The organism is Acinetobacter sp. (genome assembly GCF_041919735.1).
Taxonomy (GTDB): domain Bacteria; phylum Pseudomonadota; class Gammaproteobacteria; order Pseudomonadales; family Moraxellaceae; genus Acinetobacter.
Genome location: NZ_JAYRTF010000015.1, coordinates 1 through 56,106, shown reverse-complemented (window position 1 = coordinate 56,106; position 56,106 = coordinate 1). Strand labels below are relative to the sequence as shown.

The following is a 56,106-nucleotide window of genomic DNA, read 5'->3' as shown; positions in this document are numbered from 1 at the left end:
ACGGCGCAAAATCAAGTCCGCGTTTTCATATTTAAGGCGGTATGTCCAGTTTGACGCACCGCCTGAATATTGAGTGACCTCTACAGGGCCGGCAATATCCGCACCTTGTTCAATTAGCCAGTTGCTTACCGCGCGGACATCTAATTCTTCACCCTCACGAACTGTGCCGCCTACATCAATCACTGACATTATTTTCACCCTAAATCTTTCAATGCAAATCTTTTTAACCCAGTCTTTGAGGCCGTCACATTCAAGTTATGGCTCAAGAGCTGTAAGTAATACGTAAATTGTTATGCTCATATGTTTATAGCACGGTCAACCCAGAGTTGCCATGCTATAAACCGTGCAGAAAATGCTTACTTTTTGCGGCGTGAGCTGTAGCCGCGTTTTGCCAATTCCAGCTTCGCAATCATGCCTTTATGCACTTCATCCGGGCCATCCGCCAAACGCAGTGAACGCGCTTGCGCAAAGAAGCCGGTTAATGGCGTATCACGCGAAACCCCGGCGCCGCCGTGAATTTGCATTGCCATATCCACCACTTTTTCCAAAACGCTAGGCGCAACGACTTTAATCGCAGAAATCTCGGTTAAAGCGGCCATATTGCCTAAGGTATCCATTTTATACGCGGCATACAGCGTCAATAAACGCGCTTGATCAATGGCAACACGGGCTTCTGCAACACGTTCCAAATTTCCGCCCAGTTTTAAAATTTCTTTGCCGAATGCGGTACGGCTCATGCCGCGGTCAATCATCAGTTCTAATGATTTTTCTGCCGCGCCAATGCAGCGCATGCAGTGATGGATACGGCCAGGGCCAAGACGGCCTTGCGCAATTTCAAAACCTTGGCCCGCGCCGCCAATAAAATTAGCGACCGGCACACGCACATTGGTGAAGCTGATTTCGCCGTGTCCATGCGGCGCGTCATAGTCACCAAAGACCGGCAGCATGCGTTCGATTTTTACACCCGCTGTTTCAACAGGAACCAAAACCATCGAATGCTGATGATGGCGATCTTTGCTTTCATCTGGAGTATGCGCCATAAAGATAATAATTTTGGCATTCGGATCGCCTAAACCTGACGACCACCATTTACGGCCATTCAAAACAATTTCATCGCCGTCAATAACCGCTGTCGCTTGCATATTGGTGGCATCCGATGAAGCCACTGCAGGCTCCGTCATGCAGAATACAGAACGGATTTTTCCGTCTAAAAGCGGTTTCAGCCACTGTTCTTTTTGCGCTTCTGTACCGTAGCGCCAAATCACTTCCATGTTGCCGCTGTCTGGCGCATTGCAGTTAAATACTATGGGCGCAATCAAGCTGCGGCCTGAAAGTTCGGCAATGTGCGCGTATTCCTGTACTGATAAACCTTGTCCTAATTGATCGCAAGGCAAAAACATATTCCAAAGCCCTGCAGCTTTGGCTTTGTCTTTCAGAACTTCAAGCTGAGCGGGCCACTGCCATTTGGTCCAGTCACCGCCCTGATTCAATTCATGCACTTCATGCCAAAATTCAGTTTCAACTGGCTCGATTTCGTTTTTAATGAACTGTTTCGTTCTTTCAATATAATCCTGTGCGCGTGCTGATAACTCGAACATGGCATGATCCTTTTCAATATTGTGTTTTACGCTTTACAACAACATACCTTGAAAACTATTATGAACAAAATGATTTAATTTTATAATTCATCATGAATTCAATTCATAGTAAAAACCTGATTGATCTGGGAGTTTTCCACCGCATCGATATCAACTTATATCCGCTGTTTATCGCGGTATATGAGCAAAAAAGCATTTCGAAAGCGGCGCAGATTCTTTGCATTACTCAATCCGCCGCCAGCCACGCTTTGCAGCGCCTGCGCCAGCATCTGCAGGATGATTTATTTGTCCGCGCCGGCAGCAAAATGCTCCCTACACCTTTTTCCGAGCAGATCTATCCTTCCATTAAAGATGCGCTGTACGCCATACAGAACATCTCCATGCAGAATCAAAGTTTTGATCCCAGCGCCGTGCAAAGCCTTAAAATTGCATTGCATGATGAAATTGAACCGCTGATTTTTCCTAAGCTGGTGGCGCATTTTCAGCAAAGCCAATTCAATATTCAATTTTCCAGCATTAAGTTAGACCGCAAAAATATTGCGGCAGACCTTGCTTCGCAGCAAATCGATTTTGCCATCGATTTAGAACAAAATTTTGGAGATAAAATTCAATTTCAAACGCTGCAGCAGGATCATTTTGTAGTCTGTTCACAGCAGACGGAAATGAATGAGCAGCTCTATCTCGCTTCAGCGCATATTGGCGTTTCTTCACGCCGCACAGGTGTTTTGGTCGAAGATATTTTTTTAAACCGCAAACAGCTGTCACGTCAAATTACCCTGCGCTGCCAGCATTATTCAACTGCGCTGCAAATTTTAGCGCAGCAGCCAAAAACAGTTTTGACCATTCCCAAGAATATTTTGGCGCATTTGCAAATTGCAGAAAACCTGAACATTTTTGATGTGCCTGTAGAACTTCCGAAAATTAATATGGGGATGTATTGGCATAAAGATATTCAAGAAAATGCACGTCATAAATTTTTGCGAAGCGAAATAATTAAAATTTTTGCTTAGGCTATTTATGGCAGCCAGAGATGAACGTGTCTGTTCAAGCGCATCGGCAAAACAATGTACAGCAGTGAATAAATTTTCAACAAATAATTGATTTAAAATTAATTTTATACTGTTTGCTGATTATTTAGCCTCAGCTGTTCTCGCTTTTCCATTACAATTAATGTCCTTAACATCTCCAACTTATGCTGAATTTATTCGAACGGATCAATAAATTCAGCTTTTTTTATGCTCGAACAATTATCTCCCAGCTGGCTCATTGGCCTTGGCATTTTGCTATGCCTCATTACCCTCTTTCTCTGTCATAAACTTTATGTTTTTCTGACCGATCTTTTCCGTCCATTCAAAAAAGGCAAGTCGTACTGGTGCCGCGTCATTGCAGTCAGTGATGGCGATACACTCACCTGCACACGGCTGAATATCCGCAGATCGCAAACCAAACTGCGTTTTGCCTATGTTGATGCGCCTGAATCGACCCAAAACTATGGCAAAGAATCTCAGCGCGTCATCAAAGCCATGGTGTATAAAAAATTGGTGCGCATTAAAATTACCGATGTTGACCGTTATGGCCGCTGTGTGGGTGTGATTTACCGTTACCGCCGCAATATGAATGAAGAAATGGTAAAGCGCGGTGCAGCATGGGTGTATGAAGAATATATTCGAGATAAAAAACAGCTTCAATATATGAAATCGCTGCAGGACAAAGCCCGCAAACAAAGAAAAGGGCTATGGAAAGACAGCCGTCCAATGCGGCCAAAAGAATATCGAAAGCTGCATAAATAAATGGACCGCCCAGATGCAAATGCGGCATTGGGTCTAATTCGACTGGGAGCATCCAGCTCCCTTAACTGAATGAGGTTTAGGCCTGAAACATGCTCACTTTGCATTGAAATATGCTAGAAAGCATGCAATGACCGTATCCATTTTTAATCATTAGCGCCGCAATCCATGCCTGCAGCCTGCTGGATTTTCTAATTTAAATTGCGCTTTGTCTTTAATGCCTGAAGCCCGGCCTTCTTTCTATTGATTATTCGGTTTAATGGGCGTAAAGTTTCCATTAATTTAGTTACCCTAGTTAACTACCATGAACTCCCAATTAGGTTTCCGCGCTTCATTGATGCGCTGCGCCCGCATGTTCAGCGATGAAGTCAATACGATTTTACTGCCTTATCAGCTGAACTATTCCCTGTGGCAAGTCATGTTTGTCATCCAAGAGAAACAAGGCTGCACGTCCATCGAAATTGCTGAATATTTAAATGTATCCAAGCCGTCTATTGCTAAACGCACGCGCATACTCGCTCAGCTGAATGTTGTTTCACAAGTTCAAACTGATGATAAACGTCAGAAAAAACTCGTACTGAGCGCTGCAGGTCAAAAGCTTTATCAGCAGTGCGCTGCTGAAATTGGCCAGTTTGAGCAGCAGCTGATCCAGCCTTTCAACCCGCAGGAAATTTTAAAAAGCACTGCATTGCTGAATGAGATTAGCGCCGCCCTTGAAACCCGCACTGCAGGTAAAAAACAATGAGTGACAATGCCTCCTTATGGACGAAAAACTTCGTTTTGGTCAGCGCCATCAATTTTCAGCTGGTGCTGATTTTTTATCTTTTGGTTGTGGTGATTGTCGGTTATGCCGTTGCAGAATTAGGCGCCTCCACTGCTCAGGCGGGCCTCGTTTCCGGCTTGTTTATTGTCGGCACTTTAGTTGGCCGCTTGCTGGTCGGCCAGTTCCTTGAGCGCTTTGGCCGCAAAACCACCTTAGTGGCTGGGCTGATCGGATTTTTGCTGTTTTCTTTTTTGTACTTCGTGCATTTTGGCGTCGGCATGCTGCTGTTTGTCCGCTTCATGCATGGTTTTATGATGGGCATTGCTTCTTCAGTGCTCGGCACCATCATTGCCCAAATTCTGCCGCCCGCCCGCCGCGGCGAAGGCATTGGCTACTACAGCATGAGCAGCACATTAGGCACAGCAATTGGCCCATTCCTCGCGATTTGGATGATGCTGCATATCGGCTACCATGCAATCTTCATTGTTTCCAGCTCCATTGCTCTCAGTTGTTTGTTGGTTGCATTGATAATTCAGGTGCCGAATTTGCCGCAAGCATCTAAGCATCTAGAACCAGCATCGGCACCTGTCCTGAAACCAAGCCTGCTGTCGCGTTTTGTAGAACCGAAAGCATTGCCGATTGCATTCGTTATGCTGCTGGCTTCGATCTGCTACTCTGGCGTGCTGTCTTTTATTAATTTTTATGCTAAAGAAATTGATTTGGTCGAAACCGCCTCTTTTTTCTTCCTGACTTACGCCATTGCTATTTTAATTTCACGCCCGATTACTGGCCCGTTAATGGACCGTAAAGGCGCCAACATCATCATGTATCCTGCTTTTGTAATTATGGGGGCTGCACTGATTTTGCTCAGTCTGGCCAACAGCGCTTGGGTGCTTTTACTCTGCGCGGCTTTGCTTGGCTTCGGCTACGGCAATATTCAATCCGTCTGCCAAACCATTGCCGTCAAAAGCACCAGTATCGAACGCATGGGCTTTGCTACATCAACCTTCTTTATCTTTTTGGATGCAGGGCTGGGTTTTGGGCCTTACTTTATCGGTAAAGCGCTTGATTATATTGGCTATTCTGAACTGTACTTATACAGTGCCTTTGCCGCTTTCGCCTGTATTGCCGTGTACTTCATCCTGCACGGCCGCCATGCGGGTGCAAAAGCGGCATGATGCAAAACCATCCAAACAAGCTTTGAATGGCTCATCTGCCATAAGATTTGCTTAAAACCGCCGGCTGAATCGCCGGCGGTATTCTATCGGATTCAGCCCAGTTTTTTTATGAAACAGCCTGCGGAACGAGCTGGGATCACTGTAGCCCACCTCCTGCATAATCAGCTCTAAAGATTGTTCCGTTTCTTCCAGGCGCTTTCGGGCGGCTTCAATTCTGATTGCCTGCACATACTGATTGGGCGGGACATCCAAAGCGGCATTAAAGCGCCGGATCATGGTTCTGACTGTCACGTTGAATTGCGCCGCCAAATCATCCAAATTGATATTTTGCTGAAAATGCAGCTCGATCCAATCCTGAATTTTTTGCACCAGCACATCATGATGCGGCTTGCCTATTTTCATCAGTGAATATGACAGCTGGCTGTCGCGGCGGTAATCAATCACAAAAGATTTAGCAGTCTGCATGGCTGCTTCAAATCCATAAAAGCGTTCAATCAAATGCAGCCCCAAGTCAAACCATGCCAAGCCTCCGCCAGCGCAATACACCTGCTGATCGCGGGTAATCAGCTGATCCGCATTCAGCTTGACCAAGGGATAGCGCTCGGCAAACAGCTGCTGAAAGCCCCAATGCGTGGTGGCATATTTACCATTTAAGATCCCAGCTTCCGCCAAAAAGAAGTTGCCGGTGCAGTTGCCTGCAATCAGCTGATTGTCTTGTTCAGCCTTTTGGAGCAATTTCAGCAGCGCTGAATTTCGCGCTAATGTTTCTATAATTGGCGCACCAATCGTCGGCACAATCAGCACATCGGCATGCGAGATTTGATCAAAGGACAGATCCGCCTGAATTTTCAATCCATTGATGCATTGAATTGGCCTGCCATCCGCACTGGCAATTTCCACCTGAAATAGGCGCTGAATATCTTGATTCCAAATGCGGTTCCAGCTGACGCCTGCCATGGAAAATAAATCCGTGACACCGGTAATCGCGGAAGCCAAAGCGCCATTAAAAGCCAAGATCACAATTTTTTTCATCGCGCCTCATGTTCAGTTCAACATCTTAACTCAGCACTCAAATAGTCAAAGTCAAAGTCAAAGTCAAAGGCCGATTGATCGGATGTTTGAAAGATCAATAGTAATATCATTTTTCACCTATTAAGTGTCATTATTGACAATCCACAGCACAAAAATCAACTGCTACTCTTGACGCATACCAAGATAATGAAAAGAGATGCCCCATGGTGCAGCTGGTCAATGAAAAGGATTTAAGTTTTTTGCTGTATGACGTTTTCAAGGCGGAGGAATTAACCCGATTCCCGCGCTATGCAGAACACGATGCAGCCACGTTCAACAGCATTTTGGATACCGCCCGCGGCATTGCTGAGGATTTTTTTGCACCGCACAATGCAAAAGCCGATCATCATGAGCCGACATTTGATGGTCAAAACGTGGAAACCATTGCCGAAGTAAAAACCGCATGGAAACAGTTTGCTGATGCTGGACTGCTTTGCGCGCAGCATGATTATGCAGATGGCGGCATGCAGCTTCCGACCTTAATTAATATGGCCGCGAACGCCTATTTTATGTCGGCGAATCCGTCTACTGTGGCCTATTCCTTTTTAACCGCTGCCGCGGCCAATCTGATTCAGGCCTTTGGCACTGAAGCGCAAAAAAATGCGTTTGTTCCGCATATGTTCAGCGGCCGTTTTTCCGGCACAATGGCCATGACTGAACCGAATGTCGGTTCATCATTGGGTGATTTGACCACTAAAGCAATTCCTCAGGCGGATGGCACCTTTTTGATTAAAGGTCAAAAAATGTTTATTTCCGGCGGCGATCAAGACATCACAGAAAATATAGTGCATCTGGTGCTGGCCCGCATGCAGGATGCGCCGCAAGGGGTCAAAGGCATTTCGCTGTTTATTGTGCCTAAATTTAACGTTCATGCAGATGGAACATTAGCCGAACGCAATGATGTGCAGCTGGCTGGCCTGCTGCACAAAATGGGTTACCGAGGTACCACCTCGACGGTGTTGAGTTTTGGCGAGCAAGATCAATGCACCGGCTATTTGATTGGTGAAGCGGGCGCCGGCCTGAAATACATGTTCAAAATGATGAACGAAGCGCGTGTCGGCGTGGGCTTAGGCGCAGCCATGATCGGTTACCGCGGCTATTTAGCATCTTTAGACTACGCTAAAAACCGTCCGCAAGGCCGGCTGCTTTCCAATAAAGATCCACTGGCCAAACCCGTCAGCATTATTCAGCATACTGATGTAAAGCGCATGCTGCTGGCGCAGAAATCGTATGCGGAAGGTTCATTGGCGCTGTGCCTGTTTGCCGCGCGCTTGATTGATGAACATCAGGCGGATGGCAATGAAGACAGCGCGATTCTGCTGGATTTAATCACGCCTGTGGTGAAGTCATTCCCTTCGGCTTATGGGCCGAAAGCCAATGATTTAGCCATTCAAGTGCTTGGCGGCGCTGGTTATACCCGCGAGTATCCGCTGGAACAATGCTACCGCGATAACCGTTTAAACCCGATCCATGAAGGCACGTTCGGCATTCAATCCTTAGATTTGCTGGGCCGTAAACTATGGCTGCACGATGGCAAAGGCCTCATGCTGCTGATGCAGCGCATGCAGCAAACCATCAATGAAACGGAAAATGAAACTATTCAGCTGCTGGCGGAAATATTTCAGCTGCATCTGGAGACTGTGCAAAACACCACACAGCGTTTAGGCAAAGCGCTGGCTCAAGGTCAAACCAATCAGGCATTGGCGAACTCAGCTCTGTATTTAGACATGATGGGCAAAACCATTATTGCATGGCTGTGGCTAGACATGGCCAATAAAGCGCTTCAGAAATTTGCGGATAGCCGCCATGCGGAAGATCAGCAGTTTATGGCAGGGAAAATACAGGCGGCGCAGTATTTCATGCGCTGGGAACTGCCGGAAATAGAACATTATGCAAAATTGCTCAATCAATTTGATGACACATGCTTAAACATGCAGGTTGATTGGTTCTAAGTTTTAGTCTTCCCTCGGACTAAAAACCGAAGGAGGTTTCCATTAACTGGAAACCTCCTTCTCTTTTATGGCGTTGGTTCGGCCTAGGTCTGCAGCATTTGCGCTACCAAAAGCAGTTGCATCTGCGCAGGCGGACTTGTTAGGCCCGGCTTGGTTCTTCCGCTTATTTGACACTTATTTAAATACTTTAAAGCGCGCAGCATCATCCATATAGCCTTTTTCTTTGGCTTCACCTTCTACCGAACCAAAAACCAATTGCGCGCGCAGTTTCCAATGCGCTGGGATATCCCATTCTGCATGCACTTCAGCATCTACAATCGGGTTGTAATGCTGCAGCGATGCGCCAAGGCCATCTGTATGCAATGCGGTCCAAACGGCAAATTGCGCAATTGCAGTTGAATGCTCTGCCCAAATCGGGAAGTTGTCTGCATAAGAGGGAAATTGCTCCTGCAGGCCTTTGATTACATCCATATCTTCGAAGAATAAAACGGTACCTACACCGGCAGCAAAGCTTGCTATTTTAGCTGCAGTTTTGGCAGCGCTTTCTTCATCTTTGGCATAAGATTTGAGTTTTTCAGCCACTAGGCCCCAAAACTTTTCGCTTTCACCATTAAATAAAAGCACCGCACGCGATGACTGAGAGTTGAATGAAGAAGGGCTTTGCTTAATGGCAGTTTGGATCAAATCAGTTAAATGTTCCGGTGTTTGCGCAGCGTTTTTGCCGATGGCATAAATGGTGCGGCGCTTTGTAATTTGATCTAAAAACTGATTCGACATAAATATTTCCTAGGTACGGCTATTCAATAGCGTGAAACGGGGAGATTTGCTGAACGGTCTGAAACTGAAAAGCCAGACCAATTCGGCAGATTTCAAACATGCTCAACAGTATGCAAAATCAGTTCTATAATCCATACACATGAGCAATTTTTTAACCATTTGATAAATATTTAAACATTTTTCATTTTACAAAACCTAAAGCGCACACATAAAAAAGCCCCCAGCGGACGGAGGGCTTATGCTTATGCGGCTTTGCTTGAATCGAATATAGCGGATCACTGGAATGCGGCGTATTGAGAAGACCTGCTGCAAATGACAGCAAGTCGAGCTGCCTCATTTCCGCTATCGTTCAGAAAATGGCAAGATCTTAAAAATTAGCCTGTAACACTTTTGCTGACACTTTGCCTTTCCATAAGTCACGCAATGCCGGCAAATAGAATTTCTCACCGAGTTCGACTAACTCAGCATCAATTAAGCCATGCACTTCGTGCATAAATAAATAGTCTAAATCCACAGCAGACAGCATCGGCTGCGCCTTGGAAAAATCTTTACGCTTTTGCTGGGCCTGCTTAACCAGATTGTCGGCATATTTTCGGTCTTTATACTGAGCAATTGCCTTAAGGCGCAGTTCAATCACGCCCCAGCCGCTCAGCAGCAGTTTAAAGATTTCTAAATCTTCAACAGTTGATTCCCAAGTCATTTCTTCCAGATTTTCATTTTCTGGCAGAACTGGCAGCATCAGCTCCATCACGCTTGGAAAAATCTTCTTAAAATTTAAAACAAATTTAACAGGATGCTCGCCCGGATAATCCTTGAATTGAACTTTCTTTTTGGCGTCTGTTAAATAGATATCGAACATTGAAATTTTCTCTGTGTAAGACACTGAAATTTAATAGTTTAATTTTCGCCTTGCAAAATTCTATCAAAACTTTAGAAAAACAGTGTTTAAAAACGTCCTGTATTTTAGCAATTTTGACAACTTATTCAATGTGAATTAAGGGATAGATAAATTGATAAAAAAGCGCTCATCTGACGACCTTTTTAATTCAAACACTGCACACGAACAGTGGCATGGACCCTAGTTGAAATCAAATGCACTATACAGCCTGATTTTATTGAGCATTTTATAGTAAAAACGAGAAACAATTTATACTTTAGTCCTAATTTGTAGATGAAATAGCTGTATTTTCCCAAAATGATACTTTAAGCAATAGATATCAAAAAATTACTGATTATTATGGCTTTTTTTAAATACTTTATATTTATTGGGGATTTCATTATGCGTAAAAAAAACTATCTATACTTGCTTTTTTTAGGGCTCGTTACTGTAAACAATGCGTCTGCATCTGAAGATCAACTTTCTACTTTGATTGTAAAAGTTAATGCCAAATCAGGCAGTAATGCTGAAATCGACTTAATGGAAAACAAGCTGATCGAACGCGCCAGCTGGAAAATAAAATGTCAATATAAAGTATTTGAAGATATGAAGGCCTGTATTATGAGTAAAGGGCCTATCTCTGTTTTACATGTTAATCATCAATACATTGTAAATATTGGTGAAAAACAATTAAAAAATAATCCCGTTTTTGTTCATATAGACAACAAGGACATTCTACAAGAGAGAGAAGGATTATTTAGAAATGGTTCCGAGCTAATTAAACAATTCAAACGTGGAAATTATGCATTTACACGATTCTATAATAATAAAAAACAATTAATTGAAAATAAAATTTCACTGGATGGCTTTACTGATGCATTTAATGATATGGAAGTTCAATTTTCTAAATTAGGTAATGATAGAAACTACAGCTTCTAATTATAAAATCGCTCCAGTTCTAATGCGTTAATTTCATTAGAACTGGAATACAATAACTGATATTGATTCAATAGATAAAAATTATCAAAATTAAACTCGTAGAAAGCTCTCAGATCAAGCCAAGAGACTACGTCTTTTCTTTTTTTCGACGATTGATTAATCCCATTCTGGTTGTGATTCTGAATAACCTGAATGGTTAGTTGCGATACTGCCCTTTCCAAACTGGATGTTTGAATAATCTATACAGCCAAATTGCTACAGCTCAAAAAATAATGTATTTGGCACCTAGAGGCACAGTAATTGCCAGCTAAGGTCAGAAAAAGTTTAAAGGATGTGTCATGACCTATTTGGAAAATTTTTGAAATTTATCCAGTGTGTATGGCAAATCAAAGAAGCTCTATTAAAAGGGGTGATTCATCACCCTATTTTTCATTTCGCTGCAAATATTATGCGCCACTCATTCAGCTGCGGAAATAAAACTGATACAGTTAAAATGACATGACAAAATAAAGGAAGAATGCATCCATAATGAAAACTCGACTTTCTATCCTCAAGTTGGCAGTGAGCTACATTTGCTTCGCATCCTCATATGCCATGGCCTCTCCTTTACTTTCGAATCACAGTAAACTGCAAATATCAGAAGTTCCGGCTCAAACCCCAGGCACGATCTTATCCATACAGGCGCAAGATACCGGCTTGTTCAGCAATGCCGCTCAGCGCTACTTAGTGACTTACCGCAGCCGCGGAGCGCAGTCTGAACCGATTGTGACATCCGGATTCATTTTATTGCCTAAAGGCAAAGCGCCTAAGGGCGGCTGGCCTGTACTGGCATGGGCGCATGGAACAACCGGTGTTGCTGATACTTGTGCTCCTTCAGATGATTATGCAGGCGGGCCAGTGCATGTCTATCAGCAAATTGCAGCGAAAGCGCTCAATGCATGGCTTGCACGCGGCTATGCCGTTGCGGCCCCCGACTATCAGGGCCTAGGAACTCCAGGCGGGCATCCGTATATGAATGCTCAAAGCCAATTGCACACAGTGGTTGATGCTGTCAGAGCCGTTCACTTCTTAAGGCCGGATCAATTCAGCAAAAATTGGTATGTCATGGGCCACAGCCAAGGCGGAGCGGCAGCGCTAAGCGTTGCAGCGCTCGGACAAAAAGATGCGCCAGAACTTAATTTGCGCGGAGCAATCTCTCTTGCGCCAGGCGGCTACCAATATCAAGGCATTGCTGAATACGCAGCAACTCATTCTCAAATTGAGACCAGTGTAGCGGCATTCTTTCCGATTGTGCTGCTTGGCGCCGAAGCTGCGGAGCCTGATCTTGCACCTGAACATTTAGTGAGTGCAGAAATGAAGGATATACTTAATTCTGCACGCAGCCGTTGCTTGTCAGAACTGCAATCCAGCCTTAAAGCAGCGCCTAAAACAGTGTTTAAACCCAATGTAAATCTGACGCCTTTAACAAATTACTTAAAAAAGCAGTCTATTGAGAATATGTCACCGAATGTGCCGCTTCTTATTGTGCAGGGAGACAAAGACCAGCTTGTCGATTACCGAGGCACCTATGCTTATTATCAGCAAATATGCAAAGAGCGGAAACCCATTGCATTCCACCCGATCAAGAATGGAGATCACCGTGACTCCTTGAAGCAAAGTGAATTCCTAATTGGAAACTTTATCCACTCTATAGAACAAGGGAAATTTTCAGCGACCTGCAGCAAACCATAATCTGGCAAATTAAGGGATTTAGAGCTGAAAAACAACGACTTAAAAGATAAACACAAAGATAGAAATACTGGAGAAATATAGCGCCGCTCGGCGCTATATTTCTTTGAGATCATTGAAAATAAGGACATTAGAAAAATTCACATCGCCACTGAATGAATAAACTTAATTTTTTTACGGCCTATTCACATGTCTATTCACTGAAAATAAAGGCTTAACCATTAACGCTTGAGAAAATCAGCTTTAAAAATTTCAGTCATTTTTTCCTCTCAAGCAATTGGCCATTCATCTGATGACTTTTTGCAGCCGTGTATCAGATTTCCAATATCTTGTTGTCATTCAGTCTCACTTGTATGCCTTTCATATCATCTAGAGATTTCCTTGTTTTTTTCATATACGGTTAGATCTTCATCACATTTAAATAGGACAGCATCTAATGACGACTATTAATGTTGAAAATATTAAAAAACATGCTGAGGTAATTGCCTCATGCGGCACTAAAATTGGTGAAGTCGATCATATGCAAGGCAATGATCAAATTAAACTGACCAAACACGGCGATGGCCATCATCACTTAATCCCCGTTTCATGGGTTGGCGAAATCAGTGATCAAAAGATTGTTCTGATCAAAGACGCCCAAGAAGTCAAAGATAATTGGCTTCAAGTTTAAACCGCTGCAAATTAATGAAAAAAAGCCCTTTTAGATAAAGGGCTTTTTCGTCTTAGAATAACTTTGGCGATGTTAAGGCGATGCAAAAATAGACATTTGAATTTTTTCAATATCCAAATGCATCATTAAGCGCCGAAAAATTGTATAATTATCAACCAAACCTCGCTCTACTGCTATGGATCCATGCATCTTGCCGCGCTGCGCAAAGAAGACTATTTATTGTTCTATTTCACACAATTCAACAATAAAAGCACTATCAATCAAATATTATGTTAATTTTCACGTTTTTTAATAATAGAATAAACACACAAATTAACAACTTATTCATATTTTACCCATTAAAGTCTTGAACTTATTTTAAACTTACTTGGGAAATAACTCATGACAACTTTATCTAAAATCGTTTTAGCTGCTGTACTTTCTGCTAACTGCGCGGCAGCTTTTGCTGCTGAAGAAGCTGTTTCAACTGCACCTGCTTCTGAAGCGGCAGCTCAAGCAGCGCCTGCATCTGAAGCAGCTGCTAGCGAAGTATCTGCTGTAGAAGCAGCGAAATAATTTCGCCAAGGATCGCACAATCCAAAAACCCACATAATATGTGGGTTTTTTTATTCTCTAAACCCGCATTAAATATCAAATAACCTAAAGCAATGAATCCCATTAGACTCAGTCGCGCTTTTCAGCAATAAATACATTACCGAAAAACGTATTCGATCATTTATTTGGCATTAGGTGAAACCATTTGTTCTGGACGCACCACCTCGTCAAACTGCTGTTCAGTCACCAGTCCAAGCTCTACCGCAACCTGCTTCAGGGTTTTGCCTTCTTTATAAGCCGTTTTGGCCACTTTGGCTGCATTTTCATAGCCAATCACCGGATTCAGCGCAGTCACCAGCATTAATGAATCATGCAGGAAATGATCAATTTTTTCACGGTTCGGTTCAATACCGGCCGCACAGTGATCATTAAAGCTGTTGCAGGCATCACCCAATAACTGGATAGACTGCAGCAGGTTAAATGCAATGACGGGCATAAACACATTCAGCTCAAAGTTGCCTGAAGCGCCGGCAATATTAATCGTTGTATCATTGCCCATGACCTGCGCCACCACCATGGTCATCGCTTCACTTTGCGTTGGGTTGACTTTACCCGGCATGATGCTTGAACCAGGCTCATTTTCCGGAATACGCAGCTCGCCAAAACCGCAGCGCGGGCCGCTTGCCAGCCAGCGGATATCATTGGCAATTTTGTTCAGGCTGGCCGCCAGCGTTTTTAATGCGCCGGATGCAAAAACAGCAGCATCACGCCCAGCAAGCGCTTCAAATTTATTCGGTGCGGTAACAAAGGGCAATCCGGTCAGCTCGCTTAGCTTTTCCGCGGCTTTCACAGCATAATCAGGATGCGCATTCAGGCCCGTCCCCACAGCCGTACCGCCTAATGGCAATTCATAAAGGCCGGATAAAACCTGATTCAAGCGTTTTAAACCATGATCCAGCTGCGATACATAGCCGCTGAACTCCTGCCCTAAAGTCAAAGGCGTAGCATCTTGCAAATGGGTGCGGCCAATTTTAACAATATCGGCAAATGCTTTGGATTTCTCATCTAAGGTATTGCGCAGCTGTGTTACTGCAGGAATCAGCAATTCGTTGATCTGCAGGCTTGCAGCCACATGAATTGCTGTTGGAAATGAGTCGTTGGTCGATTGCGCGCGATTGACATGGTCATTCGGATGCACTGGCTTTTGCGCGCCCAATGGATTGCCGAGTTTTTGATTGGCAATGTTCGCAATCACTTCGTTGCAGTTCATATTGCTTTGAGTGCCTGAACCCGTCTGCCAAACGACCAAAGGAAATTGAGCATCCCATTGCCCTGCAATCACTTCCTCAGCTGCGCCAACAATATATTGAGACAGCTCTTTGGGAATTTGATTCAATTCTGCATTGGTGATTGCTGCCGCTTTTTTTACCAGACCCATTGCCCGAATCATTGGACGCGGCAGACGCTCACCGCCAATTTTAAAATTTTGCAGACTGCGCTGGGTTTGTGCACCCCACATCGCTTCACTCGGTACTTCCACTTCACCCATTGTGTCGTGTTCAATACGTGTTTGCATGTTGAAACCTCATTTCCTTTTAAGACACGATTTAAGTCATTGTTCAAGTCTTGATTCAGCCATCGATTGTCATAGCTGTCATAGCGGCATTTTCTTTGGCTATATTCAGCAGTTTATGAAAGATTTACATAAATGTAAATGATAATTATTTTCGATAATTAAGATTTTTTAGATGATCCTTCCACTGCTGTTTGAATCTGAACATTCTTTATTTTTAAGCGCTTTTTCCCGCATTTTCAAATATTCATTTAAGTATTCAACCTCAGCGCCATGCCGATTCGCTATCTGCTTGAACAGGCTTTGACAATTCAGCGCTGAATGAGGCTGTTTATTGGCCATGCAGCGTCATTTGATAAAAACGCCATTCATCCTCTAAAATTTTCTTTAAATCAAATTCGGGCGACCAATTTAAAATGGTTTTGGCTTTTTCAGAACTGCTGCCCAGCTGATCAAACTCCGCATTTGGATAATACGGCGCATCTACAGTTTTAATGGGGTTCTGCGTCACCTCTCCAATCAAATCCAATAGTTTTTGAATTGACACCAATTCACCTGAAATATTAAAAGCTTCGCATACATGCTGCTGCGTATTCAGCCAATTCAATGCGGCATGCACAGCCCTGCATGCATCCAGCACATGCAAGAAACTGCGTTCTGTGGTTTTATCTGCGGTATTGGCCTGCTTGCGCAATTCTATGAATTCACGCTGCAAAGCGCCGACCTGCATAGCAAGCGGCACAATATTCTTCGGCAAAGGCGCAATAAACTCACCCAAAACAGCATGTTCAAACGCACCGGCAATATTGCTTAAACGCAAAATGGCGATTTTCCATTCATTGTCTGTACGCGCGGTATCTCTAATAATCTCCTCAACCATTTGCTGAGATTTAACATAAGGATTTGGATAAGCGTATTGAAATGGCAGATCTTCTGTTAATTCTGTCGAAGATTGCCCATAAACGCCTAAACTGGACAAATGCACCAAATGCCTAACGCCTGTACGCTGCATTGCGCGCATTAAGCTCATGATACAGCTGACATTATCATTATAATATTCAAGGGGTTTAAGCACGGACTCTTCTAAGGATTTAAAGCCAGCCGCATGCACGACGGCGCTGACCGAATACTGCTCAAAAACTTTATTCAAAGCCGGTGTATTGCGGATATCTATTTTGACAAAAGGCACATACATACCGGAAATATATTCTAGGCGCTCTAAAATCTGCAAATTTGAATTCGATAAATTATCGACAATAATGACTTCTTGCCCTTGCGCCAAAAGACTTAAAGCAATATGCGAGCCTAAAAAGCCTAATCCACCAGTCACTAAAATCATTGTTTAGATACTCCTTATATTCATCAGCATCTTGCGATTTATTGGTGTAATTTTGGTGTTTTCGATAAGTTACCCGCAGATATAAAAAGTAAAAAACCGGCCAAAATTTCTCTTGAGCCGGCTAATCTGCAAGAGCATTCTAGTATCAGTTTACAAGTTTAGAATTTGGCATGTGTTGCAGTTATTGTTATGAACTGTATTTTGTTTACGACAAAAAATAACATGAGTTATCTAATGCATAGCGGATCTGACATTGCAGGCAGTTGATGCCGCAACCCTAAAAAGACGGCAAGCGGCTTGCCTATAAAAGTACCGGTTGAAGAAAATTCATGTTTAGAGCAATAGCATGAGAGGTTGTATTTTCTATCTCATGCTCTTCAAAACATCATCTTTCAAAATAAAATGATGAATGAGGGCTGCCAAAGCATGCAGCCCAATCAATGTCATAAAAATATTAGCAATCAGCGGATGAATATCGCCAAGATCTGCATTGCTTGAAAATAAGACTTCCGGCAGACCCATTCCGAATAGGCTGAAAGATGCTTCTGTGGATGACAAGGTCAGCCAGCCCAATAATGGAACCGCAAATAAGCCGGTATATAAAAAAAGTTTCATCAACTGAAAGGCTCTTTTTTGCATTCCAGACATAAACGAAACTTCCGGAAACTGATCTTTAAAACGCATATATAAAAAAATACGGATAAAGAAAAAGATAAAAACCAAACTGCCTGCGATGACATGCATTTGCCCACGCCAGCCCCCCTCAATTGGGCTTTGACTGCTGAAATATGCCGCCAGTACAAAAAGCAAGGTTGCCCAGTGCGCAAATATCACCACTTGGGGAAATTTTTTATTTGATGCGGTCATAGGGCTATCCTTATTTTCATGTATTGATTTTAGCTGTAAGGGTTCAATCGCGGGCTGGGCTGCTTCAATTATCTACGCTGAGATTCAATTTATAATTTACCGTTCTATTATTACGTGCAGTGTTCCGCATTTGATAAATCTGAATCAAATAATTGCCTGATTCCGGCAATTTGAGCTTTCCGGCTGCACCTGTTGCAGCCCCTATCATTAAAGCGTCTGCTGTGCCGGGTCTATCACCCGGAGCATATATGTTAATTTGGGCCAAATCCTTATTGCTTGTCAGCTTATAGCTTAAAGTCTGTCCGGCCTTGGCGCACAAACTATACTGAACGTCGTCATAGCCTTTAAATGAGCCTGAAACAGCAGTCCCTATCGAGCCTTTTGCAAATTGAATAGGTTTTACAGGCGCGGCAAATGCACTCAGTGCGGCTGCAGACATAGCCAAGATCATGGAAGCCGCTAAAATTATTTTTTTCATCTTTAGGTTTCCTCTTTTCAATTCATTATCTTTTTTAAATCATACGAAATTCTATATTTCATCAATGATTTATAGTTTATAGCGTATTTAAAATATAGTCTCTTTTTCCATAGCCATTTGTTATCAATTTACTCAAAAAAACTGCCCGAAGTCGGTCTATTTTTGCTTTGGTTAAGCTGCCTGTATGGCAGTGAACGCCCTATATTCGAGTTCTATTTTTTCCCAATCTTTCTAAGCTGCCTATACGGCAGTGAACTTCTAAATTGATGCGTTTAATGATCTCATTAATTTCTAAGCTGCCTATATGGCAGTGAACCAATAGCGCCATCTCTGAGCCTGATGCCTTGTTTTCTAAGCTGCCTATATGGCAGTGAACCGCAAACAATTCCGGCCCAATCACAAAAAGCATTTCTAAGCTGCCTGTATGGCAGTGAACATAATACGAGTTGCAAATATCTATCTTATATATTTCTAAGCTGCCTGTATGGCAGTGAACAAACAGTATGTGATAAAAAACAATTTCAGTGCTTTTCTAAGCTGCCTATACGGCAGTGAATGCAGTGGCGTGCTGTCGCTGGCATCGCATACATTTCTAAGCTGCCTATACGGCAGTGAATTTCAAATATTCAAACGGACTTACGGATACGTGTTTCTAAGCTGCCTATACGGCAGTGAATTCGAAAATTGAGCACATTGAGCCACCTTTTAATTTCTAAGCTGCCTATACGGCAGTGAATTTTGACCAAACTGCTTTTCGCATTTTAGAGCATTTCTAAGCTGCCTATACGGCAGTGAATACTGCATTCGGCCTGACTCGCATCACTGGACTTTTCTAAGCTGCCTATACGGCAGTGAATTCTGCAAAAGCATCAGCGTTTTCTTTAAGGTTTTTCTAAGCTGCCTATACGGCAGTGAATTACCAAGCAGCTGCTCTACACTGATATGAGCATTTCTAAGCTGCCTATACGGCAGTGAATACGTCGATGTCAATTGGCAAGGGAATTTACACTTTCTAAGCTGCCTATACGGCAGTGAATTTTTTAAACCTGAAACGCAATCGTTTTTTACTGTTTCTAAGCTGCCTATACGGCAGTGAATCAGGATGCTGATGTAGACCGTAAAGCCAGTGATTTCTAAGCTGCCTATACGGCAGTGAATATGCGGACAATGTGCAGTTTTCTTTCGTGATCTTTCTAAGCTGCCTATACGGCAGTGAATTGCCATATTTTAAGAAGGTATGTTTTTCAGCTTTTCTAAGCTGCCTATACGGCAGTGAATGCTGTAGCGTTCTGGTGTGAATGGCGCATCAATTTCTAAGCTGCCTATACGGCAGTGAATATGTTGATTGGGGCAATATGCAAGATGGTTTATTTCTAAGCTGCCTATACGGCAGTGAATCTGTGCAAATTAAGCCGACCGCCCATTCTTGCTTTCTAAGCTGCCTATACGGCAGTGAATGTGATTTTGATTTTTAAGCTGGTCGTAGGTGATTTCTAAGCTGCCTATACGGCAGTGAATCTAGACGGCATAGATCAATCAGATCCGAAGATTTTCTAAGCTGCCTATACGGCAGTGAATAGATGATGTCACCAAAAATACAATACGCGGTTTTTCTAAGCTGCCTATACGGCAGTGAATTTCCACGTGTAGATTTTGGTTTTACAGGTTCTTTTCTAAGCTGCCTATACGGCAGTGAATGGGAGGTAAAAAGTTCAAAACCTTTTGTCAGCTTTCTAAGCTGCCTATACGGCAGTGAATCAATTACACAGCCTGTTACTGATCCCACTACTTTTCTAAGCTGCCTATACGGCAGTGAATAATAATTTAACTCTTAAAATTTAAGTTATAACAACAACTTAATATTAAAAGCAGCGCCATAACCCAACTTATCAACCACCTATATAACTTATTGATTTTACGAATCTATTAATGAACGAAAATATATTGGGTAAAATCATCTTTCACCGCAGAATAAATATAGCTCAATTGTCCAATAAAAGTCAGCAAAATCAACATAGAAAGCGCCTGACACTGCTTTTTAAAAAAATGCATTTGCCGAGACATTAAACCGCTCGGAAAGCGCTTTCATCTGGCAAGTATTGAGTTGACGTTTACCGCTTAACATCTCAGAAACCACAGGCTAAGTTGCTGCTTCGAGTAAATCCGGCTGCGCCACCAGAGAATGCGATGCATCGTCGCTAACAATATCCAAAAAGTCATTCAAGGCTTCAGCAAATGCATTGAAGCCGTCTTTACTTCCTAGCTTGCGAAGCAAGAGCGCAAGGTCGTACCAGCAATCTACAGCCTGTTGAATCATCGCATTCATCCTCCCGCGCCAATGATCTTGTGGCTTGCCTCGACTTGCCCCATGTCATATTGATTCAGGCAGTTTCATTCTTGTTGGAGATTTGACTCAGATTGACTCATCAAGCAGGAAAAAGAACCTAAAAGCTGAGGATTTCGTACATATAAACGCTATTTTTATACTTGTAAAATTTCAATTATTTTATAACTCATTATGATTAAAGAATTATTTTTATAATGTTCTTAATATGAGGCATTGATTTATTCAGATACCGGCCAAAATCATTATATAATAGCCTTTTCCTATAAAGTCTGGGGCAGACAACTGCTGTTGCCAGCCCTGCAGTGAATTTCAAATGAGCACTTTATTACTGATTACCTCTTCGCCGGCGTCCATCCATGCTTGGCATGCTTTCGGCTTGGCCCAAGCGCTGCACAATAAAAAAGAAGATTTCCGCGTATTCTTCTATCAAGACGGTGTTGCCGTGGCCAATGCATTGCAATGGGCGCCGGATGATCAGCGCAAACTGGCGGCAGAATGGCAAAAATTGGCCGTCCGCTTGCCCGTGTGTGTCAGCGCCGCCTTGGCGCGCGGGATTACGGATCAAGAAAATGCACAACGCCACAACCTTCAGCAACATAATCTTGCAGATGGTTTCGAGCTGGTTGGGCTGGGCGAGCTTGCTGATGCCGTGCAATCCGCTTCCCGTTTAATTCAATTTTAAGCGCTTTATTTTTCTAAAATTTACTGCATTCAAAAGGTTTATAGTGTGAAAACCGTACTTGTCATATTAACCCACCCGAATCTGTCCAGCCTGCAGGTGCATGAAAGCCTGTCTGCAGCCATGGTGCTTGCCACATTTGGCAGTGAAGTCAAAGTGCTGCTGCAAGACGGCGCCTTAAGCCTGCTGGCAAATGATCTGGAATTTAATCAATTGCAACATGCATTCAAGGTTGCCTCCAATATGGTCGACAGCTTCGAATTTTATGACCTGACGCCTATCCTGATCGAAGAAAAGAACCGGCAGAATGCTTTTGTTCATAATACTGAGCAAGAGCTGGAATTTACGGAACTGAATGCCAGCCTGATTCAGCAGTTTGATCATGTGCTGTATTGGTAAGCGGTGAGAAAATGACTGAACATAAAACTGAACGCGCCTTCCCGGCAAAAACACTGTATTTAATTCAAGCCGGCTATGCGGCCGCACCTCTAGCGCTGCAAAAACTGCAGCAGGTTTATGCGCCGGGTGATCAAGTGGTTTTAATGGGCGATGCCGTGATGCATGCCGCACATGAAGCGATTCGCTCTTTAGAGAAATGCTATGTGCTGGACAATGAGCAGCCCTTGCTGGGTGCCGATTTTGACAATATCCAGCTGATCAATTACAGTGAATTTGCTGATCTGTGCCTCAAATTCAGCCGCTGCATCAGCCTGAAGTAATCTAAAAAATAGTTTTTTTAAATTGGTTTATTCAATGAATTTAGCACTCGACCAAGACGGTCATTTAGTCGATTACACCATTTGGGATGAAGCCATCGCGCAAGAGCTGGCCAACAGTTTAGATTTGCAGCTAACGCCTTGGCATTATGAAATTCTGCAAGCTGTGCGCCAGTTTTATCAGCAGTTTGGCCATTCGCCTGCAACACGGCCATTAATCAAATTTTTAATGAAAACCGTCAGTCCAGAAATCAATAATGCCGTCTTGCAAGAACGTTTCAATACCGGCTTGGTTGCGCGCCATCTCAGCCGTTTGGCTGGCGTGCCAAAACCAGCGAACTGCTTATAAATGGATCCGTTATTTACAAATGAACAGGCTATTTATTGAATAGCCTGTTTAAGATCCGCACATGCAATTCAATGGCAGGCCTAAGCTGAATTAAGCTAAGCCTGCTTTTTTTCATTCATTTTTTGTTTGAGGGCCGCGTAATAAGCTGGCGTAAAAATCGGTTTAACCTGTTTGGCATGCAGTTCTTCATAGCATTCTGAACACGCCAATACCGGCCGGAACACTTGACCGCAGTTTTTATGCACATACTGAACCGGCGCGCCTTGCCCTTCGTCCAGCCATTTATCCGCCCAGCCGGCCATCGACAGTAAAATAGGATAAAGATCCAGCCCTTGTTCTGTTAGACGGTATTCAAAGCGTTCCTGCCGGTCAAAATATGGTGTTTTAGCAAAAATCCCGCAATCCACCAGCCGTTTCAGCCGTTCTGACAGCACATGCCGCGTGACGCCTAAATCTTGCTGAAAATCATCAAAACGGCGCATGCCCATAAAGGCGTTGCGCACAATCAGCAGCGTCCAGCGGTCTCCCAAAATAGACAGTGTGCGCGCAATTGAGCATGGCTGCAAGCCAATTTCGTCCCATTTCATTTTGATAACACTGCGGCAAGATACATAAGCTTCAAATTAATCGAATAATTGGATTTTGAACAGTCTATGCTTCTAAATTTTTAGCTGAGCCTCTTCAATTCACATAACTTTTTAAAAACGGATTTCATCCAAATGCTGCTCAATAATCTGCAGCCAAGCCCGTGTTGCAGGGTTCATCGCTACAGTGGTATTCCACGCCATGTTCAAGGTCCAGTTTAAGCTGGGGTTCTGCAGCACGCTGATATTATATTTTTCCGCATCCAACTGCTTGCAGTAAATTTGCGGCAGCAATGCAATGCCGACATCTGACTCGACCATTTTAGCAATAAAATCCCATTGACTGCTTTTACACACCACATTCGGCTCAAAGCCGGCAAAATTGCAGGCTTGGATAATCATATTGTTCAAGGTAAAGGTATCGGCATACAGCAGAAACGACTCTTCTTTCAGCTCATTCAAGGACACCTGCTTGCGGTCATGCCACTGCGAATGCGCAGCCGATAAAAGGCATAATGGCGAATCCATAATTTGAATGCCGCTTAAAACCGGTTTGAGATGCCCCAAAAGGATGCCGACATCTACGCGTTTTTCTAAAATCGCATCTTCAATCCCGGTCGCGCCAACCTCTAAAAAGCTCAGCTCAATATTGGGATAAAGCTTATGAAATTTAGCAATCAGTTTGCTCAGCAGCACCGACCCCAAAGGCGGCAAGCCCAAAACCAGTTTGCCCTGCTTTAATGTCCGCACCTCGGCTACGGTATCCGCTATGCGCTGCTGTTCATTTAAAATCACCAAAGCATGCTGATATATTTTTTCGCCGATATTGGTCATTACAGCTTCACGCTTGCGCCCCGCACTGCCTTTATGAAATAGCGGAACGCCAATTTCTTCTTCCAGCTGCCGGATCATTTTGCTGACGGTAGGCTGGGTGACACAAAGCTCTTCGGCGGCCAAACTGAAGCTTTGCTGCTGCACAATGGTGACAAAAACATTCAACGCTTTAATATCCACCAGCACTATTCCAAATCAGCATAATCATTTTTTTATTATTCATAATTATCTATACCCGTCAATTCTAAAATAGCGCTAATCCAATTACTTTAGTCCGTTATGTCCAGTTCAATACAATCATCCAAATTTCCACATCTGCTGAAAACCTTCGCGCAACTATGCCTGCTGATGGTGATCTGGTGGATCGGAAGCCTGATTCAAAAAATATTCCATCTGCCTATTTCCGCAGGCGTGATCGGCTTGCTGCTGCTGACGGCAGCTTTATTAAGCGGGCTATTCAAACTGGAATGGATTAAGCAAGGCGCAGATTTGATTTTGGCCGAACTGGTGCTGTTTTTTGTGCCGATTGTTGTGGGGCTGATCAAATATAAAGAACTGTTCCTCACCCAAGGCTGGCAGTTAATTGCGGCGGTTGTTCTGGGTACGATGTGCGTCATGGTCTGTACCGCTTACTGCGTCTTCTTGGGATTCAAACTTGAAGCGCGGCTGAAAAATAGCGCAAAACCTCCAAAAGCATCTGAACACAGCATCGCGCACGGCAAATAAAATGAACCTGATGAATTTAAATCTCATGTCAATCATCTGCTTTGCTTTAACGCTGATTGGCTATGTACTGGTTAAAAAACTATACAAAAAATTTCCTTACATGCTGCTGTCACCGGCCTTGTTTGTGCCTTTTTTAATGATCATCTTCATGATGGTTTTCCATGTGTCATATGATACCTATATGCAGGAAAACCAATGGATTGTCTGGTTCTTAGGCCCTGCAACGGTAGCCTTCGCCATTCCAATCTATGAATACCGCCAAGTCATCCGCAATCATCTGCTCTCAATCAGCATGGGGATTGTGATTGGCATGCTGTCCGGCATCATCAGCGCATTTTATCTGGCTCAATTGTTCAGTTTCGATCAGGAAACATCGTACAGCTTAATGGCGCGCTCAATCTCAACCCCTTTTGCCATTGAACTCACTGCACATTTGGGCGGTTCTGTTGAACTGGTGATTTTGTTCACCATGATTACCGGGATTGCGGGCGTTGCTTTTGCGGATCTGGTTTTAGCCAGTTTAAAACTGCACTCTCAATTTGCACAAGGCGCTGCGCTCGGCAATGCTGCGCACGGCTTCGGAACCAGCAAAGCTTTTATGCGCCATAAAGAAGAAGGCGTTGCCGCCTGCTTGAGCATGGTACTGGCAGGTGTGTTCATGGTGCTGCTGGGGCCTAGCCTGATTCATTTGGTGGTATGGCTATTAGGCTAATCATTCCAATGTCTAAGAACTGCTGTGTCTAAAAATTCCAATATCCAAGATCAAATGATGATCCCGCAAAATGGCTTATGGCGTAAGCATAAGCCATTTAAGCCGCCAGATAGAAACTGCTGACAACAAAAGCCAAAAGGCTGATGCATTCGGTTATTTCGATGCCTGCACCAATAGTATCGCCGGTCATTCCGCCAATCCGCTGGATAAATTTACGGCGCAAATAAATCCAGCAAATAAATGTGCTAACACTGGCAATCAGGCCCAGCCATGAAAAATACAATGAAGCAATCACCGATAGCGCAATGAGCAGCCACGCTGCAGTACGCGGAAGATGATCCGCCATCGCGCTGCCCAAGCCTTTCGCGCGGACATAAGGTGCGGTTAAAAAAAGAAACAAGGCGGTTAAGCGGCCAAAGACAGGAAAAAGCAGCAAGGCGCCATACAGCTGCTGTTCCAGCAGCAGGTAAAGGGCGGACCATTTCAACAGGCAAATAATGATTAAGCTGAGAACGCCAATTGGCCCGCAAGCAGGGTCTTTCATAATTTTTAAGGTGCGCTCAGCATCGCCAAAACCGCCGACCCAGGCATCTGCAGTATCAGCTAAACCATCCAGATGCAGGCCGCCCGTCAGCCAAATCCAGATCACCAAAATCAGGCTGGCCTGTAAAATAAGCGGTACAGGCTGCAGCAGCACAGCCACGGCCAGTAAAATCAGCCCAATCAGCAACCCAATCACCGGATAAAAAAGCAAAGAACGGCCATTTTGCTGAGCGCTAGGAATTGTTTTTAATTGGATGGGAAACACCGTTAAAAACTGCAAGGCGATCCAAAATGGCATCATGTATTTTGCTCACTTAAATAAACGATTTCAGTTGCGCACTCCACTTTCGATACTTGAAACGAGTGCATCTGGCCCAGCTCTGCTGTCATTTTCAAAATATCATCCAATGGCTGCTGCAGCGCCTTGCATTTCAGCAGCTTGATCACGCCGCCATGCGTTACCACCAAAGCTTTATGGCTGTTCTGAGCAAATAAAGAGCGCTGAATCTGCGCTGCGCCAGCCATGACCCGCTGTTCAAACGCCCGCAGGCTTTCCGCATTGGGCGGGCTGAACTGTGTCGGCTGCAGCCAAAACTGTTCTAAAGCTTTCGGATCACGTTCATAAAGCTGCTGTATGGCAGCTGCTTCCCAATCTCCAAAGTGCATTTCCTGCAGTTGCGGCAGTATCATCAGTTCTAAGCCCAAACGCTGCGCCGCCGATTCTGCAAACCGCCTGCAGCGCTGCAATGGCGATGTAAAAACCGCATCCCAGTGCGGCTCTGCATGCAATGCCTGATCCAATGCGGCTTGCATTTGCTGCCAGCCTTCGGCAGTCAAAGCATCATCGGTCGAACCGCGCAGCGTATGGCTCAGTTCAGTTGCGCCATGGCGCATCAGATCAAGCTGAAACATTGGCAATTAAACCTTGTCACCGATTACGGCGGCTTCTGCAAAAGTCGCCATATTGCTATGCAGGCTGCAAGCCAGTTTAATCAAACCCAGCGCAGCGCCAGCGCCGCTGCCTTCACCTAAGCGCAAATTCAATTTCAGCAAAGGTTCAGCCTGCAGCTGGTCCAATAAGCGACGATGGCCATATTCGGCAGATTGGTGGCCAAACAGCATCCACGGACGGACAGCGGCATTCATTCGCACAGCCGCCAATGCTGAAGCGGTCGTAATAAATCCATCGACAATCACAGGCAAGCCAATCTGCGCGCAGCGGATATAAGCCCCTGTCATGGCGGCAATTTCCAAACCGCCAACAGCGCATAAGGCCTTAAATGCATCCTGACCGGCATAGCCGCGGTGCAATTCCAGCGCTTGATCAATTACATTCTTTTTATGCGCCAGCTGTTCTGCCCGAATGCCCGTGCCGACACCCGTCAGCTGCTCAGCGTCTTCATTCAATAAAAAACAGGCCACAGCCGATGCCGAACAGGTATTACCAATGCCCATTTCACCGGCAATATAAATCGATGCGCCATTTTCCAGCGCTTTTTCAGCGCTGAGCCGGCCTAAATTCATGGCTTCAATACATTGCGCTTCCGTCATGGCCAGCTGTTTAGCAAAATTTGCCGTACCCGGAATAATGCAGTGGCGCTCCACTCCTGCATATTCATAGGCATCACCCACCGAACCGCAGTCAATCACTTGCAAATTAGCACCATATTCTTTGGCAATTACACTGATACAGGCGCCGCCAGTAGCAAAATTCTGCAGCATTTGGCGGGTCACCGCTTGCGGATAAGCGGAAATATTTTCTTCCATCACGCCGTGATCGCCGGCGAAAATCGCAATCCACGGATGGTCTGCATGCGGTTTGCTGCTGTCCTGCAGCGCAGCCAGCTGCACAGCCACGCGTTCCAGCTCAGACAATGAACCCGTCGGCTTGGTTAATTGAAGCTGACGCGCCTCGGCTTGCTGCCTTGCTTCTTCACTTGGCGTTTTGCACGCCTCCAGCCACCAGTTCATGCTTTTTCTCCTTTCAAAATCATCGGGAAACCCGCGACACAAAATACAGCTCTATCGGCAATTTGACCCAGCTGCTGATGCAGGCGGCCGGATTCATCGACAAATCTGCGGCTGATCTGGCCCATCGGCACCACGCCTAGGCCCGTCTCGTTGCTGACCAAAATAATTTCAGATTTCAGTTCCGGCAGGACGTTCAGCAGCTTGGCGCACTCATCTATTTGCATTTGCGCATTGTCTTGCATCAGCAAGTTGCTCATCCACAAGGTCAAGCAATCAACTAATATGACCCGCCCGGCTTGGTCGAGCTGTTTTAAACGATCGGCCAAATACAGCGACTCTTCAGCAAGCGCCCATTCTGCCGGACGCTGCGCTTGGTGATGCTCAATCCGCTCAGCCATTTCCTCATCCCACGCTTGCGCAGTGGCGATGTAAGTCACAGGCATTTCATATGCCAAAGCGGTCTGTTCCGCGAGCCGGCTTTTGCCTGAGCGGGCGCCGCCTAAAATTAAATGAATCATGGGACACCTAAATGGAATTGATGCAGAGCAGACAGTTCGCCTTGCAGCTGCTGCGCGGTATAACGGCCAAAAGTCAGCTGCCGCACCTCAAATTCAAAGCTGCGCTGCTCAATTGCCTGAATGCGGGAAAAAACCTCGTCACTGTCCAGCGTGCGGCCATATAGGCCTATTGTAATATGCGGACAATACTGCAGCGGTGCAATTTCATCTGAACATTGATACAGCTGCTGGCGTATGCGGTTTAAATCACCCTCTGCATCTTCAATTTCAATAAACAGCGCGCTTTCAAAACTGTTGATTTTTCCAGTTTTCAATTTAAATGGCCGTAATTCCAGCGCCTGCAATTGCTGCAGCTGCGCATGGAAATTCTGCAGGCTGAAATCATCATATGAATATTGGATTGCTGAATTTGGTGTTTCTGAAGTTTGCGTTTCTGGGTTTTGTACGCTTGGGCTTGATATTTCTGAGTTTAAAAACCCGCAGATGAATAAGGTGATATGAAATTGGCGGGTATTCGGCTGAAATAAAATATCTGCAAAATCTGCACGCAGCTGCGCTAAATAGGCCAAAAGTTCTGGAGAATGTAATTCTAAATACCATAGGGAAAATGCAGAACGGCCTTTATGCCACTCAGGATAATCCTGAGCGAGGGTTGGCACCACAGGCATAGAAGGCAAAAGAAACACGTAAAATTCACAATAAAATCAGTTCAGTTATTTAAACATGAAATGAAAGCATTCTGTACACGTGTTTCTTTCGCAATATTCAGTATTAAGCTGAAAATTGTTCAGGCGTAATTGGCTTTTACGGCATGCTTATGAAAATCTTCATCTTGGGCTTCTGAAAGTGCATTTTTTTGCACGGCATCCGCAAGCAGTGCATGCAGCTGCGCATCAACTGCAGTGATGATCGCCTGCTGCTGTTTTTGCGGAAGTTTCATTTGGCAAACAGCATGCTGCAAATGCTGCAGCGCGCCAGTCACATCCACCATATTTTGCTGCACCGCATAGGCATAACCATAGGCCGCGCCCTGAAGCAATGCTTGAACAGGCAGATTGTGCTGCAGATGATATTCAATCGAACCGAATACCCGCTCATTCCGTTTTAGTTTGCGCAATGGATCACGAGCAACCCGCTGGCATGGGTCTTTATAGGCCGTTTCACATGAAGCAAGAAATGCCTCGGCCAGACGCTTCAGATCTTGCTGATATTTCGGCATCCGCAAACTTAAGCCTTGCTGCACTTCTGAAATCAACGCGCGGCTGAACTGCCGCACCTGCGCATCTGCCAATGCCAGCCCAATAGTCAAATGTCCCTGCAGGCTGGCAAACCATGCAGTCATGGCATGAACCCCGTTCCACAAACGGTTTTTAATCAGCTGAATATCGTCAATATCATCGACTAAAATCATTTGGCGGATTTTGCTTAAAGCCGGACTATTGTTTTCGACATAAATCGGCATATCAGTTTCAGCATTAAACAGAATTAAATCCATATTCTGCAGAATATGGCTCGGCTGAAAATTGCGCCGCAAGTCTTCCACATACAGCGCCGCCTGACGCTCCTGATCGGCATTCAGGCGTGTGGCATCTTCCAGATTAATCACATCATCTTCACTGTCCTGCTGGTATTGCTGAAAAATACTGTGCTTAATGCGCAGCTGGCGGTACAGATTTTGGTCATTGAGTTTTGAGACCATGCGGTTAACTACGGTATCGCAAAAATAGTGCTGCGCCATAATGGCCGCGGCAATGTCCGAATCGGAAATGTCTTCCAGAGCCTGATGCACATATTGCAAAAATAATGCTTTCGCGCCGACTTTATTTAAAATGATCAGAAAGGTCAGCGGCAATTCCTGCTGCTCAAAAACCATGTGGCGCGCCATCAATCCTTGAGCAATGATTTTGCTTTCTTTTTCCAGCGCCTGTTCCGGCAGGCAAATGGCGATCACGCTGGATTCGACATACATTTCCTGCATCTGTTCCAGATGGTCTGCATCAATCACCTGCATATTTTCAATGCGCTCATCAAAAGACATCTGGCCATAGCGGATGCAGTATGCGCCAAAAGCATTCACCGCAGACTGATACAGCGGATTGCGCGTCGAAGCATAAATCCGTTTTGGACGGGTATAGCCATCCCAATGCGAAAAGATCTGCGCCAGATAGCCGCCGCCAATGGCGCCAAAGCCATGAATGCCGACACTGAGCTGATTCAGCGTTTGCGGAAAAGCCTCGGTTAAAGCCGGCATATCCAGATGGTCAACATACTGATCCAAATCTTCAAAGCAGGCATACATGTCCTCATAATAAAAATCTGCATTGCGCATCATTTCATCATTCGGTTCTTTAATGTCCTTTAATAAGATGGTCTGCCCCAGCGCATGGCGCGCCGAACGGATGCCATTGGCGGAATCTTCAAACATCAGGCAGTCCGATGGCTGCAGATTCAGTTTTTCTGCCGCTGAAATAAAAATTTCAGGATGCGGTTTGCCTTGCTGCACTTCATCGCCGCAGACCAGCACGTCAAAAAACTTATAGACATTGGCATTGATTAAGTATTCTTCGGCAATTGCCCGGCGGCTGGAGGTTGCAACCGCCATACGCAGGCCAGATTTGCGCAGCCGTTCCAGCACTTGCACCAAACCGCGTTTAATCGGCACGCCAAATTTGCGCACGCTTTCCAGCTCCAGTTCATCTGCACGCTTGCGGATTGCGGCATATGGCGTCTCTTCGCCATACTCCTGTTTTGCCAAGGCTTCTGCACTGGTTGCGCTCAGCCCCAAACAGGCCATCAGATAAGCATCAGAAAATTCAGCGCCATTTAATTCTTGAGATGCCTGTTTCAATGTTTGAAACCGAAGCCGTTCAGTATCAAACATTGTTCCATCCATATCAAAAATGGCGCCTAGAATAGTTTTCCCATGAAATTTAATCATTTAAGATCCTATGCTGTTATTTTTTTCCGGCCTTCATGCTATAGGATGAACCCAATCTGATAGTCAAAACATAAATAATGAAACAATTTTGGCTAATTTATAGACAGTTATTTAAGGTTCAGCCTGCTTTTTGTATAGATTGCTTAACATCAAATATCTGAATGTAACTGATTGATTATTGCTGCAAAGTATAAACAGCAGATATCAAACCTTGCAGAATGCCCGGTTCAAGGCTATTTCTGAAGAGCTTTTCCTGCTTGGTGATTTTGCGTCTATTCAGATGCCAAACAGATGTTCTTTTGCCCGAATGCTTTTATAATCCATAAAAACATCATAAGCATATGCCATGAAAACAAAATTGCTCATTCCGCTGCTGCTTGCCCTTGCTGTTTCAGGCTGTCAAAAACAGCAGGCTGAAGATACGCAAAGCAATGAAAGCATGACAGCGCAGTTTCAAAAATCGGATGCCATGATCGGCGCATATTTAGACAAGCTGGATGATCCTGCAACAGCACAAGCTGAACGCACGAAAATTCTCTGCCAGGACTATCCTGCAGAATATAAATCAAACTATATGCCTGCACTGCTGAAACTGCAGCCGCAGGATTATACTGAAAGCAAATTGCTGAACGATCTGCAAATGGCGCTGGATTACTATAAAGATAAGTTTGATATCCACTGCAGCCCCAATTAAATGGTTTCGGCAAAATAGGTGACAGCAATGAAATTCCAGTAAGATGCATCTTGCTTGATCAACCGTTCAGGCCCAATCCAAAACTGAATGCATATCAAAGCTGATGAGATTTGCAGGTGTTAACTTCGGCAAGATACAGCGCCAACTGCGGAATTCAGCCAGAGGTACAGTTCAAGCTTGGCCTATAAAATATGTGAAACACGGGCATTAGGCTTATTCATTTCGGCTTGCCAAGAACAAGTTTTCCCAAGGATAATTACTCGTCTAATACATCCGCAAAGCCAGCGCCCAGCACTTTAGCCAAATCCTGCGGTTTTAAGCCGATATCCAGACCGCGTTTGCCGCCGCTGACATAAATTTTATCTAAGCTTTCTGCTGACGCATCAATCACAGTTTTGAGGCGTTTCTTTTGCCCTACCGGGCTAATGCCGCCAACAAGATAGCCTGTTAAGCGCTCTGCATCTTTAGGATCAGCCATTTTGAGTTTCTTGCAGCCAAAAGCCGCTGCGACTTTTTTTAGACTCAGCTGATGATTCACAGGCAGTACAGCTACAAAATAGTTTTTTTCGTCCGTCACCATCAACGTTTTGAAAACTTCTGCGACCTGCAGCCCCAGTTTTTCTGCAGCCTCTAAACCAAAGCTTTTGGCATCAGGATCATGTTCATATTCATGAATGGAAAATTCAATTTTTTGTGATTTTAAAAGTTTGCAAGCAGGTGTCATATTTGACTGATATTCAATATTCGATTATGAAATTATATGCTTTTTAGAATGGATTGTTTAGCTTGCTTAGGCTATTTATTTGTATGAGCTTCCGATGTACTTATAATTAAATCAATCAGTTGATTTTGAATTAATTATTAGGTTTTTTACTCTAGAATTTATCATTTTTTTGTTTTATCCCAAGAGTTTTCCACAGATTTTGTGGACTTTTTCCCAAGATAAACCATTGATAAATATAAAACAGAATTCATTTTGAATATTTTTAAACCAATTTGTGCAACATTCATCCTGAGCAATCTACTGAGGATGAACATCGATTTAAAATTAAATGCCTTTAACCAATAATCCATTCGAAAAAGTATAAAAATTAGAACGTTCTTTAACTTTCAAATTGTAAATTGTTCTTTTAAAAGTTGTGCTTAAAACATGAACTTCTTGCCCATTGGCTTTTAAAGGGCTGATAGAGTCTTCAGCTAAAATTGCACATAGACCATGATCGTTGAATTCAAATAGATCAAAATAGTCATCATCTGGAAGGTCAAATCCTTTTCGATCAGCATCCAATAGATTTCGAACATGATAGCTTCCAGCACTATTTGCCAGTGTTGTTTCCCTCAGCGGATTAACCATAAACACTAAAGCTTCAATTTCTGAGCTCTTAGTTTGTATGATTTGACCATTTTTTAGCTCACCTAAAGGTGTCCAACCCAAATCCTTAACCCAAAGCAACGCTTTTGAAGAAGCCAATGCACCCTTAAGTTTTCCTTTATGGGAAAGTTGCAGTAATTTCCCCTTATGCAGTTTTGTTAGGTCTGTATTCGCCTTAACTTCAAAATAATCTAATTGCCAAATTTCTTCATCTTCAGTATAAAAAATCTGATCTACAGGCTGATAATACGGCTCCCCTTGCCCAGAGTCTGATTGTGTTAAAACTAAATCACCCTTTTGTATCTGCTCAATAGGAACTAAACCATGTTTAGTGGCTATACGAATTCCTGCAGGAAAGCCATATTCTAAATTCTGCAATATCATTAAATATACTTCGTTATTCTCTTATCATTTTGATTATCATATTTTTATTTAAAAATTCAACCATTCTATGATGTTTTTTATCATCATTTATAAAAAAAGCCCAAACAACTGTCTGGGCTTTTTCATTAAATTTAATCGTGTTTAAGCACTCAAACCAAACTTTTTAAAGATTTTGGCACGGCGTTTCTGTGAAATATTTGCCTTGGTCAAATCACCCTCATAGTGATCATAAACGCGCTTATCCATCATTTTAAACCACAGCGATGGAATCAGAGCTGGAATGAGCATAGTGGCATAACCGCTTGGCAACTCTGGCGCTTCATCAAAATGGCGTAAGGCTTGGAAAGGACGCGTCGGATAAGCATGATGATCTGAATGACGCTGCAGCTGATACAAGAACAAATTGGTCACAACGTTATTATTGTTCCAGCTGTGCTCTGGCATAGTCCGCGCATAGCTGCCATCCGCCTTTTCTGCACGCTTCAAGCCATAATGTTCAATATAATTAATGATTTCAAATAAGCTAATGCCGTAGAGCGCTTGCGTAGCCAAATACGGCGTAACCTTTTTGCCGAATAAAGACAGCATGGTTGCATGGAAGCCGGCGCTCATCGCCCAGCCCTGAAACAGCTCATTTTCTTTGCTCCAGAAAGACAGTCCTTTGCGCTTTAAACGCTGCTTTTCAATCTGAATGGCCGATTTCACGCCGCCAAAGACGGTTCTCGGCCAAAACTCATAAAAGGTTTCGCCCATTTTTGAAGAAGCTGGATCTTCAGGCGTTGCAGCGCGCTTATGGTGCCCATATGGATGCTCAATGCGGAAGTGATTATAGACCAGCGGCATCAGCGTCGCATGCGACCAATAATGATCTTTCTTATTTGGGCGGTGGCACAGTTCATGCGCGGTATTGACGCCAATGCCATTGATTGCGCCCATGGAAATGCCCAGTAAAATTTGATCTAAAAAAGAGACCTCTTTCCGCGTCACCACATATCCGGCAAAAACATTGGCTGCCATCTGCAATGGAATAAAGGCTTTTACAATGCGGTCATAGTACGGATCCTGCACCAAAACTTTAATATCATCATCTGTAGGATTGTTGTCATCGGCGCCCACCAAAGCATCAATAGCGGGAATAATCACATGCAGCAACAGCGGGCCGCCCAGGGCGAATACTTTTTTAGTCATTTTGGGGCCAAAGTGATAACCCGCCAAAATCCCCATGCCAATGACAGGCAAGCCGGGACTTAACAGCCAGCCGTAACGCTTCTTATCAATGGATACGCCATTGAATTGATGCATTTGCTCTTGATTTAATTTTGCTGGAGCATTCATGTGCAAGACTTCCTTATTTCTCTCTTCTATGCTTATATTTCAAGAAACAAGGCCGCAATGACAGTTGCAAGCGTCCAAAAAAACTATGCCAAAGTCTTTGGCATAAATTGATAAAGAATGACCTATAAACACCAATTTTATTGTGTTTGGATTGTCGTTTCAGCCCGTTGCTTTACAGATAGAATGATAAAACATGGATGCTTTAAGTAAAATTTTTGATGATATTCATTTGAACAAATCTGAATATATTTACTTGAAAACAAAAAACAATTGGTCGTTTCAATATCATGAGCACGGCGCCATGATCGCCTATGTCATGATGCAGGGCTCCTGCCTGCTGCATATCAATGGAGAGCAGGTGCCGCTGAAAATGGGCGACCTGATTTTAATTCCATCTGGTCAAAACCACTTTTGTACCGCTGCTGCGGATACGGTTTATCATGCCGCTTTAGACATCAGCCCATTATTTGATGAAAAGCGCCAGAAAACCATTGAGCTGGAATCTGATCAGCTGCCGCAGCATGAGGACTGCATGATTCTTGCGATCCGCGGCCATATCGACAGCATTATGGCAAGCCCCCTATTTAATGCCTTGCCCGACTATTTGCATATTCATCACATTATGAGCAGCACGGCGCCTGAATGGCTGCAAATCGGCTTGCAGTTTTTAGCGGTAGAAGCCAATCAAATCCGGCCCGGGCGCGATAAAATTTTGGATCATTTAGTGAGCATTTTATTTATCGAATGCGTGCGGGATTTTATTGCCCAGCTGAATGATTCGCACAATTGGCTGAATGCCCTCACGCACGTCGAGCTGTCCAATGCGCTGGCGGCCATTCATGGGCAGCCAGAATTATCTTGGACGGTCGAAAGCCTGGCAGAACAATGCTGCATGTCGCGTTCTAAATTTGCCAATCTATTTACCCAAATTATCGGTGAAACGCCACTGGCTTATCTGCAGCAGCACCGCCTACGTTTGGCTTCACAGCATTTGCGTCATGGACAGCTGTCTATACAGCAGATTGCGCACCGTGTGGGCTATTCTTCCGAAACCGCGTTTAGTCAAAGCTTTAAGCGCAGCTATGAACTGACACCCAGCCAATACCGTCAGCAGTATCAGCACAGTGCCTAGCACATGAGTTTTAACGTGAAGATGAAAAATAGCTTATTTCAAAATGTTCAAAATAGCCTGCACAGGATCTTCGCTATTGCCCGACAAAAGCTGTTTATGCATCGTAATATGCTGCATCGCCTGAATCTGCGCCGTTTCGATATTCATTAAATTTTCAATTTCAGCAGCCAGTTTCTCCGGCGTTGCATCTTTTTGAATAAGTTCCTTAATCACTTTTTTGCCGGCAATAATATTCGGCAATGAATAATACGGAATCTTGATTAAGAATTTCACTAGATGGTAAGTCAGCCAATTCAGCTGATAAAAAGTCACCATTGGACGGTGCAGCAGCATCGCCTCTAGAGTCGCTGTACCAGAGGCCAAAGCGACAATATTTGATGCGTTCATCACCTGACGGCCAATTTTGGATTCAGTCTCAGTATTTTCCAGCAGCTGGACTTTAGCTTTAAACTCTGCGGGATAATTTACCAATAAAGCCTCGATTTGCTGTTTGCGCGCATCATTAATGGCTGGAATTAAATACACATATTCAGGATGCTTAGACATGACCATTTGCGCCGCATCTAGAACCAAAGGCCCAAGACGCTCAATTTCACCGCGACGGCTGCCCGGCAGCAAGGCAATATGCTTTTGCGCTGGGTTTAAGCCCAATTCAGCCTTGGCTTCTGCAATAGGATTCTGCAGCGGCAATTGACTTGCCAATGGATGACCCACAAATGCCGCAGGAACATCCCACTTTTTAAAAAAAGTTTTTTCGAATGGGAACAGGCACAGCACCAAATCGACACTGGCTTTAATGCCGTGCACACGGCCCTGACGCCACGCCCACACAGAAGGACTGACATACTGCACCGTTTTAATCGGCAGCTGATTTTTCTTTAAGCTCTTCGATAAGCGCAAGTTGAAGTCCGGCGCATCAATGCCGATAAACACGTCTACAGGATGCTTAGACCAGGTATCCACCAGCCCATCACGCACAGCAAAGAGTTTTCTAATATCTTTAAGCACTTCGACAATGCCCATTACAGACAGAATATCCATCGGATAATAGCTTTTAAAACCCTCTGCAATCATTTGCGGGCCGCCAATGCCTTCAAATTCGGCATCTATGCCCTGCTCACGGAAACTGCGGATCAGTTTGGCGCCTAAGGTATCTCCCGATACTTCCCCAACAACGATGCCTATTTTAAGTTTCCGGTTTTGCAAGCTTATTTCCTCTATTTTATATAGAATTCGACTTTAGCAAAGATTCTATCATACTCCGCTGAAGATGCTTCTCTGCCGTCCGCTTCGTGCCAATAATCATGCAAAAGCAATGCAGCCGCTTGCCCTGTTGAATCTGATAGAGCAGCAAAACCTGCGGATATAATGATTAAAATTCTCTGGTAAAGCTAGGTATAACACTTTGCTTCCGTTGAAGCACGGCCGCGCGCATAATGCGCCAGCATCAAACAGCAGCAAAACCCCAATTACAGTCAATCAGCTTTTATTCACTCTTCAGCCAAAACTGGATTTCCATCAGGTCTTTATCTTTTTTTAGAATAAGCAAATCACTAATCAAGACAACAGCTTATATTTAAAAGTCATAAGATAACTACGTTTTTGATTTTGGCATATAACCATGTTCGGTCCTTTAGAATTTATTATGGCTGGTGTTTTAGTCGGTTTCTGTGTGGGTATCACAGGTGTCGGCGGCGGTTCTTTGATGACCCCCATCCTAATCAGCCTGTTCCGGATCGAACCGCACATTGCCATTGGCACAGACCTGCTGTATGCCGCCATTTCAAAATTCTGCGGCTCTTTGGTGCATGCAAAAAAACTGAATATTGTCTGGCCCATTGTGCTTTGGCTGGCTGTCGGCAGCATTCCTGCATCTTTCGCAACCCATTGGGTATTGGAACACTATTTAAGCCAATCCAGCAGCTACAAAACCGTATTAACGGTGGTTTTGGGCTTTATGCTGACCCTGACTGGCCTCTCGATTATGTTCCGCAGCCAAATTGAGCGCTTCTTTTTAAAATTCCGCGGCGGCCAGCAGGCTGAATTGACAGAAGATGCCAGCGTCATCAAAGAGCAGACCCGCAGCAAGCGCCCGTACATTATTATTATGGGGATCGTTTTAGGCGTATTTGTTACGCTGTCTTCAGTCGGCGCAGGCGCATTTGGCGTGATGGCGCTGATTTTGATGTTCCCCAATTTGCCGATGATCCGCATTATCGGCTCGGATGTGGTGCATGCGGTATTGCTGACTTTTGTCGCAGGCATGGGCCATATGACCTCCGGCAATGTAGACTTTCACCTGCTGGGCTGGCTGCTTTGCGGTTCTATTCCAGCTATTGTGATCGGCACGCTGATCAGCTCGCGCCTGCCGGAAAAAATCATCCGCAAGATTTTGGGCATTACGCTTTTCGCGCTGGGCCTGAATTTTATGATTAATCCAGTAAAATCAAAACCAGCCTCTAAACCGCAAGCCGTAATGATGATTCAAAGTGATGCTGCGGCCGTGCATAAAAGCATGAATGTTTAAATTATCTTTACGATTCATCACTTTTTTTTCACCAACTTATTGATCTTTTTTATAACCATGATGCCCTGCATTCATGTTATATTCGGGTCATGAAACAACCTTTTTGTATGAACAACCAGTGACGGCAATGAATACACAACAGTCAAACCCTATTACACAATCAGATATCGATGACGTGAATGTGAAAAGCATTCAGCCTCTTGTAACGCCAGCGGAACTCAAAAAAGAATTGCCTTTGACTGGAACTGCCTATCAAACTGTACTAAAAGGCCGCGAAACTGTACGCAAAATTTTAGATGGTGAAGATAAGCGCCTCTTCATTGTCATTGGGCCATGTTCTATTCACGATACGGTTGCAGCGCATGAATATGCAGACCGCCTGAAAGCGCTCAGCGATAAAATCAAAGATACCATTTATGTCATTATGCGCGTGTATTTTGAAAAACCGCGTACCACAGTCGGCTGGAAAGGCCTGATCAATGACCCGGACATGAATGACTCTTTCAATATTGAAAAAGGCCTGCGCATTGGCCGTCAATTGCTGCTTGAGCTGAATGAAAAAGGCTTGCCATGCGCAACTGAAGCGCTGGATCCGAACTCGCCACAGTATTATCAAGATTTAATCTCATGGTCGGCAATTGGCGCGCGTACAACAGAGAGCCAAACTCACCGTGAAATGTCTTCCGGCCTGTCTTCACCTGTCGGCTTTAAAAACGGCACAGATGGCGGTTTAACTGTTGCAACCAACGCGATGCAATCTGTGAAGCATGGCCACAGCTTCCTTGGCTTGAATGACCAAGGCCAGGTTTCTGTGATCCGCACCAGCGGCAACCCATATGCGCATGTCGTGCTGCGCGGCGGCAACGGCAAGCCAAACTATGATGCCGGTTCAGTTGCTGAAGCAGAAGCGGCCTTAGAAAAAGCCAAAGTCAGCGGCAAAATCATGATTGATGCCAGCCATGCCAACTCAAACAAAGACCCGTACTTACAGCCTTTGGTGTTGAAAAACATTACTGAGCAGATTTTAGACGGCAATAAATCAATTGTCGGCTTAATGGTGGAAAGCCATTTAAAAGGCGGCCGCCAAGACATTCCTGCTGACCTGTGCAGCTTAGAATATGGCAAATCAGTCACTGATGGCTGCATTGACTGGGAAACAACAGAAAAGACTCTTCTTGAGATGCACGAAGCGCTCAAAGATGTGCTGCCAAACCGCTAATAAGTCAAAAAACGCCATCGTCAAGATGGCGTTTTTATTTTATAGTGGCTACATGATTCAAAAGCAAAAATAACTGTATGAACGATATTGAAAATGGTTTATGCCAGATCGAAAACTTCCAGTTTATTCATGAACATTTGTTTAGCTCTGGACAGCCTACCGCGGATCAGCTGAAACTGATCAAAGAATACGGCGTAACAACCGTGATTAATCTTGCGCTGACGGATGCCAGCAATCATTTGGACAATGAAGACCGCATTTGCCTCGAATTGGGATTGAACTATATTCAATTGCCGATTCTGTGGGATACCCCTTCAGATGATCAATGCCTGCTGGTGCTGGATATGCTGGATCATCTGGTGCAGGAGCAAATGGTCTGGGTTCACTGCGCGAAAAACTTCCGTGTCAGCAGCCTGATGTATCTCTACCGTCAGTATTGCATGAATATGGATATGCCGTCCGCACAGGAGCTTATGCATCAGATCTGGGAGCCGAATGAAACCTGGACGGGTTTAATTCATGCCGTTTCACTGCAGCTGCAAGGCAGAAAATCCACCAAAGAACTGCAGCATTCCCTTATTCATCCTGATCATTTCGCATGAACAACCAATACGGTTGCCATCGATAAAATTCCTTCCTGACGGCCAGTGAACCCTAATTTTTCAGTGGTCGTTGCTTTGACGCTGACTTGCGTAATATCAACGTCCAGCACATCTGCAATGCTTTGACGCATTTCTAAATTATGCTTCGCCAATTTTGGACGTTCACAAGCCACCGTAATATCGGCATTAGACAGCTCATAACCGCGGTCTAAAATCAGCTGATACACATGTTTCAGCAGCACTTTGCTATCTGCACCCTTAAAGTTCGGGTCTGTGTCTGGGAAATGCTGGCCGATATCGCCCAAAGCCAATGCGCCAAGCAATGCATCACATAAAGCATGCAAAACCACATCACCATCTGAATGCGCTTTCAAGCCATGTGTATGCGGAATTTTCACACCCGCCAAGGTAACGAACTCGCCTTCTTCAAAAGCATGTACATCCAGTCCCTGACCGATTCTAATTTGTGCAGCCATCGCATTCTTCCTTTAGAAATAAACGATTGTAATCTTGTATTCACGCTTTCTATTTCGCTATAGTTAGAGCCAGCGCAACGTAGTGAAAGTATAAGCGATCATGCTGTTGAAATCTGATATAAATATCATCAAAACCATTGCAATTGGCTTAAGCCTCAGCTTTTGTTTCTCAAGCACGTCCTTTGCTGAAGCCATAGACTGTTCAGCTCCAGGCCATTCACTGCAAAAAGTGTGTTCTTCTGCATTTGATAAACAGCGTGATCATTTAGACAACCTTTACCTTACTTCACTGCTGGTCACTGACGCGCCAGCCCGGATCATCAAAGATACTCAGCTGATGTGGGTACAGCGTTTACAGCAATGCAGAAGCATGGATTGCTATAAGCAGCAAATTGATTTGCGCGCGGATGATCTGAATATTTTTGTCTCGCTCAATCAAAGCTTAACGCAGCATTACTTAAAATTTGAAGATGGCGGCTTTGCGCAGCAGCAAGTGCACATAAAAGTGCATCAGCTCAGCAAAGACCGCATTAAAATTGAAGGCATCGCCTACCGCAGTCCGAATAACCGCATGGATCGGCAAAGCATTGCTTTTTTAGCCTACACCACGCCAGATCAAAAAACTGAAATTATGGATAATGAACATGACTGCAAATACCAGTTCAGCTACAGCAAAGCGCTGCTTGCAGTCAAAACGGCGCAAAAAGGCTGTGAACGGTTTGCGGGCATTTATCGTTTGTATGACTAAAACTTTATAGACTTTATTAATATCAAATACTTATTTATAGGTATTCTAAGTAATTTTTTAGCCCTTTATATTTTAATTACATTATTTATTAGGGGTTAAACAATGAATATTAAATTACTTTTAGGCTCTTTTTGCTTTGCAGCAATCTCTTCCCAAACTCAGGCATGGCAAACTGAAACTTGTTCAAACAATAGCAATCAGCCTGCATGCGCCACCGTTTCTTCAGAAGCCTTGCCTCAGCCTTTTAACTTTGGCCAACTGAATGCCAAAGTCGTTTTTGGTTTTGGAAATGACGGCTGCCTGCTTTCCAGCCCAGTCACTGCAATTTCTGGACAATTACAGCCAAATCCTGGTATGCCAAATGAAAAACCTTACGACAGTAAATGCGCCTACAACGATCAATTAGATCGAGCAAAAGTTATTGTTAAAGAATATAAAACTGAAAAAAATGGCAATCAGTATATAGTCCGGATATTTGGCATGTACGCGGTAAAAGATGTCGGTATATTTACACCTTTATTTGGACACAAACATGAATGGGAACATGCGCTGCTCTATATAAAAAACAATAAAGTTGAATATGTAGGCGCGTCACAACATACAGAAGTCAAAATATACTCTAGCCAAGAGGTTCCGCACCTATTAAATCAACCCAATACCTTTCCTTTAAAGTACGTCATTCATAAAGGAACGCACGATTTCAGTAAATATGACGGTAAAATACAAGATGGACAATTTGTTCCTCAAGCTGCAAATCCAACGCCCAATGGAAAATGGTTTGGCGAGGACAATCGTGCCTATATTGAATATAAAGAACAATCTGATCAGGCTGCACTGCCATCTCAATATATTGCAATATTGAAAAATTGGCACAACGGTGGAATCAATTTGAAAGTGGGAAATATTGAATATATCAACAAGTGGCTTCCTGACCCATGGAAAAAAGAACAGGTAAAATTTAAATAATATTCAGAAGGTACATATTGATGCGCCTTCTTCATCCTATTTTTCAATTTATTGATAAACTGCTTTTAACATTTTATAAGCGATGCGCTTGCGCAACCTGCTGACTGATCATAGCCGCTGTCGCCGCCGAAAGCGTCCAGCCCAAATGCCCATGCCCTGTATTGTAAAAGACCCGCTCCCGCTTGCCCCGATTTACGATCGGCATCATATTCGGCATCATTGGCCTTAACCCGGCCCACGGAACTGAAAATTCGGTGCTTAGATCAAAGTTACGGTTCACCCAATCAATCAGCGGCTGGATTCGGTCTGAACGGATATCACGGTTATAGCCATTAAATTCCGCTGTACCGGCAACGCGCAAACGGTCTGCGCCTAAGCGTGAAGTTACAATTTTCGCGCTTTCATCCAGCAGGCTCACCCACGGCGCCTGCTGCTGGCTGTGCCCGTCACGCAGTTCTACGGTAATTGAATAGCCTTTGACTGGATAGACGTTGACCCGATCACCCAGCATATCCGCCAGCTGATAGCTGCCCACACCGCCGCAAACCACCAGGGCATCTGCATTTAAGGTATCCGTTTGATCCGCATCATCAACATTTTCATCACTGGCTTTCATTTGAATCGAAACACCATTGGCCTGATGCGATATCGACGTAACCTCTAAACCAAAACGGTATTCCACGCCATTTCTTTGCGTGACAGCCGCTAAGCCCGCTGTAAATTTATGAATATCGCCGGTTGCATCTCCTGGGCAATAAAACCCGCCGTAATAATCTCCTTTCAAGCTCGGCTCAATCGACTTAATCTCATCATTGCTGACCGCATGGCGCTCTAGGCCACCTTCACACAGCATATCGTTGACACGAATTGCCGTATCATAGTCGGTTTTGCTGTGATAAAAATGCAGGATGCCGCGTTTTTCCAAATTGAAATCAATCTGTTCTTTTTCCGCAATTTCAAATAAGCGCTGCCGCGCCAGCAAGGCTAAGCGCACCGTTTCTTGGGTATTTTCTTTGTAATGCTTAATATTGCCCAAAAATTCCATCAGCCATGCATATTTATGCATGCTGAAGCTTGGATTCAGCAGCAATGGCGCAGATTTTTGCGACATCCATTTGATGCCTTTCAAAACGGTAGATTTTTGATTCCAGACTTCTGCATTGCAGGCCGACAGCTGTCCGCCATTGGCAAAGGACGTTTCCATCGCCGGAAACAGATGCTTATCAATGACCGTGACATCATAGCCCAGCAGGTTCAATTCGTAGGCAGTCGTTACTCCGGTAATTCCTGCACCAATCACTGCAATTCGACACATAGGCACTCCTTAAAATGCATCAAGCATTTCAAATCTTTGCGCCTCATCTGTTTGGGTACCTGAGAGCTTCAATCCATCTAAATAATTGCAGATGAACCTTCCCCCTTCGGTGAGCATCTTTGATTCATGCTTCTCTCCAGATTTTTTCAATTACTGCAGTCCTTTTGCCTGAGAGTTTCCTGAGGCTTTGCTCCTTCGGCGAGCGCGGAGAGCGCTTCTCTCCTGCAATAATTGTGATATGCGTTTTTTTTATAACGGTTATTTATAATATGAGCAATTTTTATACCATATCCAAGTCTTATTTTGAAATTTATCTTGAGATTGCGCTATAGCGCTTAGAAAATTTAGCAAAATAATGCTTTTTCAGGGGCTTATTGCCCTTTAAAATCTATACCAATTCTCACAATGCAACAAGATTCCAATGCGCGCTTACAGTTTCAGCGACTTTTCAGAGCAAATTCTGCACCACTCAATAGATGAACTCACTCAATCATCCTTGCTGCAGATCGGCGCATCCGGTCATCTCAGCAGTTTCTACACGCCATTTGATGCGGTGAATGCAGATGCAAAAGTGGTCTTTGTCGGCATCTGCCCGGGCCAGCAGCAATGGCGCAATGCTTTGCTGGCGGCGCAAAATGCCATGAAGCAAGGTTTCAATGCCAGTGACACGCTGAAACACGCAAAAATGACCGGCGCTTTCAGCGGGCCAATCCGCAGCAATTTGGTGCAAATTTTGGATCATATTGGACTGCAGGAAAAATTGGGCATTGCATCAGCCCAACAGCTGTTTGATGAACAGCACGCTATGGTGCATATGACTTCTGTGCTACGCCAGTGCATCTTAAACAAAGGCAAAAATTATTCCGGCGCATCGCCTAATATGCTGAAGAATGAATTTTTAAAGCAGCACATAGAAACTTATTTTTTAGCGGAAATTTCATTGCTGCCAAATGCAGTTTACGTCCCTTTTGGCGCATGTGTAGTTGAAGCGCTGTATGCAATATCACGCTTAGGCTATTTAAGCGAAGCGCAAATTTTAGATGGTTTTCCTCACCCGTCAGGCGCCAATGCAGAACGCATTAAATACTTTCTGGGCCAAAAGCGCGCTGCTGATTTGTCTGCAGCCACAAACCCGCATGTGATTGATGAAGCTAAACAAAAACTCATGGCCAAACTGCAAAAGCTGGATTTTCATTAATGGCCGGCTTGCTGCAGATCAGCGAGAAAAATCAGGACTTGCCTTTTTCTCTGTCTAATTAAATAAATTGACCTTGATTCTATTGCCGGTTTTAAAGCCTGATCCCGGAGAAGATGCGCTTGCAGATACGATCGCATTGATGCGTTCAATTCTCTCTAAAAAATGAAATAGCAGCAGCTTATCCGCTGAAATCAGACAAACAGCAATGTGATAGATTTTACTTTTTGAGTTTTATATGTGACTATTTCGCATAAAATAAATATTACTTAATAAAAATAATGTGTTTTAGGAAAATTCATGAAAAATTATTTGCTCTTCACCGCACTCAGTGTATTGCTTTCAGGCTGTCTTGTTGTAAAGTCACATACAGGCTCCACACCGGAAACTATCGCAAAAGGCGTTAAAACCGTAGAAAACTCCAAAGCCGTGACCCGTACTACAACACGCGGTTCATTGCTCTGTGAGCATGCTCCGGGCTGCCCGGAAATGGCGATTGATTGGAAACAAAACCGCGGCGCTTATGATATTTCAATGCACATCTACGGCCCAGACCGAATTGGCATGAAGGCATTTACCTTTATTGTCGATGGCAGCCACTATTCTTACAGCACCCAAAGTGCAACGTCTTACCGGTCTTTAGAAAACTCAAACGTTCTCGAGTCTGCCAACACAGTACGCGTACCGTCCAGCTTATTCAGCCGTTTTAAAAATGCGCAGAATATCCAAGTGCAAATCAACACAAATCAAAAGGATATCAGCTATGCCATGCTCAGCAATGGCAAACAGTCCAAAGCTTATCAGCTGTTCCTGCGTGCTTATTGATTGATATTCCTTTCAATGAGCGGAGAAATATGCTGTACATTTAACCTTATTTAGGCGCATGACCAGCATGCGTCTTTTCTTAACTGCTCTGCGGCACTATTTCAGGTATTGGCTAGGTTTTAGCTGAGCTTTTTATTCAAATGCACTAAGTGCAAATCGACTAAGGGCATGCCTACATTCGCGTCAACAGGATAAGCTTCGATGTGCTCAGTTTGCACATAACCGCAGCGCTCATAAAAAGCAATCAGTTCAGCCCTGACACTCAGTACATACATTTCCAGCCGCTGAACAGCACTATAATTTTTCCGGACATGCTGTTCAGCAAAATTAAGCAGCGCCCTGCCCAAGCCCATATTCTGCTGAAAAGGATCTACACAGAAACTGCCAATTTTAACTTTATCGGCGTTAAGGGTTAATCCAATGCATCCGTAAATTTGCTGTGGCTGGTGTACATGGTTTTCCAGCACCCAAAGTTTAAACTTTGGATGCCTAACATTGTCCACGAGCTGTTCATAGCTAATTCTAGCGCCTTCTACAATTGCCGTTTCATTGGTCCAGCTTTGGCCTGCATTGCTGCGGTAAGCCTGGTTCATCAGTGCTGATAAATAAGCTAAGTCTTCTTGCCTTGCAGGACGTATATTCCAGTTCATCTTAATTGCTATAATTTTGAATTAGTTAGATTTTTATAATCATAAAGCATTTAGCCATCAAAAATAAAAAAACCAGTCAATTGACTGGTTTTTGTGCATGCAAATACTTATGAGAAATGCATTATTTCGGTTCAATCGGTGCAAATGGCGCAACTACATCTGCATTTTGCGCACGGTTACGCATGAAATGATCCATCAGCACAATCGCCAGCATTGCCTCTGCAATTGGGGTTGCGCGAACGCCGACACACGGATCATGACGGCCTTTGGTCAATACATCAGTATTTTCGCGTTCAATGGTAATGGTTTTGCCCGGTGTGGTGATGGATGCGGTCGGTTTTAATGCAATCGCCACTCGAATATCCTGCCCGCTGGAAATACCGCCCAAGATACCGCCTGCATGATTGGCCAGAAAGCCATCCGTTGTCAGTTCGTCACGGGTTGCGTGGCCAAACTGCTCAGCAACGCCAAAACCATCGCCAATTTCAACACCTTTTACAGCATTGATTGACATCATGGCATGCGCAATATCCGCATCCAAACGGTCAAATACAGGCTCGCCCCAGCCAACCGGCACTTTAGACGCAATGATTTCGAGCTTCGCGCCGCAGCTGGTGCCTTGCTCACGAAGTGATGTCACCAATGCTTCAAAACGCGGAACAGCATCAGCATCGCCGCAGAAAAATGGATTGTTTGAAACTTCATTCCAATCCAGTTTTTCCGCTTTTTCTGTGCCGATTTGCGTCACATGACCGCGGATTTCAATCCCGAATTTTTCGGCCAAGAACTTTTTGGCAATCGCGCCGGCAGCAACCCGCATCGCAGTTTCACGCGCGCTTGAACGGCCACCGCCACGGTAATCACGGAAACCGTACTTTTGCGTATAGGTATAGTCTGCGTGACCCGGACGGAAAGTCTGTGCAATATTGCCGTAGTCTTTCGATTTTTGATCCGTATTGCGAATCAGCAGGCCAATCGAAGTGCCTGTGGTTTTGCCTTCAAACACGCCTGAAATAATTTCGACTTCATCCGGTTCTTTACGCTGAGTCGCATACTTAGATGTACCCGGTTTGCGGCGGTCCAAATCTTTTTGCAGATCTTCGGCAGACAGCGCCAAGCCCGGCGGTACGCCATCCACAATGGCCATCAGGCCAACACCATGAGATTCACCGCACGTCGTTACACGGAAGAGTTGACCGATACTATTGCCTGCCATGTTCAACGGCTCCTTATGCTTGAACAGATTGGATGAATAAATCTCGATATGTGCGGCACTGCTCAGCAGTCAGCGCAAAAATACCTGTACCGCCTTTTTGAAACTGCAGCCAGTAAAAATCAACAGTATTGAAGTTTTGACGCATCGCCCATTCTGAGTTGCCCACTTCAATCACAATTAAGCCGTCTTCAGTTAAGTAATCTGCAGCCTGCGCCAGCATTTTACGCACCAAATCCAAACCGTCCTGACCTGCGGCCAATGCCATTTCAGGTTCGTGGTGGAATTCTTCCGGCAAATCCGCCATGTCTTCCGCATCCACATAAGGCGGGTTAGACACGATTAAATCATATTGATTTTCAGCAGGAATTTTTGCAAATAAATCAGATTCAAGCAATGCAACTTGATATTGTTTATTGTGATGTTCGCAGTTGATTTGCGCCACTTCAAGCGCATCTTTTGACAAGTCTGTCGCATCAACTTCCGAATCAGGAAAGGCATAAGCCAAGGCGATGGCAATGCAGCCAGACCCTGTGCACATATCCAAAATGCGCTGCGGAGTTTTCGGATTCGGATTTTCCGGCAGGCCATTCACTGCTGCGCCCATCTCGCCATTTTCGCCTAAGCAATATGGCGCAAAACGGTTTTCAATCAGCTCTGCAATAGGAGAACGTGGAATTAACACACGTTCATCCACATAAAATGGCTTGCCGAAGAAATAAGACAGGTTTAACAAATATGAAGTTGGCACTTTTTCATTGATGCGGCGCTCCAGCAGCGCTAAAAATTCAGCAGCTTCGCTCGGCAGCACTTTGGCATCTAAAATTTCAGCGTCCGCATTCCAGTCCAAAGACAGTGTTTGCAGCACTAAAGCTGAACTTTCAGCGAAATAATCTTCTGTACCTTGGCCTAAATGTGCATCGTATTGACGTAAGGCTGAAACACCAAAGCGGATAAAATCACGGATTGTGGTTAAATTTTCAGCGGCTTCCTGCAAATGTTCAGGGCTAATAGTCGGTCGATCCACTTAAGGCGTCTCCAAGGTCATATTTTTAAAACGCCTTATGATACCTTAGTTTTAATGCTTTTATTTGAAAAATCACTTCTGAATTTTATTCTCCATGCGCACTTCCAGCATATCCGCATGAGACTCGGTCATCTGCAGTACACAGCTTGAATTAGTGAGAGAATATTCTTTCAATTTTTTACCGCCAATCCCGCAGGCATTATCGCGTCTTTGCAGCCAGACCGTTTGAGATTGTTTGACCAATGGGCGATCTGCAGCGCTGGCATCATTCAATGTCATTTTAAATATTTTTTTCATGCGCTTATTTTGAACTTTAAATTCTTTCAATTGACACTTCACAATATTGCCGGACTGGCTTTGCGCATTGCGCATGCAAAGTTCGTATTTTTGCGAATATCCCAAAGCAAATGCCTGCATTGAAAGACCCGCACAGCATAAAAGCAGGCCTTGAACTAAAGGCTTCAACATATCCATTTCCCCAATGAAATCAATTTAATCGTTATAAATTTTATCCAGCATTTACAGCTCGTTTTCATTTGCTTGCAAAAACTGGATTGAAAATTAGAATTTAAACATAATATATAGACAAATCAGTTTAGATTAAATAAAAGTTTATGAGCTATAAACACAATAACCTGATGGCCATGCGCCAAAGTTACTGGAATGACTCCCTCTCGGCACAAGTCATGGAGGAAAAAAAGTTTTTCCAGCAGGTTTTAATGCAATATGAAATTTTTCCTGCCCCTACAGCTGAAGATGCTAAACATCTTTTTTTCAGCTTTCCCAGCATTATTATCGTCAAAGGCTATGCCAGCGGATTTATGCATCAATCTGTTCAAAAGCTGATTTTCCAGCATGTGCAAAGCCATAAATTTGAATTGCAGCAAAAATCTGAAATGAAAATCAAATTCAATATTTAAGCTCTGGAATTTAGCTGCTGTTTGGCCGAACCGTTCCATTGCAGCATAACTTTACTGGCTATTCAGCATGTTAAACTTTTTTAATACGCGCAGACACGGTAAGATTCGCTACAATGAATTACTTTGCTATTTGCTGATTAAAGGATTTAGTTTACATGTCAGATCAGAACGATAAGCTCAAACAACTGAAAACTTCATCTATGGATCGACGCTTATCGATTGCAAAAGCATCTTTACTTGCAGGAACCCGCTGGGCTGCTTCAAACGCTACGTCAATTTTTTCCAATGAAGAAGAAAAAGAGAAAAAGCGCAAGAAGGCCATGAAAGACCAAGCGGAGTACCTCGTCGCTGAAATTGGCAAATTGAAAGGCTCAATTGTAAAAATTGGGCAAATGATGGCATTGTATGGCGAGCATTTTCTGCCTGAAGAAATCACGCAAGCCCTAAATACTTTAAATAATCAAACTGTTGCGCTTGCATGGCCGGCTATCAAAGAACAGCTGCATGCACAGCTTGGGTCAAAACTGAATGATCTAACCATTGACCGTGAACCCTTGGGCACGGCCTCTTTAGCGCAGGTTCACCGCGCAATCCGAAAATCAGATGGCTTGGAAATCGTTTTAAAAATTCAATATCCCGGTGTTGCCAATGCCATAGATTCCGACATGAATCTATTTCGGAATATGCTGAAACTGACCCGCATGGTTCCGCAAACCCGCGAATTTGATCAATGGTTCGACGAAGTGCGCGAAATGATGCACCGCGAAGTCAACTATAAAATTGAAGCGGAAACCACCCGCCGCTTTGCTTCCCGCTTAAAAGAAGATCCGCGCTATATCGTGCCGCAAATCATTGATGAATACTGCACAGACCAAGTGCTGTGCATGACTTTTGAACGCGGCGTTCCCATCAACAGCCCGGTTATGCTGTCCTTGCCGCAAGAGCGCCGCAATGCCTTAGGTGAAGCTTCACTTGAAATTGCAGTGCGCGAATTATTTGAATGGGGCGAAATGCAGACCGACCCGAACTTTGGCAACTACCTGGTCCGCTTAGGCAATGGCGACGATGCGCATGATAAAATTGTCCTGCTGGATTTCGGCGCGATTCGTCAATTTGATCAGCATTTGCTGAAAGTTGCGCACAACTTAATCTTTGCAGGCTTTAATCACGATGCGGATGAAATGGTTAAGGCCATGACCGGATACAGTTTCTTTGATTCCATCCCGCAAAGCATTAAACCGGATATGGCTAAAGTCTTTTTACTGGCCACAGAAGCGTTCAGCACGCCTCTAAATAATCCGGATCTACCTGCTGGCGTAATGGACGAACAAAACCGCTATGACTGGAAAAAAAGCCAGCTGCACAGCCGTGTCATGCAGCAAGCCTCTAAATCCATGGCTTCGCGCTACTTCAGTGTGCCGCCTAAAGAGTTCATGTTTATCAGCCGTAAATTTATTGGCGCGTATACATTCATGACGGTCATTGAAGCAAAAACCAATGTCAGAAAAATGATCCAAAAATACAAATAGCAATTTTTTGACCTGAATCACTTTTGTCATTCAGGTCAATCCATCTCGTCATCCGCTGTTTTAAAAAATAAAATAATTTATAAAAATCATATTATTAATATTTTTTATACTAATACTTTAACCACTCATCATTGACAATCAACTATGTCAGTTATGACATGGTTTTTTCATTTCCTGCATGTCAGCATAAATTTAGGAAAACATCTCTTTCTGGAAAAACAAAAATGAATGATATGGTCAATAAAGCGCAAGGATTTGGGCTGTCACTGCTTACAAAAATTGCAGGCAGTGATGTATTAGATCAATTAAAGCTGAGAAAATTCATAGAGAAATCTCTCTATCAAAGCTCAAAAGCCAGCTTTAAAACTTTAAGCAAAACGCAAAAAGCGTTTAAACCGCAAAATAATGTGCATAAACAGCGCCTGCCCAATCAGTCCAAATCGTTATTTGATTTAAGCCTGTCCGAAGAGCAGCAAATGACCTGCGATGCCATGCAGCAATTTGCACAGGAAGTGCTCTATCCCTTAGCGCATTCAGCAGATCAAAATGAAAAATTCCCTGCAGAACTGTATCAATACTGCACCGATTTAGGTTTAAATTTTTATGCTTTGCCGGAAGCGCTTGGCGGCGTAGCTGCTGAAAAAAACATCATCAGCAATATCCTCATTGTAGAACAGCTGGCGCAAGGCGATTTCAGCTTGAGCGCAGGACTGCTGTCCACCTTCGGCGTGATCAACGCCATCACCCAATGGGGTTCTGAACATATACAATCGAAATATCTGCCGGCCTTTGCTGAAGATGCAGAGACTCAGGCCAGTTTTGCCGTACAGGAAACAACGCCTGCATTCAATCCGTTTCAGTTAAAAACCAAAGCCGTCAGGAATGGCAATCAATACCGCATTAATGGTGAAAAGACTCTGGTTTTGCTTGGCGAATCTGCTGATCTCTTATTGGTTTCAGCAGAATGTGAAGGCACACCTGAAGTCTTTACCGTCATCCGTGATCACAGCATTACGGTTAAAAAAACGCCGGCTATGGGGCTTAAAGCTGCCGAAACAGTTACCCTGCACTTCAATAATACCCCTGCAGAACGTTTGGGCGATGACGATTTTGACTACACTGCGTTCTTAGATCTAGGCAATTTAATGTGGTGCGCAATGGCGATTGGCACTTGTGAAGCAGTGAAAAAATATTGCATTCAATATGCTAATGAACGCACTGCATTTGGTGAGCCTATTTCACACCGTCAAAGTGTCGCATTTATGATTGCCGATATGGCCATTGAAATCGATGCCATGCGCATGCTGGTGCTCAATGCCGCAAGCCTTGCCGAATCAGGCAAGCCATTTCATCGTGAAGCCTATTTAGCGCGCCTGCTGTGTGCTGAAAAATCCATGGAGATTGGCACAGATGGCGTGCAGATTTTAGGCGGTCACGGCTTTACCAAAGAGCATCCGGTAGAACGCTGGTACCGCGATTTGCGCGCAACGGCAATCATGCATTCTGGCCTGCATGCCTGATATAAGAAAAAAAGGAGTATATAACATGAATTTGCAGAACCCTAAAAAATTTAAAATGCTGATAGATCAAGCGCATGAAGTTGCACTCAATGTCCTGCGCCCAATTTCCCGCAAATATGACAAAGCGGAACATGCTTATCCCAAAGAGCTTGATATGCTCTCATCCCTGGTCGACGGAATGAACGAAGGCGGCGACGGCATGAACGCAGGCGCGGCAGTGAATAAACGCGGCGACACTGAGGCTGGCAATAAAAATGGCATCAACATGTCGACTGCGCTCAGCATTATAGAAATGTGCTATGGTGATACAGGGCTTTTGCTGAGCATGCCGCGCCAAGGCCTTGGCAACTCAGCCATTGCCGCTGTTGCGAACGATGAACAGCTGGACCGCTTGAAAGGCACTTGGGCCGCTATGGCAATTACGGAGCCTAGTTGCGGTTCAGACTCGGCCGCCATTCGCACCACAGCAGTAAAAAATGGCGATGACTACATTCTGAATGGCGAAAAAATCTTTGTCACTTCCGGCGAGCGAGCTGATTCCATTGTGGTTTGGGCCACATTGGATAAAAAACTGGGTCGTGCCGCGATCAAGTCTTTTGTGGTAGCCAAAGGTACACCTGGCATGAAAGTAGAGCGCTTAGAGCATAAGCTGGGCATCAAAGCTTCAGATACAGCCGCCATCAGCTTCATTGACTGCCGTGTGCCTGCAGCGAATCTATTGGGCAACCCAGAAATTGATGTCGCCAAAGGTTTTGCCGGAGTCATGGAAACATTCGACAATACCCGCCCTCTCGTTGCAGCCATGGCTATTGGCTGTGCAAAAGCATCCTTAGAACGCATTAAAGAAATCTTTAAAGATCAGCTGGATGATCAATATGCAACACCATATTTGCAGACCTCAAATCTGGCCGCGCAAATCTACCGCATGGAATCGGAGTGGGAAGCTGCCCGCCTGTTGATGGTTAAAGCCGCATGGATGGCGGATAATAAAAAGCCAAACTCACGTGAGGCCTCAATTGCAAAAGCCAAAGCGGGCCGCGTAGGCAATGAAATTACACTCAAATGTGTAGAGCTTGCAGCAAGCGTTGGCTATAATGAAGATGAATTGCTGGAAAAATGGGCGAGAGATTCTAAAATTTTAGATATTTTTGAAGGCACGCAGCAGATTCAGCAACTGATTATCGCTCGCCGTGAACTTGGAAAATCATCCAGTGAGCTGAAATAAAATGCAGGCATCACATTGATGCTGTTTATTTTTATCTCGCTTAAAGATGGATTTTTATAGTAAAACAGACTATAACAATCCATCTTTACTGATTTTCCAATCCATTTAATCTATGTATAAAATCCGCACCATCGAACAAAAAGACAATGCTCCAATTGCCTATATTATCCGTGAAGTTTCCAAAGAATTTGGCTTAGCCGCTGAGTCTGGTTTCGCTGTTGCAGATCCAATCTTAGACAATCTGTATGACGTTTATCAGCACACCAACTCGCACTATTGGGTAATTGAAAATGCTGAAGGACAGATTCTAGGCGGCGGCGGCATTTCACCGCTTCAGGGGGATTCCAGTATTTTAGAAATACAAAAAATGTACTTTGCTGCCGAAATCCGCGGCCAAGGATTTGCAAAACAAATCCTCAACCTTGCATTTGAATTTGCGATACAGCATGGCGTTGATTTTTGCTATTTAGAAACCACTGCTGATTTATTGCGAGCCGTCAAACTCTATGAAAAACTCGGTTTCCAGCATTTATCTGCGCCTAAAGGCAATACTGGGCATAGCCATGCCTGTGAAATATGGATGCTGAAAACTTTAATATAAGCCAATCGCCTGCATTCTGCGATTTCAGCAGGTTTAAACTCTCGGTCCTTGCTAAAGCTGTGGCAGATTAACAAATTCGACACAGCTTAAAGCTTTGAAATGATTGACTGCTCAAGCAATGCTGAATAATATTTTGAATTAATTTAAAGACCAGACAGTAAATATTTTGTTTAATTTATCTTTATCGTTAAAAATCATAAATCCTCTTTCTAAAAATCTCACTGTGAAATCATTATGCATGCTGGTTACAGCGACTGTTTTTACTGGATGCTCTTCTTTAGGCAGCGGCTCGACAGAAAAGCGCGCAGCGAAACTTTCTGCAGGAATTCAGCGAGCCTATTCAGTTGAAGCCAATACGGCCAACCGGGTATCTCCCATGATTGTTCAAAGCGCTGAACGATATGATTTAGATCCGCTGCTTCTGGCTGCAGTTATCCGTCAAGAATCAAGTTACCGCAGCTATGTCACATCACCTGCCGGCGCAGTGGGTTTAACACAAATTATTCCACGATATTGGCAGAATACCTGCCCTGGCGATTTATTTGACGAATCCACCAATATTCAATGTGGCAGCTATATTATCGCCCGATATAAAAGCAGCGCGGGAAAATTACCTAAAGCATTGGCTTATTACAATGTTGGGCCTACAGGCTATAACAGCGACCGACGTATGAAAAAGCAAGGCAAACGCTATGCGAAGCAAGTCGAACAGCATCAAAAACTGTTAAAAAAAGCTTTATAAAATTGCTAGATGACGAGTTTACAGCGGAATCCGCGTGATGCGTAATAGGACTGCGCGCCATTATGATATGTAAATACGCGTCCATAACGCCGGTCACAAAATATTGCTCCGCCATTTATTCGAATATCTGGTGGAGTCAGCACCCAGCTCGACGTTTTTAAATCAAAGAAAAAAACATTCTGTAATGCCCTGTATTCTTCTTCTGTAATCAGCTTCGCTCCAATTGCTCTAAGCATATCAATAACATTATTTTCTGGCGGGTAATCCTTTCTGCTTTCTAATGCATCATGGTCATAACAGAGGCTGCGCCTCAGTTTTGGAGATTCTGAACTGCAGTCATAAAATACCAGTTGTTTTGATTTTTCAGAAATTACAACGATATCAGGTTCGCCGCCAGTCTGTTCCATTTCATGCAATATCCTTAATTTTTCAGGCTGTGCAATCAATTGTTTTTCAACATTCATCCACTTAAGTTTAGGATGACGATCCATATTGCTGTTAAAACGTTTTCCCAAAATATTTAAAATATTAACTTTTTCTAATTCATTCAGCATATGCAAGCCCTTTATTTTTCAATTTTTACAGTTTGCTTACTACTTTAACGAATTAAAGTCATTTCATATGTAAATTTTCAGCACAGCGCATGGCCTAAATCGGCTTTATTATTTTTCTTTTCTATCGCGCATAAAAAAATCCCCCTCAGCCATTAAGCGGAGGGGGATTTGAATAATGAGCTGGCGATGACTTACTCTCACATGGGTAACCCCACACTACCATCAGCGCTAAGAGGTTTCACTTCTGAGTTCGGGAAGGGATCAGGTGGTTCACTCTTGCTATTGTC

At 44.0% G+C, this 56,106-nt stretch carries 60 protein-coding genes, 1 rRNA gene, 1 CRISPR repeat array and 1 riboswitch (1 of these 63 only partly in view); of the genes, 30 read left to right on the top strand and 31 right to left on the bottom strand.

What is annotated here, in order from left to right; genetic code table 11:
- Together ACE3T3_RS10235 and ACE3T3_RS10230 are read right to left on the bottom strand one after the other, a co-directional pair.
- Nucleotides 1-189, bottom strand: the start of a protein-coding gene (locus ACE3T3_RS10235; RefSeq protein WP_374666569.1) for a phosphotransferase family protein. 933 nt of this gene lie to the left of the window's left edge; only the first 189 of its 1,122 coding nucleotides appear in the window; its start codon is at nt 187-189; its stop codon lies off the left edge, out of view.
- Between the two features lie 167 nt (nt 190-356).
- Complete coding sequence (locus ACE3T3_RS10230) at nt 357-1,598, bottom strand: acyl-CoA dehydrogenase family protein (protein WP_374666567.1); 1,242 nt, start codon at nt 1,596-1,598, stop codon at nt 357-359.
- 92 nt (nt 1,599-1,690) lie between these two features.
- Between ACE3T3_RS10230 and ACE3T3_RS10225 the strand changes: the two genes are divergently transcribed.
- From ACE3T3_RS10225 to ACE3T3_RS10210, 4 genes are all read left to right on the top strand, one after another.
- Entirely contained in the window at nt 1,691-2,608 is a 918-nt protein-coding gene (locus ACE3T3_RS10225) for a LysR family transcriptional regulator (RefSeq protein WP_374666565.1), read from the top strand.
- Nucleotides 2,609-2,833: 225 nt separating this feature from the next.
- A complete protein-coding gene (locus tag ACE3T3_RS10220) occupies nt 2,834-3,388 on the top strand; it encodes a thermonuclease family protein (RefSeq protein WP_374666563.1) in 555 nt (184 codons plus the stop codon).
- Nucleotides 3,389-3,689: 301 nt separating this feature from the next.
- Nucleotides 3,690-4,130: a MarR family winged helix-turn-helix transcriptional regulator gene (locus tag ACE3T3_RS10215; protein WP_374666561.1), complete on the top strand. Its 441-nt coding sequence runs from the start codon at nt 3,690-3,692 to the stop codon at nt 4,128-4,130.
- Nucleotides 4,127-5,326: an MFS transporter gene (locus tag ACE3T3_RS10210; protein ID WP_374666559.1), complete on the top strand. Its 1,200-nt coding sequence runs from the start codon at nt 4,127-4,129 to the stop codon at nt 5,324-5,326. Before ACE3T3_RS10215 ends, ACE3T3_RS10210 begins: the two co-directional genes overlap by 4 nt.
- A gap of 51 nt (nt 5,327-5,377) precedes the next feature.
- Here the strand turns inward: ACE3T3_RS10210 and ACE3T3_RS10205 are convergent, their stop codons facing one another.
- Nucleotides 5,378-6,358, bottom strand: a complete 981-nt coding sequence (locus ACE3T3_RS10205) for a GlxA family transcriptional regulator (protein WP_374666557.1) — start codon at nt 6,356-6,358, stop codon at nt 5,378-5,380.
- 203 nt (nt 6,359-6,561) lie between these two features.
- Between ACE3T3_RS10205 and ACE3T3_RS10200 the strand changes: the two genes are divergently transcribed.
- Nucleotides 6,562-8,349: an acyl-CoA dehydrogenase gene (locus ACE3T3_RS10200; RefSeq protein WP_374666555.1), complete on the top strand. Its 1,788-nt coding sequence runs from the start codon at nt 6,562-6,564 to the stop codon at nt 8,347-8,349.
- A 174-nt stretch (nt 8,350-8,523) separates the two neighbouring features.
- On the opposite strand, the gene ACE3T3_RS10195 is transcribed toward ACE3T3_RS10200, so the two are convergent.
- Nucleotides 8,524-9,126 (bottom strand): nitroreductase family protein, encoded by a 603-nt coding sequence (locus tag ACE3T3_RS10195; protein WP_374666553.1) that lies wholly within the window; start codon nt 9,124-9,126, stop codon nt 8,524-8,526.
- A 367-nt stretch (nt 9,127-9,493) separates the two neighbouring features.
- Complete coding sequence (locus tag ACE3T3_RS10190) at nt 9,494-9,985, bottom strand: hypothetical protein (RefSeq protein WP_374666551.1); 492 nt, start codon at nt 9,983-9,985, stop codon at nt 9,494-9,496.
- Between the two features lie 420 nt (nt 9,986-10,405).
- On the opposite strand from ACE3T3_RS10190, the gene ACE3T3_RS10185 reads away from it, so the two are divergent.
- From ACE3T3_RS10185 to ACE3T3_RS10170, 4 genes are all read left to right on the top strand, one after another.
- Nucleotides 10,406-10,942 (top strand): hypothetical protein, encoded by a 537-nt coding sequence (locus tag ACE3T3_RS10185; RefSeq protein WP_374666549.1) that lies wholly within the window; start codon nt 10,406-10,408, stop codon nt 10,940-10,942.
- A 525-nt stretch (nt 10,943-11,467) separates the two neighbouring features.
- Nucleotides 11,468-12,673 carry an alpha/beta hydrolase family protein gene (locus ACE3T3_RS10180; RefSeq protein WP_374666625.1) on the top strand — a complete coding sequence of 402 codons (1,206 nt, stop codon included), beginning with the start codon at nt 11,468-11,470 and terminating at the stop codon, nt 12,671-12,673.
- Between the two features lie 433 nt (nt 12,674-13,106).
- Entirely contained in the window at nt 13,107-13,340 is a 234-nt protein-coding gene (locus ACE3T3_RS10175) for a DUF2171 domain-containing protein (protein WP_374666547.1), read from the top strand.
- Between the two features lie 381 nt (nt 13,341-13,721).
- Entirely contained in the window at nt 13,722-13,895 is a 174-nt protein-coding gene (locus ACE3T3_RS10170) for a hypothetical protein (protein ID WP_374666545.1), read from the top strand.
- Between the two features lie 160 nt (nt 13,896-14,055).
- Here ACE3T3_RS10170 and fumC read toward each other — a convergent pair whose 3' ends face one another.
- The 6 genes from fumC to ACE3T3_RS10140 form a co-directional block, all read right to left on the bottom strand.
- Nucleotides 14,056-15,450 carry a class II fumarate hydratase gene (gene fumC / locus ACE3T3_RS10165; protein WP_374666543.1) on the bottom strand — a complete coding sequence of 465 codons (1,395 nt, stop codon included), beginning with the start codon at nt 15,448-15,450 and terminating at the stop codon, nt 14,056-14,058.
- A gap of 168 nt (nt 15,451-15,618) precedes the next feature.
- Nucleotides 15,619-15,789, bottom strand: a complete 171-nt coding sequence (locus tag ACE3T3_RS10160) for a hypothetical protein (RefSeq protein ID WP_374666541.1) — start codon at nt 15,787-15,789, stop codon at nt 15,619-15,621.
- Nucleotides 15,779-16,786 carry an NAD-dependent epimerase/dehydratase family protein gene (locus ACE3T3_RS10155; protein ID WP_374666539.1) on the bottom strand — a complete coding sequence of 336 codons (1,008 nt, stop codon included), beginning with the start codon at nt 16,784-16,786 and terminating at the stop codon, nt 15,779-15,781. Before ACE3T3_RS10155 ends, ACE3T3_RS10160 begins: the two co-directional genes overlap by 11 nt.
- 363 nt (nt 16,787-17,149) lie before the next feature.
- The gene (locus ACE3T3_RS10150) at nt 17,150-17,653 is read right to left on the bottom strand and encodes a cytochrome b (protein WP_374666537.1); all 504 of its coding nucleotides are present in this window, start codon (nt 17,651-17,653) and stop codon (nt 17,150-17,152) included.
- A gap of 64 nt (nt 17,654-17,717) precedes the next feature.
- Nucleotides 17,718-18,131, bottom strand: a complete 414-nt coding sequence (locus ACE3T3_RS10145) for a DNA breaking-rejoining protein (RefSeq protein WP_374666535.1) — start codon at nt 18,129-18,131, stop codon at nt 17,718-17,720.
- A gap of 168 nt (nt 18,132-18,299) precedes the next feature.
- A CRISPR array of direct repeats spans nt 18,300-19,949; the repeat unit is 27 nt; unit sequence TTTCTAAGCTGCCTATACGGCAGTGAA.
- Between the two features lie 322 nt (nt 19,950-20,271).
- Entirely contained in the window at nt 20,272-20,457 is a 186-nt protein-coding gene (locus tag ACE3T3_RS10140) for a hypothetical protein (protein WP_374666533.1), read from the bottom strand.
- A gap of 334 nt (nt 20,458-20,791) precedes the next feature.
- Here ACE3T3_RS10140 and tusD point away from each other — a divergent pair, with 334 nt between their 5' ends.
- The 4 genes from tusD to ACE3T3_RS10120 are packed head-to-tail and all read left to right on the top strand — an operon-like array spanning nt 20,792 to nt 22,222.
- Nucleotides 20,792-21,160: a sulfurtransferase complex subunit TusD gene (tusD, locus tag ACE3T3_RS10135; protein ID WP_374666531.1), complete on the top strand. Its 369-nt coding sequence runs from the start codon at nt 20,792-20,794 to the stop codon at nt 21,158-21,160.
- 45 nt (nt 21,161-21,205) lie between these two features.
- A complete protein-coding gene (locus ACE3T3_RS10130; RefSeq protein WP_374666529.1) occupies nt 21,206-21,556 on the top strand; it encodes a hypothetical protein in 351 nt (116 codons plus the stop codon).
- A gap of 11 nt (nt 21,557-21,567) precedes the next feature.
- Nucleotides 21,568-21,876: a DsrH/TusB family sulfur metabolism protein gene (locus ACE3T3_RS10125; RefSeq protein ID WP_374666527.1), complete on the top strand. Its 309-nt coding sequence runs from the start codon at nt 21,568-21,570 to the stop codon at nt 21,874-21,876.
- Nucleotides 21,877-21,910: 34 nt separating this feature from the next.
- The gene (locus ACE3T3_RS10120) at nt 21,911-22,222 is read left to right on the top strand and encodes a TusE/DsrC/DsvC family sulfur relay protein (protein ID WP_374666525.1); all 312 of its coding nucleotides are present in this window, start codon (nt 21,911-21,913) and stop codon (nt 22,220-22,222) included.
- A 95-nt stretch (nt 22,223-22,317) separates the two neighbouring features.
- On the opposite strand, the gene ACE3T3_RS10115 is transcribed toward ACE3T3_RS10120, so the two are convergent.
- On the bottom strand, nt 22,318-22,809 hold the full coding sequence (locus tag ACE3T3_RS10115; protein ID WP_374666523.1) for a winged helix-turn-helix transcriptional regulator: 492 nt from the start codon (nt 22,807-22,809) through the stop codon (nt 22,318-22,320).
- 111 nt (nt 22,810-22,920) lie between these two features.
- Nucleotides 22,921-23,820 carry a LysR family transcriptional regulator gene (locus ACE3T3_RS10110; protein WP_374666521.1) on the bottom strand — a complete coding sequence of 300 codons (900 nt, stop codon included), beginning with the start codon at nt 23,818-23,820 and terminating at the stop codon, nt 22,921-22,923.
- 99 nt (nt 23,821-23,919) lie between these two features.
- Between ACE3T3_RS10110 and ACE3T3_RS10105 the strand changes: the two genes are divergently transcribed.
- Nucleotides 23,920-24,366, top strand: a complete 447-nt coding sequence (locus ACE3T3_RS10105; protein WP_374666519.1) for a CidA/LrgA family protein — start codon at nt 23,920-23,922, stop codon at nt 24,364-24,366.
- Nucleotides 24,367-24,376: 10 nt separating this feature from the next.
- Nucleotides 24,377-25,078, top strand: coding sequence for an LrgB family protein (locus tag ACE3T3_RS10100; RefSeq protein ID WP_374666517.1), 702 nt, complete (start codon nt 24,377-24,379; stop codon nt 25,076-25,078).
- A 97-nt stretch (nt 25,079-25,175) separates the two neighbouring features.
- On the opposite strand, the gene ACE3T3_RS10095 is transcribed toward ACE3T3_RS10100, so the two are convergent.
- The 6 genes from ACE3T3_RS10095 to mtlD form a co-directional block, all read right to left on the bottom strand.
- Nucleotides 25,176-25,922: an adenosylcobinamide-GDP ribazoletransferase gene (locus ACE3T3_RS10095; protein WP_374666515.1), complete on the bottom strand. Its 747-nt coding sequence runs from the start codon at nt 25,920-25,922 to the stop codon at nt 25,176-25,178.
- The gene (locus tag ACE3T3_RS10090) at nt 25,919-26,533 is read right to left on the bottom strand and encodes a histidine phosphatase family protein (protein WP_374666513.1); all 615 of its coding nucleotides are present in this window, start codon (nt 26,531-26,533) and stop codon (nt 25,919-25,921) included. The genes ACE3T3_RS10095 and ACE3T3_RS10090 overlap by 4 nt, the downstream gene beginning before the upstream one ends.
- Nucleotides 26,534-26,539: 6 nt before the next feature.
- A complete protein-coding gene (gene cobT, locus ACE3T3_RS10085) occupies nt 26,540-27,592 on the bottom strand; it encodes a nicotinate-nucleotide--dimethylbenzimidazole phosphoribosyltransferase (RefSeq protein WP_374666511.1) in 1,053 nt (350 codons plus the stop codon).
- On the bottom strand, nt 27,589-28,110 hold the full coding sequence (gene cobU, locus ACE3T3_RS10080) for a bifunctional adenosylcobinamide kinase/adenosylcobinamide-phosphate guanylyltransferase (protein ID WP_374666509.1): 522 nt from the start codon (nt 28,108-28,110) through the stop codon (nt 27,589-27,591). Before cobU ends, cobT begins: the two co-directional genes overlap by 4 nt.
- Nucleotides 28,107-28,796, bottom strand: coding sequence for a 2'-5' RNA ligase family protein (locus tag ACE3T3_RS10075; RefSeq protein ID WP_374666508.1), 690 nt, complete (start codon nt 28,794-28,796; stop codon nt 28,107-28,109). The genes cobU and ACE3T3_RS10075 overlap by 4 nt, the downstream gene beginning before the upstream one ends.
- A 101-nt stretch (nt 28,797-28,897) precedes the next feature.
- Nucleotides 28,898-31,048, bottom strand: coding sequence for a bifunctional mannitol-1-phosphate dehydrogenase/phosphatase (gene mtlD, locus ACE3T3_RS10070; RefSeq protein WP_374666506.1), 2,151 nt, complete (start codon nt 31,046-31,048; stop codon nt 28,898-28,900).
- 346 nt (nt 31,049-31,394) lie between these two features.
- On the opposite strand from mtlD, the gene ACE3T3_RS10065 reads away from it, so the two are divergent.
- Nucleotides 31,395-31,742 (top strand): hypothetical protein, encoded by a 348-nt coding sequence (locus ACE3T3_RS10065; protein ID WP_374666504.1) that lies wholly within the window; start codon nt 31,395-31,397, stop codon nt 31,740-31,742.
- Nucleotides 31,743-31,998: 256 nt separating this feature from the next.
- Here ACE3T3_RS10065 and ybaK read toward each other — a convergent pair whose 3' ends face one another.
- The 3 genes from ybaK to ACE3T3_RS10050 form a co-directional block, all read right to left on the bottom strand.
- The gene (gene ybaK, locus ACE3T3_RS10060) at nt 31,999-32,466 is read right to left on the bottom strand and encodes a Cys-tRNA(Pro) deacylase (protein ID WP_374666502.1); all 468 of its coding nucleotides are present in this window, start codon (nt 32,464-32,466) and stop codon (nt 31,999-32,001) included.
- Between the two features lie 324 nt (nt 32,467-32,790).
- Nucleotides 32,791-33,498 carry a hypothetical protein gene (locus tag ACE3T3_RS10055; protein ID WP_374666500.1) on the bottom strand — a complete coding sequence of 236 codons (708 nt, stop codon included), beginning with the start codon at nt 33,496-33,498 and terminating at the stop codon, nt 32,791-32,793.
- 141 nt (nt 33,499-33,639) lie between these two features.
- Nucleotides 33,640-34,833 (bottom strand): alkane 1-monooxygenase, encoded by a 1,194-nt coding sequence (locus tag ACE3T3_RS10050; RefSeq protein WP_374666498.1) that lies wholly within the window; start codon nt 34,831-34,833, stop codon nt 33,640-33,642.
- A gap of 193 nt (nt 34,834-35,026) precedes the next feature.
- Between ACE3T3_RS10050 and ACE3T3_RS10045 the strand changes: the two genes are divergently transcribed.
- A complete protein-coding gene (locus tag ACE3T3_RS10045) occupies nt 35,027-35,965 on the top strand; it encodes an AraC family transcriptional regulator (protein WP_374666496.1) in 939 nt (312 codons plus the stop codon).
- A 33-nt stretch (nt 35,966-35,998) separates the two neighbouring features.
- Here ACE3T3_RS10045 and lpxB read toward each other — a convergent pair whose 3' ends face one another.
- Nucleotides 35,999-37,171, bottom strand: a complete 1,173-nt coding sequence (lpxB, locus tag ACE3T3_RS10040; protein ID WP_374666494.1) for a lipid-A-disaccharide synthase — start codon at nt 37,169-37,171, stop codon at nt 35,999-36,001.
- A gap of 415 nt (nt 37,172-37,586) precedes the next feature.
- Here lpxB and ACE3T3_RS10035 point away from each other — a divergent pair, with 415 nt between their 5' ends.
- The 3 genes from ACE3T3_RS10035 to ACE3T3_RS10025 all read left to right on the top strand — a co-directional run bounded on the left by ACE3T3_RS10035 (nt 37,587) and on the right by ACE3T3_RS10025 (nt 40,313).
- On the top strand, nt 37,587-38,492 hold the full coding sequence (locus ACE3T3_RS10035; protein WP_374666492.1) for a sulfite exporter TauE/SafE family protein: 906 nt from the start codon (nt 37,587-37,589) through the stop codon (nt 38,490-38,492).
- A 127-nt stretch (nt 38,493-38,619) separates the two neighbouring features.
- Nucleotides 38,620-39,711, top strand: a complete 1,092-nt coding sequence (locus tag ACE3T3_RS10030; protein ID WP_374666490.1) for a 3-deoxy-7-phosphoheptulonate synthase — start codon at nt 38,620-38,622, stop codon at nt 39,709-39,711.
- Between the two features lie 77 nt (nt 39,712-39,788).
- Nucleotides 39,789-40,313 (top strand): protein tyrosine phosphatase family protein, encoded by a 525-nt coding sequence (locus tag ACE3T3_RS10025; protein WP_374666488.1) that lies wholly within the window; start codon nt 39,789-39,791, stop codon nt 40,311-40,313.
- Here the strand turns inward: ACE3T3_RS10025 and ispF are convergent.
- The gene (gene ispF / locus ACE3T3_RS10020; RefSeq protein WP_374666486.1) at nt 40,301-40,789 is read right to left on the bottom strand and encodes a 2-C-methyl-D-erythritol 2,4-cyclodiphosphate synthase; all 489 of its coding nucleotides are present in this window, start codon (nt 40,787-40,789) and stop codon (nt 40,301-40,303) included. The genes ACE3T3_RS10025 and ispF overlap by 13 nt on opposite strands.
- A 100-nt stretch (nt 40,790-40,889) precedes the next feature.
- Between ispF and ACE3T3_RS10015 the strand changes: the two genes are divergently transcribed.
- A complete protein-coding gene (locus ACE3T3_RS10015) occupies nt 40,890-41,537 on the top strand; it encodes a hypothetical protein (protein ID WP_374666484.1) in 648 nt (215 codons plus the stop codon).
- Between the two features lie 102 nt (nt 41,538-41,639).
- A complete protein-coding gene (locus ACE3T3_RS10010) occupies nt 41,640-42,503 on the top strand; it encodes an NPP1 family protein (protein ID WP_374666482.1) in 864 nt (287 codons plus the stop codon).
- A gap of 73 nt (nt 42,504-42,576) precedes the next feature.
- Here ACE3T3_RS10010 and ACE3T3_RS10005 read toward each other — a convergent pair whose 3' ends face one another.
- Complete coding sequence (locus tag ACE3T3_RS10005; protein ID WP_374666480.1) at nt 42,577-43,818, bottom strand: D-amino acid dehydrogenase; 1,242 nt, start codon at nt 43,816-43,818, stop codon at nt 42,577-42,579.
- 146 nt (nt 43,819-43,964) lie between these two features.
- A riboswitch (glycine riboswitch) is annotated at nt 43,965-44,053 on the bottom strand.
- 186 nt (nt 44,054-44,239) lie between these two features.
- On the opposite strand from ACE3T3_RS10005, the gene ACE3T3_RS10000 reads away from it, so the two are divergent.
- Both ACE3T3_RS10000 and ACE3T3_RS09995 read left to right on the top strand, forming a co-directional pair.
- Nucleotides 44,240-45,016 carry a hypothetical protein gene (locus ACE3T3_RS10000; protein ID WP_374666478.1) on the top strand — a complete coding sequence of 259 codons (777 nt, stop codon included), beginning with the start codon at nt 44,240-44,242 and terminating at the stop codon, nt 45,014-45,016.
- A 297-nt stretch (nt 45,017-45,313) separates the two neighbouring features.
- Entirely contained in the window at nt 45,314-45,838 is a 525-nt protein-coding gene (locus ACE3T3_RS09995) for a hypothetical protein (protein WP_374666476.1), read from the top strand.
- Nucleotides 45,839-45,957: 119 nt separating this feature from the next.
- Here the strand turns inward: ACE3T3_RS09995 and ACE3T3_RS09990 are convergent, their stop codons facing one another.
- The 4 genes from ACE3T3_RS09990 to ACE3T3_RS09975 form a co-directional block, all read right to left on the bottom strand.
- A complete protein-coding gene (locus tag ACE3T3_RS09990) occupies nt 45,958-46,488 on the bottom strand; it encodes a GNAT family N-acetyltransferase (RefSeq protein WP_374666474.1) in 531 nt (176 codons plus the stop codon).
- Nucleotides 46,489-46,609: 121 nt separating this feature from the next.
- Nucleotides 46,610-47,704: a chorismate synthase gene (gene aroC, locus ACE3T3_RS09985; protein ID WP_374666472.1), complete on the bottom strand. Its 1,095-nt coding sequence runs from the start codon at nt 47,702-47,704 to the stop codon at nt 46,610-46,612.
- Between the two features lie 13 nt (nt 47,705-47,717).
- Nucleotides 47,718-48,728, bottom strand: coding sequence for a 50S ribosomal protein L3 N(5)-glutamine methyltransferase (gene prmB, locus ACE3T3_RS09980; protein WP_374666470.1), 1,011 nt, complete (start codon nt 48,726-48,728; stop codon nt 47,718-47,720).
- A 72-nt stretch (nt 48,729-48,800) separates the two neighbouring features.
- A complete protein-coding gene (locus ACE3T3_RS09975) occupies nt 48,801-49,196 on the bottom strand; it encodes a lysozyme inhibitor LprI family protein (protein ID WP_374666468.1) in 396 nt (131 codons plus the stop codon).
- Nucleotides 49,197-49,342: 146 nt separating this feature from the next.
- Between ACE3T3_RS09975 and ACE3T3_RS09970 the strand changes: the two genes are divergently transcribed.
- From ACE3T3_RS09970 to ACE3T3_RS09945, 6 genes are all read left to right on the top strand, one after another.
- The gene (locus ACE3T3_RS09970) at nt 49,343-49,648 is read left to right on the top strand and encodes a hypothetical protein (protein ID WP_374666466.1); all 306 of its coding nucleotides are present in this window, start codon (nt 49,343-49,345) and stop codon (nt 49,646-49,648) included.
- A gap of 155 nt (nt 49,649-49,803) precedes the next feature.
- Nucleotides 49,804-51,177, top strand: coding sequence for an ABC1 kinase family protein (locus tag ACE3T3_RS09965; RefSeq protein WP_374666464.1), 1,374 nt, complete (start codon nt 49,804-49,806; stop codon nt 51,175-51,177).
- A 233-nt stretch (nt 51,178-51,410) separates the two neighbouring features.
- On the top strand, nt 51,411-52,697 hold the full coding sequence (locus tag ACE3T3_RS09960; protein ID WP_374666622.1) for an acyl-CoA dehydrogenase family protein: 1,287 nt from the start codon (nt 51,411-51,413) through the stop codon (nt 52,695-52,697).
- A gap of 25 nt (nt 52,698-52,722) precedes the next feature.
- Nucleotides 52,723-53,922, top strand: coding sequence for an acyl-CoA dehydrogenase family protein (locus ACE3T3_RS09955; RefSeq protein ID WP_374666462.1), 1,200 nt, complete (start codon nt 52,723-52,725; stop codon nt 53,920-53,922).
- A gap of 112 nt (nt 53,923-54,034) precedes the next feature.
- Nucleotides 54,035-54,523, top strand: a complete 489-nt coding sequence (locus ACE3T3_RS09950) for a GNAT family N-acetyltransferase (protein ID WP_374666460.1) — start codon at nt 54,035-54,037, stop codon at nt 54,521-54,523.
- 238 nt (nt 54,524-54,761) lie between these two features.
- Nucleotides 54,762-55,265, top strand: coding sequence for a lytic transglycosylase domain-containing protein (locus ACE3T3_RS09945; RefSeq protein WP_374666458.1), 504 nt, complete (start codon nt 54,762-54,764; stop codon nt 55,263-55,265).
- A gap of 5 nt (nt 55,266-55,270) precedes the next feature.
- Here ACE3T3_RS09945 and ACE3T3_RS09940 read toward each other — a convergent pair whose 3' ends face one another.
- Together ACE3T3_RS09940 and rrf are read right to left on the bottom strand one after the other, a co-directional pair.
- Nucleotides 55,271-55,819, bottom strand: coding sequence for a DUF4256 domain-containing protein (locus tag ACE3T3_RS09940; RefSeq protein ID WP_374666456.1), 549 nt, complete (start codon nt 55,817-55,819; stop codon nt 55,271-55,273).
- Nucleotides 55,820-55,997: 178 nt separating this feature from the next.
- A 5S ribosomal RNA gene (gene rrf, locus ACE3T3_RS09935) occupies nt 55,998-56,106 on the bottom strand; the annotation flags it as partial.

Excerpts from the sequence above, each read along its gene's own strand:
- ACE3T3_RS10125 (WP_374666527.1), top strand. The coding sequence starts at position 21,568 with ATGACTGAACATAAAACTGAACGCGCCTTCCCGGCAAAAACACTGTAT.
- cobU (WP_374666509.1), bottom strand. The coding sequence starts at position 28,110 with ATGATTCATTTAATTTTAGGCGGCGCCCGCTCAGGCAAAAGCCGGCTC.
- ACE3T3_RS10175 (WP_374666547.1), top strand. The coding sequence starts at position 13,107 with ATGACGACTATTAATGTTGAAAATATTAAAAAACATGCTGAGGTAATT.
- cobT (WP_374666511.1), bottom strand. The coding sequence starts at position 27,592 with ATGAACTGGTGGCTGGAGGCGTGCAAAACGCCAAGTGAAGAAGCAAGG.
- ACE3T3_RS10015 (WP_374666484.1), top strand. The coding sequence starts at position 40,890 with ATGCTGTTGAAATCTGATATAAATATCATCAAAACCATTGCAATTGGC.
- ACE3T3_RS10095 (WP_374666515.1), bottom strand. The coding sequence starts at position 25,922 with ATGATGCCATTTTGGATCGCCTTGCAGTTTTTAACGGTGTTTCCCATC.
- fumC (WP_374666543.1), bottom strand. The coding sequence starts at position 15,450 with ATGCAAACACGTATTGAACACGACACAATGGGTGAAGTGGAAGTACCG.
- ACE3T3_RS10000 (WP_374666478.1), top strand. The coding sequence starts at position 44,240 with ATGCGCGCTTACAGTTTCAGCGACTTTTCAGAGCAAATTCTGCACCAC.
- ACE3T3_RS10030 (WP_374666490.1), top strand. The coding sequence starts at position 38,620 with ATGAATACACAACAGTCAAACCCTATTACACAATCAGATATCGATGAC.
- ACE3T3_RS10055 (WP_374666500.1), bottom strand. The coding sequence starts at position 33,498 with ATGATATTGCAGAATTTAGAATATGGCTTTCCTGCAGGAATTCGTATA.
- ACE3T3_RS10215 (WP_374666561.1), top strand. The coding sequence starts at position 3,690 with ATGAACTCCCAATTAGGTTTCCGCGCTTCATTGATGCGCTGCGCCCGC.
- ACE3T3_RS10045 (WP_374666496.1), top strand. The coding sequence starts at position 35,027 with ATGGATGCTTTAAGTAAAATTTTTGATGATATTCATTTGAACAAATCT.
- tusD (WP_374666531.1), top strand. The coding sequence starts at position 20,792 with ATGAGCACTTTATTACTGATTACCTCTTCGCCGGCGTCCATCCATGCT.
- ACE3T3_RS09945 (WP_374666458.1), top strand. The coding sequence starts at position 54,762 with ATGCTGGTTACAGCGACTGTTTTTACTGGATGCTCTTCTTTAGGCAGC.
- ACE3T3_RS10025 (WP_374666488.1), top strand. The coding sequence starts at position 39,789 with ATGAACGATATTGAAAATGGTTTATGCCAGATCGAAAACTTCCAGTTT.
- ACE3T3_RS10005 (WP_374666480.1), bottom strand. The coding sequence starts at position 43,818 with ATGTGTCGAATTGCAGTGATTGGTGCAGGAATTACCGGAGTAACGACT.
- ACE3T3_RS10205 (WP_374666557.1), bottom strand. The coding sequence starts at position 6,358 with ATGAAAAAAATTGTGATCTTGGCTTTTAATGGCGCTTTGGCTTCCGCG.
- ACE3T3_RS09955 (WP_374666462.1), top strand. The coding sequence starts at position 52,723 with ATGAATTTGCAGAACCCTAAAAAATTTAAAATGCTGATAGATCAAGCG.
- ACE3T3_RS10035 (WP_374666492.1), top strand. The coding sequence starts at position 37,587 with ATGTTCGGTCCTTTAGAATTTATTATGGCTGGTGTTTTAGTCGGTTTC.
- ACE3T3_RS10010 (WP_374666482.1), top strand. The coding sequence starts at position 41,640 with ATGAATATTAAATTACTTTTAGGCTCTTTTTGCTTTGCAGCAATCTCT.
- ACE3T3_RS10100 (WP_374666517.1), top strand. The coding sequence starts at position 24,377 with ATGAATTTAAATCTCATGTCAATCATCTGCTTTGCTTTAACGCTGATT.
- ACE3T3_RS10220 (WP_374666563.1), top strand. The coding sequence starts at position 2,834 with ATGCTCGAACAATTATCTCCCAGCTGGCTCATTGGCCTTGGCATTTTG.
- mtlD (WP_374666506.1), bottom strand. The coding sequence starts at position 31,048 with ATGATTAAATTTCATGGGAAAACTATTCTAGGCGCCATTTTTGATATG.
- ACE3T3_RS09940 (WP_374666456.1), bottom strand. The coding sequence starts at position 55,819 with ATGCTGAATGAATTAGAAAAAGTTAATATTTTAAATATTTTGGGAAAA.
- ACE3T3_RS10155 (WP_374666539.1), bottom strand. The coding sequence starts at position 16,786 with ATGATTTTAGTGACTGGTGGATTAGGCTTTTTAGGCTCGCATATTGCT.
- ACE3T3_RS09995 (WP_374666476.1), top strand. The coding sequence starts at position 45,314 with ATGAAAAATTATTTGCTCTTCACCGCACTCAGTGTATTGCTTTCAGGC.
- ACE3T3_RS09960 (WP_374666622.1), top strand. The coding sequence starts at position 51,411 with ATGGTCAATAAAGCGCAAGGATTTGGGCTGTCACTGCTTACAAAAATT.
- ACE3T3_RS10140 (WP_374666533.1), bottom strand. The coding sequence starts at position 20,457 with ATGAATGCGATGATTCAACAGGCTGTAGATTGCTGGTACGACCTTGCG.
- ACE3T3_RS10105 (WP_374666519.1), top strand. The coding sequence starts at position 23,920 with ATGTCCAGTTCAATACAATCATCCAAATTTCCACATCTGCTGAAAACC.
- ACE3T3_RS10050 (WP_374666498.1), bottom strand. The coding sequence starts at position 34,833 with ATGAATGCTCCAGCAAAATTAAATCAAGAGCAAATGCATCAATTCAAT.
- ACE3T3_RS10195 (WP_374666553.1), bottom strand. The coding sequence starts at position 9,126 with ATGTCGAATCAGTTTTTAGATCAAATTACAAAGCGCCGCACCATTTAT.
- ACE3T3_RS10200 (WP_374666555.1), top strand. The coding sequence starts at position 6,562 with ATGGTGCAGCTGGTCAATGAAAAGGATTTAAGTTTTTTGCTGTATGAC.
- ACE3T3_RS10230 (WP_374666567.1), bottom strand. The coding sequence starts at position 1,598 with ATGTTCGAGTTATCAGCACGCGCACAGGATTATATTGAAAGAACGAAA.
- ACE3T3_RS09990 (WP_374666474.1), bottom strand. The coding sequence starts at position 46,488 with ATGAACTGGAATATACGTCCTGCAAGGCAAGAAGACTTAGCTTATTTA.
- ACE3T3_RS10065 (WP_374666504.1), top strand. The coding sequence starts at position 31,395 with ATGAAAACAAAATTGCTCATTCCGCTGCTGCTTGCCCTTGCTGTTTCA.
- ispF (WP_374666486.1), bottom strand. The coding sequence starts at position 40,789 with ATGGCTGCACAAATTAGAATCGGTCAGGGACTGGATGTACATGCTTTT.
- ACE3T3_RS10090 (WP_374666513.1), bottom strand. The coding sequence starts at position 26,533 with ATGTTTCAGCTTGATCTGATGCGCCATGGCGCAACTGAACTGAGCCAT.
- ACE3T3_RS10170 (WP_374666545.1), top strand. The coding sequence starts at position 13,722 with ATGACAACTTTATCTAAAATCGTTTTAGCTGCTGTACTTTCTGCTAAC.
- ACE3T3_RS10150 (WP_374666537.1), bottom strand. The coding sequence starts at position 17,653 with ATGACCGCATCAAATAAAAAATTTCCCCAAGTGGTGATATTTGCGCAC.
- ACE3T3_RS10120 (WP_374666525.1), top strand. The coding sequence starts at position 21,911 with ATGAATTTAGCACTCGACCAAGACGGTCATTTAGTCGATTACACCATT.
- ACE3T3_RS10115 (WP_374666523.1), bottom strand. The coding sequence starts at position 22,809 with ATGAAATGGGACGAAATTGGCTTGCAGCCATGCTCAATTGCGCGCACA.
- ACE3T3_RS10185 (WP_374666549.1), top strand. The coding sequence starts at position 10,406 with ATGCGTAAAAAAAACTATCTATACTTGCTTTTTTTAGGGCTCGTTACT.
- ACE3T3_RS09970 (WP_374666466.1), top strand. The coding sequence starts at position 49,343 with ATGAGCTATAAACACAATAACCTGATGGCCATGCGCCAAAGTTACTGG.
- ACE3T3_RS10190 (WP_374666551.1), bottom strand. The coding sequence starts at position 9,985 with ATGTTCGATATCTATTTAACAGACGCCAAAAAGAAAGTTCAATTCAAG.
- ACE3T3_RS10225 (WP_374666565.1), top strand. The coding sequence starts at position 1,691 with ATGAATTCAATTCATAGTAAAAACCTGATTGATCTGGGAGTTTTCCAC.
- ACE3T3_RS10145 (WP_374666535.1), bottom strand. The coding sequence starts at position 18,131 with ATGAAAAAAATAATTTTAGCGGCTTCCATGATCTTGGCTATGTCTGCA.
- ACE3T3_RS10160 (WP_374666541.1), bottom strand. The coding sequence starts at position 15,789 with ATGGCCAATAAACAGCCTCATTCAGCGCTGAATTGTCAAAGCCTGTTC.
- ACE3T3_RS09965 (WP_374666464.1), top strand. The coding sequence starts at position 49,804 with ATGTCAGATCAGAACGATAAGCTCAAACAACTGAAAACTTCATCTATG.
- aroC (WP_374666472.1), bottom strand. The coding sequence starts at position 47,704 with ATGGCAGGCAATAGTATCGGTCAACTCTTCCGTGTAACGACGTGCGGT.
- ybaK (WP_374666502.1), bottom strand. The coding sequence starts at position 32,466 with ATGACACCTGCTTGCAAACTTTTAAAATCACAAAAAATTGAATTTTCC.
- ACE3T3_RS09975 (WP_374666468.1), bottom strand. The coding sequence starts at position 49,196 with ATGTTGAAGCCTTTAGTTCAAGGCCTGCTTTTATGCTGTGCGGGTCTT.
- ACE3T3_RS10210 (WP_374666559.1), top strand. The coding sequence starts at position 4,127 with ATGAGTGACAATGCCTCCTTATGGACGAAAAACTTCGTTTTGGTCAGC.
- ACE3T3_RS09950 (WP_374666460.1), top strand. The coding sequence starts at position 54,035 with ATGTATAAAATCCGCACCATCGAACAAAAAGACAATGCTCCAATTGCC.